The organism is Helicobacter sp. 23-1044, from assembly GCF_053654695.1.
This window is the reverse complement of record NZ_JBSIUQ010000007.1, coordinates 1-55,721: the sequence shown is the minus strand read 5'-3', so window position 1 is coordinate 55,721 and position 55,721 is coordinate 1. Positions and strand designations below refer to the sequence as shown.

Here is a 55,721-nt window from a genome sequence, read left to right as displayed (position 1 = left end):
CACCTAGCGAACAAAGCGCGTTATACATAATCCAAAAATATCACCAAGAAAGTTAAAATGGAGTAAGCTAAAAATGACGCTAAATTTGATTAGAAAATCTATTGGCGGGAGCAGATTTCAAAAGATTCTCTCCCTAGTTACGATTATCGCAAGCACCTTGCTAATAAGCTGTATGCTAAATATTACGCTAGGCATCGGCAATCAAATCGCCAAAGATTTGCGTAGCTATGGGAGCAATATCGTGGTTTTGCCAAAGGGGACAACTCTTAGCGTGGAAGTGGGCGATGAGATTTTTGCGCCTTTGCAAAGTGAGAGCTATTTGGAGGAATCGCGCCTACATTTGATAAAGGAAATTTTTTGGCGCAATAATATTACCGCATTTGCGCCATTTTTGGACACTAGGGTGGAGATAGGCAATTTGTCGATTGTTTTAAATGCAAACGATTCAAGCGAATCGTCATTGCGAGTGAGCGAAGCGAACGCGGCAATCCATAAAAACAAAATAGATTGCCACGATTCTGCTACGCAGAATCTCGCAATGACGGAGAGTAATAAAGATTCTGCGAATCAAACAAAAATCGCAGAATCTAATTTAAATTGTCATATTGAGCAAAGCGAAATATCTCAAAATAGAGATTCTTCGGTTGCTACACAACCTCAGAATGACAAAATAATCGCAGATTCTGCAAAAAACGATTCAACTGCAATATTTACAGGAACATATTTTGATAAGATTATCGGCGTCCAAGACGAGCCCGAATTTAGCACAGGCGTGAAAATGCTCTATCCCGCGTGGAGCGTGGAGGGCGAATGGGTGGCAGATGATTCGCTTAACTCTATCCTTGTGGGAAGCGAACTTGCAAAAAGAGAAAATATAAAAATCGGCGACACGCTAATTTTGCGCGAATCTACCGCTGATTCACGCGATTCAAATCAATATCACGCCAAAGTCAGCGGAATCTTATCAAATAGTGGCGTTTATGACAATCGCATAGTAGGCTCTTTGGCGTTAGCGCAAAAGCTAATGGGCAAGGACAATATTTTCGCCAAAGCCGAAGTCTCTGCATTCACAATCCCCGAAAACACGCTTAGCTACAAAGCACGGCGCAATTTGGATGGGCTAAACGATGTAGAATTTGACACTTGGTATTGTAGCGCGTTTGCAAGTTCGATTGCCTACCAAATCGAAGAAGACTTCAAAGGCGCGTCTGCCAAAGCGCAAATCAAAGTTAGCGATGCGGAAAGCTCTATTGTGCGAAAGATTCAAGGGCTTATGGGGGTTACTAGCATAATCTGTCTGCTTGTGGCAAGTGTGGGAATTGGCGCGTTGTTAAGCGCGGAATTTCAGCGCAGACGCAAGGAAATCGGGCTTATGAAAGTGCTTGGCGCAAGTCTTTGGCAAATCTATGCGATTTTTGCGGGCGAATCGTGTGTCATAGCCATTTTTGGCGCAATCATCGGCTTTTTTGGCGGTGTAGGCGTAGCAGAGCTAATATCGCTTAGCATTTTTGCCCACACACTGCCGATTTCGTGGATTGCATTGCCATTATCTATCGCATTTGCGCTGTTTATCTCGCTTTGTGGCTCACTAATGCTACTAAAAAATATCAACGCGCTTTTACCTGCAAATGTGCTGTATGGGCGATAGGGAGGCGAAAATGAACGCAAATAACGCATTTTTTTACAAAAGCATTTTAAATTCACTGCGTGTCTCTTTTGCGCGTGTGAGCGTGATTGCAATCTCACTTTTTATCGGCGCGTGTGTGAGTAGCGCGTTTTTAAATATTTTGCTAGACATTGAATACAAGTTATCAAATGAGCTAAAAGTCTATGGCGCAAATTTCATTATCTCCCCCACACACGGGCAAAATCACATAGATTCGCGCTTGTATGATGAGAAAATCGCCCAAATCCCAAAAGACAAGCTAAAAGCCGCCGCGCCCTTTCTTTATGGCTCATTTAGCTTGGGGAGCAACTCTGCGATTGTCGCAGGTGTGGATTTTGGCGCGTTAAAGAGCGTTTTCCCTTTTATCGAAGTGGTTGATGGGCATTTTGGCAATAGCGTTTTTAGCGAATCTAGCGCATTTGTGGGCGTTAGTTTGGCAAAAAGTGCGGAAATCAAAGCAGGTGATACTATCACGCTAACCAATCAAAAGACGCTAGAAAGCGCGGATTTGGAGGTTAAGGGGATAATTTCAAGCGGAGATGAGTTTGATGGGATTGTGTTTGCGCCGTTAAAAGTGGTGCAGAATTTGGCAAGCGAATCAGAAAATCCCCCCTCCCTTACGGAGGACGCTTCAAATTGTCATATTGAGCGAAGCGAAATATCTCAAAATAGAGATTCTTCGCTCAACTATCGTTTCGCTCAGAATGACAAAATAAACGCAGAATCTACCACAAATTCGCAGAATCTAATCGCAGAATCTCACACAGCGCACAATTCGCAATCAAACAATCGAAGTAATGGCGGTGTTGCTTTGCGTTGTTTTGATGTGGAACGAGCGAAAATAGGACATAAAAGTCCATTGAGCGAAGTTTCGTATCAAAACAACGCAAATGAATACCCCAGAACAAATTGCCCACAAGACAACGCGCCAAAGCCATTTATCCACTACGCCAAACTTGTTTTATACGGCAACTTCGCCGAAGTCAAACAAATAGGCGAATCGTTAAGCGATTCGCAAATAGTCGCAAAGCCCATAGCGCAGGTGTCAATCAGCGAAGGCATAGTCCTAAACAAAATCAAATCGCTTATCTTTCTAATCTGTGCTACAATCCTATTTATCGCAAGTTTGAGCGTAAATACAAGCCTTAGCGCGATAATCTTTGCGCGAAAAAAGGAAGTCGCCTTGCATTTGAGCTTGGGAGCGCAAAAAAGCCAAATCGCCAAACTCTTTGGCGCGGAGGTTTTGCTTTTGGCGTTGATTTCAAGCGTGGTGGGCGCGATTTGTGGCTATGCTTTGGCGAATCTGCTTGGGTGGATTATATTTAATTCAAGCATTTCTTTTAGATTTTTAAGCATAGTAGGCGCAGTGGGAATCACGCTATTTTTTGCCTTTGTGGCGAGTTTTTACCCTATCAAAAAGGCGTTAAATGTCAATATCATCACAAATCTCAAAGGGGAATAATATGGTTTTAGAATTGCAAAATATAAACAAATCGTTTGGCAATGTCGTTGCGCTAAAAGGTGTGAATCTATCCGTCCAAAAGGGCGATTGGGTTAGCATTATGGGACCTAGTGGCAGTGGAAAATCTACGCTTTTAAATATCATCGCATTACTTGATGAGCCTAGTGGAGGGGAATATCGCCTTATGGGAAAATCTATGAGAGATTTAAGCGAAGAGGAAAAGATTGTGATTCGCAGGGAGAAAATCGGGCTAATTTTTCAGCAATTTCATCTTATCCCATATCTCACCGCGCTTGAAAATGTCGAACTTGCGCAATTTTATCACTCCGCAGTTGATAGCGATGACGCCAAAGCCGCGCTTGAAAAAGTAGGGTTAGGGCATCGAATCTCACATTTGCCAAGCGAACTAAGCGGGGGCGAACAGCAAAGACTTTGCATTGCGCGCTCTTTCATAAACAACCCCGATATTTTACTAGCAGACGAGCCTACGGGCAATTTGGATGGCGAAAATGAAAAAATCGTGTTAGAAGCATTTTGCAAACTGCGCGATGAGGGCAAAACGATAATCTTAATCACGCACAACCCCGAGTTAGGCGAATATGGCAACAAAAAAGTGCTTTTAAAGCACGGAGAAATGTTATGAAACCGCGCTTGTTAGCGAATCTCTGCGCGTTTGTGCTTTGCGTGGCGATTTTTAGTGCGACTATTTTTAGTGCGATTTTTTTTAGCGCGTGTGATGGCGATAAATACGCTACATTAAACGAATCCGCCCCCGAAATCGTGGCTATGGATTTGGAGGGACAAAGCGTTAATTTGCGCGATTTTAGCGGACAAGCCGTTGCGATTGTGTTTTATAAAAATGGTTGCGAAGCCTGTGTGGGCGTAATTCCTGCGCTTGATAATTATGCCAAAAGCGCGAATCTTGCCTCCATTGCGATAAATATGGCAAATTCAAAAGAGGAAATAATGGAGTTTTTGGAGGAAACGCCACTGCCAAATACGCGCGTTTTGCGCGATTCGCTGGGGGCGAGTGCGAAGCGATTTATTATCAATATGACGCCTACAATCGTTCTGTTAGACAAAGAGCATACGATTCGCGCCAAAATCATCGGCGTAACGGACTTTGGCAAGGTTGAAGCACAAATCAAAGAGTGGCTATGAATCTTTTTAAATGCGCGTGTGTGGTATTTTACGCGATTTTGCTATGCGGGTGTTTGGAGAGCAAAGGCGAGTTTGAAGCGATAAATGCGGGAAAAATAAATGCGGTTTATGAAAATGGGGTGCTGAAAATCATAGAATCTAACACAGATTTTTCACAAAACTTCATTTTATTTTTCTTTACCACCACTTGTGGCGTTTGCAAAGCGCAAATCCCCATTTTGCAAGAAATCGCGCAAGAATTAGAAAATGAAAATATCAAAATCTATGGCATTTTAGGCGACGCACCAAACAAAGATTTAGCCCAAAAATACGCAAAAGAAAGCGCAATCTCACTGCCGATTTTCTACGAAAATAGTGCTAGGCGATTTTTTAGCCAAATCGTAGGTGGCGTGAAAGGCGTCCCTGTGATTGTGATTTTCAAAGATGGCAAAGTCAAAGAAAAATTCGTAGGTTTGATACCAAAGGGCAAGATTTTAAGCGCGCTATAAAGGGCAGATTCTGGGTTTTGTGTGGATTTTTGGCGTTTTAGATTCTGCGATTCGCAAGAAATTGCAGAATCTAAAAATGGATTGCCACGATTTGCATTCGCAAGTCTCGCAATGACGAAGTATTCGCAAAAATTCCCGTGCGAATCGCAGAATCTAAATTCGCAGAATCTGCATTATAGATTGCCACGAAAATTCTTGCGAATTTTCTCGCAATGACGAAATTTAACGCATTAGATTCTGCGAATCAAAACAAATTTCGCAGAATCTCGCTCCAAAATCACATAATCTCGCCACAAATTTCGCAGAATCCAAATAAGATTCTGCGTCAAAATCCATCCAAACTTTGCTATAATCGCAAAATATTTTTTCAGCAAGGATTGTGCGTGATGATTGAGAAGGCAAGGCGTTTTTATGAGTTTTTGGCGAGATATTTTGTGATTGATATTATTTTGATGATAGTTGCGATGGCGTGCGTGCTTCACTTGCGCCTTGCGTATGCGGATTCTATGCAGTTTATGCCACAATATTTTTTTAATGACGAGCGCATTTTAACCACAAATGACGGATACCACTACGCAAACGCCACGCGCGACCGCTTGGAGGGGAATAAGGGGGATTCTGCGTTTTTCCCATCTGCGGAGTTTGAGATGCCGGCACTTTTGAGTGTGACGCTTTATAAAATCCTGCCATTTTCGCTTGATGAACTCTTCTTTTATATGCCGATGGTGCTTTCAATTTTGCTTGTCATTCCTGTGTTTTTGATTACCAAAAATTTTTCAAATTCTTTGGTGGCGTTTTTTGCGGCACTTCTTGCGCCCATAACTCAGGCGTATTCCGTGCGCACGATGGGCGGATATTATGATACGGATATGCTAATTTTGACAATCCCGCTATTTGTGGCGTATTTTCTGCTGAAAATTTTAGATTCTGCGAAATTGCGCTATGCGATTTTGGGGGCGATTTTTGGCATTATGGCGATTGCGTGGCATACGACAAGTGCCGTTGCCTTGCTTGGGGCGGGAGTGTTTTTAGGCATTTGCTACGCGCTAATTTTTAAAAGGGATGATTTGAGGGTTTTGGAGCTGCTTGGCGTTTTGATAATCGCGCTTTGCAATATGAATATTTTCCTAAAACTCGCGCTTTTGGCGGTGTATTTGCATTTTGTGAGCGATAAAGTTTTCATCGCGCAGAATCTCACAAATCAAATCAAAGCAAAGTTAAAATACAAATCCGTCACGCTATTTTTAGTCGCACTCGCCATTGGACTGCTTTCAAATGTCGATAGATTTATTAGCAGTTTTGCGCTGTATGTGGTGGCGGGAGACACTTTGCAAAATGCAAATATCATCGTGCGTGGCGTCACGGATACGATTATGGAGCTAAAACCGCTTGATTTTTATGGTGCGGTGGTGCGGATAATTGGCGATTACACGGCATTTACCATTGGCGCACTTGGGATTTTGCTATTGTTTTATAAAAAACCGCAAACGCTAGTTTTGCTCCCGTTTGCCTTGCTTGGACTTTTGTCGATAAAACTTGGCATTCGCTTTTCTATGTTTGCCTCGCCTGTGTTTGCCATCGGCGTGTTTTACTTTGTGTATTTTGTATTGCAGGGGGCAAAGCAGATTTTTGATGATAAAATCGTAATTTATGGTGTGAAAATCATTTCGTATGCGGTGATTGCGGGAGTTTGCATAATACCGCATTTTTATTTTGGGAAAAATATCGGTTATGCACCCGCGCTTTACAGCGAAGAGATGGGCGCGCTAAATGAGATAAAGGCAGATTCTGCGAGTAGGGAAAATGTGACGATTAGCTGGTGGGATTATGGATTTTTGACTTCGTATTACACAAATACCCGCGCAATCATCTCTGGCATCGATATGGATGGCGTAATGCACTTTGTAGCGGCAAAAATCATCACCGAGACAAATCAGAGGGCGGCGTATAATTTGATGAATATCGCTACGAATTTGTATTTTGAAAAAGATGATAAAAAGATGAATTTGGTGGAGAAAATCATCGCAAAATACGGCACTAGCGATAATCCAAACGCCGTTTTTGAAAATATGGAGCATTTTAGCGGAGTTGAAAAACAGCGCGAGATTTATATTTTCATCCCGTATCAGCTTTTTGAGCTAACCGCGACAATCGAGCAGTTTAGCGATATTGATTTACGCAACGGAAAGGCGACACGGACGGATAAAAAACTCGTGCGGTATTACAGCGTGGGAGTTGATGGCGATGAATTTGTGCTAGATGAAAAGGTGCGATTTAATCCCAAAAATGGAGTGGTAACGGATATCGAAAGCGGGAAAACGCTCCAAGTAAAGGCATTTCACAAGGTTGAGCGAGTGCATAATACCTTGCAGACGGATAAAGTGAATTATGAAAATGAAAAAGGCGCGCTGATTGCGGTGTTTTCTGTGGAGATGGGACGATTTTTCTTAATCGATGAGCGGACGAATGACTCGCTATTGGTGCAGTTTTTCTTATATGAAAATTATGATAGAAAATTATTTCAAATGCTTTACAAATCCCCACATTCCAAAGCGTGGAAGGTTAGGTGAGGGGGTAGATTCTGCGAATCGCGTGTAAAACGCAGAATCTAGCGCGAAAAAATAATCAAAATTCGCAGAATCTTATTTGGATTCTCGCGCGAGAAGCGAGTGCAGAATCTCAAATAATCCGTCATTGCGAGACTTGCCTTGGCAAGTCGTGGCAATCCAAGATTCTGCGTTTTTCGTGCAAATCGCAGAATCTAATCAAACAATACAAAATTCGCAGAATCTGCATTGATTTTTGTCATATTGAGACTTTGAAAACGCCGAAATATCTCAAACTCTCCCCCTCCCTTGCGTGTGGTTTTGCATTCTCTCCCCCTCCATTGCGGAGGGGGTAGGGGGTAAAATAAAATAATCCGTCATTGCGAGACTTGCTTGCAAGTCGTGGCAATCTATGCGCTAGATTCTGCGTTTTCGTGCGAGATTCTTGCGATTTTTTGGATTTGATTTGCGAGATTCTACGATTTTGCACACTAGATTCTGTAAATTTTCGTTAAAATGCTAAAATTTTTTCTAAAAAAGGCGCGCTATGGACTTCATCGCACTTATCCCCTACGCACTCATCGGCATCGTGGCGGGGGCGACTTCGGGGCTTTTTGGCATCGGCGGGGGGATGATAATCGTCCCATTTTCCCTGCTACTAGGCATTTCATCGCATCACGCAGTCGCAATTAGCGTGGTGCAGATGATTTTCTCATCCATCTTTGGCTCATATCTCAACTACAAAAAGCGAAATCTAAATCTCAAAGACGGGCTTTTCGTGGGATTTGGCGGACTAATGGGTGCGAGTTTTAGCGGGATAATCGTGAATTTTTTCTCAGATATCACGCTTACAGCGATATTTTTGGGCGTTGGCGTGATATTTTTCATCAAATATTTTTTTCGCTCCAAAAAAAGCGTGGCAGTCGCAAAGTCCCGCACGGAGGCACAAAAACGAGTAATTTTAGTAGGCACAGGCGCGCTTGTGGGCGTCTTTGCCATATCGCTTGGCATCGGCGGGGGCGTGCAGCTCGCGGCGATTTTGGGATTTGCGCTAGGGTATGACAGCAAGCAAGTAGCGCGAATCTCGCTATTTTACATTCTTTTTGCAAGCTGTGCGGGGAGTCTTTCATTCGCGCGGGAGGGAGTTTTAAACGAAAGCGTGGTGACGATGGGCGTGGCAGTGGGCGTAGGCTCGCTGCTTGGCGTATTTATCGGCACAAAAATGATGGAGAAAATCAAGCTAAACTCCCACAAAACCGCTATGCTTTGCGTCTATGCCTTTTCGATACTCACCACCGCATTCACGCTTTTGCGCAAAATGGGGATTTTGGGGATTTAGAAATGTTAAAATTTTTTAAAAAGGATTCGCAATGCCATTTGTAAATATTCGCATCACAAAAGAAAATGGGACGCCCACAATCGCGCAAAAGCGGGAGTTAATCGCAGGTGTTACAAACTTACTCGCCGAAGTGCTAGGCAAAAATAAGTCTAGCACCGTTGTCATAATCGATGAAATCGACACGGACAACTACGGATTAGGCGGTGAGAGCATAACAGAGGTGCGAAAAAGTGGCGCGAAAAAGGGCGTGAAAAATGGCGAAAAAGGGCGTGAAAAATGGCAAAAAAAGGCGTGAAAAATGTGTAACAAATAAAAAAGATTCGCCAAAAAGCGCGAAAAAGGGCGAATCTAAAAAGTAAAAATCTTAAAGATTATGTGAAACTAGGGTGATTTTTTGTCATTACGAGATTTGCTTGCGAGTCGTGGCAATCCAAAGGATTTGCAAATGAAGCAGTCGCAGAATCCCATCGCAGAATCTTAAAAAATATTTTTGCGTGAAATCCGCAGAATCTAAAAAATCTTTTTGTGTCAAAAATCCGCAGAATCCCACAAAGTGTTACCAAAATGCAAGATTTTTGCGTAGATTCTGCGAAAATTTGCTATTTTTGATGATTGAAAATCAAAATTTAAATTTTTATGCTACCATTTTTTCGCACCCAAATAATAAAAATTATTATTTGGTAGCTAAATTTTAACTTAAAGGATGAAAAATGATAGAGATTTTGAGGCAAATTCAGAGCGATAGTATTGTGTTTTTTATGAAGCTGCATAACTTGCATTGGAATGTGAAGGGGACGCTTTTTAAGCCCATCCACGAGAGCACGGAGCGGATTTATGATGAGTTTGCGGAGATTTTTGATGCGGTGGCGGAGCGGATTTTGCAAATTGGCGGAAAACCGCTTGTGACGCTAGATTCTGCGCTGAAAACTGCGAAAATCAAAGAGGAAAGCAAAAGCGATTTTAGTGGCGAGGAAGTGCTAAAAATCATTTTGGCGGACTTTGAATACTTTTTGGAGGCGTTTAAAAACCTCGCAGAGGCGGGCGAAAAGGCGGGCGATACGCCAAGTGCGGATTACGCAAATGGCGTTGTTGCGAAGTTAGAAAAAGAGATTTGGATGCTAAAAGCGCAACTTGCGTAAATTTCACAAAAATCTTACGAAACGCAGAATCTAACGGAGATTTGGGGAGATTCTGCGAAATATCTCAAAAATCACAGAAACTAACGGAGATTTAGGGAAAAGATTCTGCGAAAGTTTGGGGCAAGATTCTGCGAAATCAAACAAAAAAAACGCAGAATCTGCGCTAGATTCGTCATTGCAAGAAGTCACGCTTTAAGAGCGACTTCGTGGCAATCTATTTTCGCATAATTTGGGGCATTTTTTGTCATATTGATACTTTGAAAACGCCAAAATATCTCTAAAATTTTAAAAAAAGAGATTCTTCGCTACGCGCGAGAATGACAAAGTTAAAACAGATTCTGCGATTTTACAAATTCTATGGATTGCCACGACTTGCATTCGCAAGTCTCGCAATGACAAATTTTTTTGTGTGAGATTCTGCGATTTTGATTTTTAGATTCTGCGATTCACGCGAATTTCGCAGAATCTAAAATTTTGCCCTAAAAACTATAATTATACCCTAGCAAAATTTGGTAAAGTTGCCTATACTTCGCATCTACGCTAATCACACCTTCATCAAAAGTCTTTTTTGCCGTATTTAGCGGGATTTTTGCGATGAGCTCCATCCCGTGATTTGCGACATTTACGCGCACTCCAAGCTTCAAATCGACATATAAATCCGTGATTGTGCGCGTCTCATCGGTGTAAAGGTAGAATGAGTCAAATGTAGTCTGCCCACCGATGCCAAGTCCTGCAAACGCGCCAAAATTGGCGTTTTCGGTGTTGTAGAAATTTAGCAGTGCATCGATATTTGCCACATAACTCCCATTGCCAAGCACGCCTGTGCGCCAACTTTTGCCACTTTTGATGTGATACAAACTTTGCGCGTAATCCAAACTCGCATACCCGCGAATGCCAATCCACTCGTTAAAAAAGTGCTTGTAACCGAGTTTTATCCCAAAAACCATTGCGGTGTTGCTGGTGGTGCTTGCGCTATTTGCGCCGTTTGCATTGCCTGTCACATTGCTTGTGGCATTTGTGGTGTTTGATAATGTTACCTGCTGCTCTGCAAATCCTACTTCAAACCCGCCAAATACGCCATTGCCTTCCCCAGCATTCGCCACTCCCAAAAACGCGCATAAAACGCAGATTTTATAAAGCCTTTTCATCACTCCGCCTTTTCTTTTTTGGGGCTGTCATTCACACCAAAAGACAGACTGTATCCATTCATTAGCACTGCGCTAACTACGCCTACCGCGATGATTTTAATGATTTTGCCTAACATTTTAAGCTCCTTTGTTTGAAAATTAGTCTAAAAAGACGGCAAAAGTATAACTGCCCCCCCCCTTAAAGTTTTCTTAAAAAAACCTTAAATTTTGCTTAAATGAAAAAAATGTAAGTTTTTGTCAGTCATTGCGCGTTAAGTGTGAATCAAATGCAAAAATCGCAGAATCCCCACCCCTACCGCACGAATCTTATGCCAACGCCGATTCTATGCGAAAAGTAATCGTATTCATACAGCACATCGCCATATCCCGCGAAATACTGCGCGTAAATGCCGTAGTAGTCGTTGATTTTGTAAGTATAACTTGCGCGAAAGTAGGGCGTAGGGCGCTTTTTGGCGACATTGTAGGGCGGGGCGAGCACGCCGAGCAATCCACCCACGCCAAAGTCCGCTAGATGGTCGCCGTAGCGCATATTTGCCTTTATCTCCAAAATCCCCAAATACTTGTAAATATCGCGGTTCTCCGCATAAAATCTAGTCGGCGCAAACGCCTCCACATCAAGCCCCCAATGCCTACTCGAAAACCGCGCCTTTATGATAAATCTATCGCTCCCCCTACTTCTATCCGCCGCCCCGCCTTGCGCGATATTTATCTCGCCATTGCTGATATGTCGCCACCCTAGCGTGATTTCAGTTAGCGCGAAGCCATCACTCACATCACTCGGGCGATAAGTCAGTAAAAACTCGGGCTGAAAGTCATTATCCCGCATCGGCGAGCTCGCCTTTTCATTAAAAAGCTGAAAATAAAAAGTATCCGTAAATGCCAAATAAAAAATCCACTCATCGCTAAAAGACACGATGGGTGCGCGAAAACTCACCTGCCCCTTTATCTCACCGCGAAAATACTGCGGATTTCGCATAGGCGTGAGATTATACACATACAAAAAATATGTATCGCGCCAATTTTCAAAAAATGCGCTTGAATCTTTTGGGCGAACAATCGCGCGTGGCGTGGCAGCAGAATCTAGCGCAGATTCTGCAATTTGTCCCCCCTCCCTTGCGGAGGGGGTTAGGGGGTGGGTGTTTTGCGATTTAGATTCTGCAAAATTTGCGGGAGAATCTAACCCACCCCCTTTGTCCCCCTCCGCAAGGGAGGGGGAATCAAAAGTAGAATCTGTATTTTCTAACTTATTTTGCCCCCCTATTTGCGGATTCTGCGTTTTGCGTCTGAATCGTAGAATCTTTTGCGTGAATCGCCGAATCTACCGCAAAATCAAAATTAGATTCTGCGCTAAAATCCCCCGCCCCAAGCGACATATTAAAACTCACAAGCACCACGCAACCCGCCAAAATTTTACCCAAAATCATCGCAATCTTTTATTTGAAATTATACCATTTTTGAGTTGCTTTGTCGCCCACGCATAGTGGCTAGAAGTGCTTGAAATCACAAACGAACCAAGCGCATTTGCCCCCGTGCAGGCAAAATGCCCCTTGCAAAATAGCTCATCATCGCTAAATTTTTGCACCAAATTTGCGATGGTGCTGTGGCTTGTTTGCAAGTCATCTAGCGCGACTTGCAAGGGCGTGCTTTGGTGCTTTTGCCAAATCTCAATATTTAGCTTTGGATAAGTGCGCCAATTATGCGGAGCGGGCAAAAATGGCGTAACTTGCGCCCTTTGCGTGAATCTTTTGCCATCGCACTCCAAATTATTTGCGATAAAATGCTCCAACATTTTGTGCCACTCATAAAGGTGGATAAGCACATCACGGGCATTTTTATCACGCGAATTATCGCGCAGTGGGTGGGTAAAATCGCCCTCCAAAATATCGCGTGGCACATTTTGGATAAATCTCAAAAGTTTGGCAAACTCATCATTTATCGCTTTTAGCAACTCATCTTTACTTCGTGGGCGTGGCATTTTCTCCCTTTTTTGCGTGTGAAATTTTTATGTGAATTTTGCACGAATTTTGTGCGAAATTTTAGCAAGATTCTGCGTTTTTCACGCTAGATTCTGCAAATCGCAGAATCTACTTCAAAATTATCGTATTTAGTCCCCTATTTTGTAGCACCAAAATTCGCTTCGTTTTGCCACTATATTTTTTCATCGCATTGTTAAAATCGCTCACGCTGTTAATCTTTATGTCCTCAATTTGCGTGATTATATCGCCACTCTCAAATCCCGCTTTTTGCGCCGTGCTATTCTCTGCCACTTCACTCACAATCACGCCGTTAAAATCGCTTGGGATTTGGTATCGTTGGCGCATTTGTCTATCAATGTTTTCTACGACAAGTCCGCTATTTTTGGCGTTTTTCGCGCCTTTATCGCCACTTTGAGCACTTGCTATTTCGCCATTTTGGGTGTATTTGTCTAATTTCACTTTTGCCTTGTATTCTTTTTTATCCCGTATGTAGCGCACTTCTACGACTTCATTTGGTGGATATGAGCCGATGGTATTTTTTAGCTCACTTGCGCTATTTATGGGTTTGCCATTTACCGCGATGATTAAATCCCACACTTTTAGCCCCGCTTTTGCCGCAGCTGAGCTTTTATCCACACTCACCAAAACCGCGCCACTTTTGCCATCGTAGAGATTCGACAAATTATCCGTAATGTCTTGAATCCCAACGCCCAAAAATCCGCGCTCAATGCTACCTTTTTCAATCAGCGTTTTTGTGATTTTTTTTACCATATCGCTAGGGATTGCGAATCCTATGCCGTGATTGCCCCCTGTGCGTGAGAGAATCGCCGTATTGATACCTATAAGCGCACCACGCGAATCAATAAGCGCACCGCCCGAATTGCCCGGATTTATGGATGCATCTGTTTGGATAAAGTTTTCATAATCATTTATCCCCATATTTGTTTTATCAAGCGCGGAGATTATGCCCTGCGTTACGGATTCGCCTACGCCAAAGGGATTGCCGATGGCAAAGACGACATCGCCTACCATTAGTTCATTACTATTGCCGATTTTTGCGTATGGCAAGTTGTTTTGGTTGATTTTGATTACCGCTAAATCACTTCTAGGGTCTTTGCCGATGATTTTTGCCTCATATTCTTTTTTTGGGCTATTTGGGAGGCTTACCAAAATCTTATCTGCGCCATCAATCACGTGATTGTTCGTAACGATATAGCCGTCCTTTGAGATAATCACGCCACTGCCTAAACTTCGCTCTACCCTATCCTTTGGCGCGTTGCGATAAATGTCGCCAAAAAACTGCTGAAAAAACGGGTCGCTAAACATAGGATGATTTAGGACATTGTTGCTGACTTTTTTTTGCGTGGAGATATTTACGACACTCTTTTTTACCTCGCTAATTGCGTCATTGTATGAGTGAATCACACCATTAGCACCACTTGGATTTTGCCGTTTTGTGGCACTTGGCATTTCGGCGAAGTCAAAAGCAAAGCTAATCGCGCATAACGCTAAAAATGCAGTTAAAATTCTCATCTTAAATCCTTTCAAATTGCTAAAAATAAGCGAAATTATATGTAAAAAATGCTAAAAAATGTCGCTAATTTATGCGGATTTCTTAACAAATTTGCGTAGATTCTGCGATTTTGGGCGAGATTCTGCGATTTTCGTGCGATTCGCAGAATCTGCGATATTTTCGCCGTTTTCAGCATTGAATTCGCTAGTTTTTTCTCGCAAAAAGGGCTGCACCCCCCTCCCCGCTCCCCCTACGCGCCAAAAAGCAGCCGCTTTTTCGCTTTTAGGGGGAGAGCCTCGCTTTTCCGCTTCTAGCAAAAAATCGGCGGTTGCACTGACTTGCACCTTGCTCCCGATTTTTTGCACCACGAAGCGGGCGAGATTTTGGTGCTTCGCACGATTGATTTTTATCATTTTTGCTATCGCAAAATTTTGGATTGCCACGCTCGCTTCGCTCACTCGCAATGACGGATTGTTTGCACTAGATTCTGCGTTTTTTATGCGAATCGCAGAATCTGCCTTTACAAACAATTCTAGTATTTGCGGTGGAAGTTTTGTATTTGTAAAAATTTTAGGGTGTGAGACTAGACTAGCGGTCTGCGAACGCCCTAAAATTTTTACAAGTGCGAAAAATGCACCCAAAGACGAATTGAATGCACCGCATTCGCAGAATCTAATACACCAATCCCTTCCCTTTCTTCCCCAAACACTTCCCGCACAGCACGAAAAGTCGCAGATTATCGCTGATTAGTTCGCATTTTAGCGTTTTGGCGATGATTGATTGCTTTTCGCGAATATCATCATCCACAAACTCCATAATATTCCCGCACCCAAGACAAATAATGTGGTAATGATGCTCTTTTGCGGCGATTTCATATCGCTTCCCGCTTTTTGTCTCCACAGAAGTCAAAAATCCATAAGTCTCCAAAAACTGCAAAATGCGATATACGCTTGAAAGCGATGAGTTTTTATCATCGCATTTTAGGGCATTTGTGATTTCCTCTGGACTTAAATGCGTTTTGCTGTTGTAAATTAACGCCAAAATATGCTCTCTTTGCTTGCTTGTTTTAAGCTGCTTTGCGGTTACTACCCTTTGCAAGCGCGTGATGACAGACTCCAAACTCTCTGTTCTTTTGATTTTATTCTCCGCCAATTTCGTCCTCCCAAATATTATAAAATGCAAATTATACTAGATTTTAAAATAATATTTGGTAAAATCCGCACATTTTTTATTTTAAGGAGACAAAATGTTTGGCGCAAAGCACACTTATAACAACGGACAATTAGAAGCATTGAAGCAAGAAATTGAGGCATTAAAAAAGGAAAATGAGCTATACAAGGCGATTGCATCGCACTCGCAAAATGAATTTGTAGTGGCACTTTTGGGCGATGAAGTGGTATTTAAAAACGATAAATGCACGGAGATTAGGGACTTTGATGGGATTAAGCAAAGTTTGAAAGAGGGCAAAAGCGAGATTGTAACCACGCAAAATAATATCAAAGTCAAATCAAAAAAAGTCGGCGATATCGCCATTTATTACCTAAATGAAGTCGATTCACGCTCCAAAGAATTGGGCGAGGACTTGCTAGGATTTTACAATAAATGTATGCACGGCGGGGCGGTTGCGTGTCAAAATGCCTTTATTGAGCTAGTAGGTGAGCTAAAAGAGATTTATGAAGTCGCGCACAAGACTGCGGAGGGGATGACAAAGGGCATTGAGATTTCGCAAAGTTCCTCACAGCAAATAAATCATTTGTATGAAAAAATGCAAAATGCGATAAATTTAGTCAGCTCACTCACGCAAAGAAGCAACGAAATCACAAATGTCATCTCGCTAATTGACGATATCGCCGAGCAAACAAATCTACTTGCGCTAAATGCGGCAATTGAGGCGGCACGGGCGGGCGAGCACGGGAGAGGATTTGCCGTTGTCGCAGATGAGGTTCGCAAACTCGCTGAAAAAACGCAAAAAGCGACAAAAGAAATCGCCATCGTGGTAAAATCAATGCAGCAAGAGGCAAGTGACATTCAAACAAGCACAGAGGAAATCAACGAAGTTACAAAAAGTGTCAAAGAGGATGTCGATGAGATAAATAATATCGTAAAAGTTTTCAAAGATAACTCCATTTTGGCGGAGCTGAAAATCGGCTGTTCAAATGACAAGGTATTCTGCGGACTTGCCAAAATCGACCATTTGCTTTACAAACAAGGACTTTATTCGCTGATTTTTGGTATGACAAATGAATTTAAACAAGTCGATGGCACAAGCTGCCGCTTTGGCAAGTGGTATTATGAGGGCGAGGGGAAAAAGAATTTCTCCGCGACAAATGCGTATAAAAAAGTCGAAGTCCCGCATTTAAGCATTCACACGGAGGCAAATGCGCTTGCTGCAAGTCTGCTTGACGCAAATAGGGCGACTCCAAAGAATTTCATCGATAGCAAAATGGTGGTAATTGAGGATATGGGAAATCAAATTTTTAGCGCGATTGATGAAATGCTAAGCGAGAAACTCGCCACCTCACAGGCGAAAATCGCAAAAATGAGTAAGGAAATGGAGGTTTTGGAAAAATAACGCGGTGGGATTGCGGTGAGATTCTGCGTAGATTCTGCGATTTTGCGTGATTTTGCGTGATAAATCGCAGAATCTGTGATATTTTCGCCGTCATTGCGAGATTCTGCGATAGCACAATCTTGGCAATCCAAACATATAACGCCGTCATTGCGAGAAGTCGGCACTTGTGGCGACTTCGTGGCAATCCATAGAATAAATATAGATTGCTTCGTTGTTTTCGCTTCGCTCAAACTGCCTCGCAATGACGAAACAAAGGCAAATCGCAGAATCTGCCCCACGCCGTCATTGCGAGCGAGCGAAGCGAGCGTGGCAATCTAGATTCTGTGAATTTGCGTGAAAAATCGCAGAATCTGTGTTAATTCGCAGAATCTGCGATATTTAAATTTTACATAAAAGGATTTTTTTGCAATTTCTTAAAAATTTTCTTAAAAAATTTACCAAAATAAACTCCAAACGGCGCATTGCCCTTGCGGTTGTGCTATTTTTGCTGATGATGTTTGCGCTATTTACGATTGTAGCGATTTATGATACGCAGAGCAAAGTCGCGCAGGTGGTGAATTACACGCCAAATAAAGCACTAAAAATTTTGGATAGAAAAGATAGATTAGTGGCGAATGCCTTTGAGGATGAATTCCGCCACTTTGTGCCTTATGATGAGATTCCCCCAAAGATTATTGAGACGCTTTTGGCGGTGGAAGACACGATGTTTTTTGAGCACAGCGGGATAAATTTGGACGCGATAATGCGTGCAATGCTTCGCAATCTCAAATCCGGCGGACTAAATGAAGGCGGCAGCACCATCTCACAGCAGCTCGTCAAAAATATCGCCCTTTCGATGGAGCGGACATTTGATAGGAAGTTCAAAGAGGCAATCATCACAATCCAAATTGAAAAGTTTTTAAGCAAAGAAGAGATTTTGGAGAAATACCTAAACTGCATATTTTTTGGCAATGGATTTTATGGCATAAAAACGGCGGCGGACGGGTATTTTAACAAGGATTTGCAAAATCTCACTTTAAAAGAAATCGCAATGCTTATGGCACTCCCAAAAGCACCATCCTTTTATAATCCCGTGACGAATTTAAAGGCGTCCTTAACCCGCGCAAATACGATTTTAGAGCGACTTTATAATATCGGGTGGATTACCAAAGATGAGTTTGAAAACGCGCTAAATGAAGTCCCAAAGGTTTATAACAAGACTTTAACGCAGAATCTCGCCCCCTATGTTGTCGATGAGGTTTTGCGACAACTCTCCCACATTAAAGATTTGAAAACGGGCGGATATGTGGTGAAAACGCACATTGATTTGGATTATCAAAAAGTCGCCCAAACCGCGCTAAAAAACGGATATGACAATATCATCTCCCGCACCAAAAAAGTAAAAAACGCAGAATCTAATGAAAACTCCGCAGATTCTGCGGAGGAAACGGATGACACTTTAAATGGCGCAATTGTCGTCACGCAAAGCAAAACGGGCAATATTTTGGCATTAGTGGGCGGGGTGGATTACTCAAAAAGTCCATTTAATCGCGCCACACAGGCAAAAAGGCAGTTTGGTAGCACCGTGAAACCCTTCATTTATCAAATCGCACTTGATATGGGATACTCGCAAGGGACGCAGATTTCGGATGTGGCGCGAAGTTTTGGACAAAATGAGGCGGATTTAAGCAATGCGGATTTAAAAACAGAAGAAACTATCGAAAATGACGCAGAGGCGGCGGATAACTCGTGGCGACCGAAAAATTATTCGCGCAGTTACAATGGTATCGTTACGCTAAAAGAGGCACTGCGCCGTTCGCTAAATTTGGCAACGATAAATTTGGTAGATATGATTGGATTTCGCGCGGTGTATGGGAAAATGGTGGATTATGGATTTGCAAATATTCCGCAGGATATGACTGTGGTGCTAGGGAGTTTCGCGCTATCTCCGCTTGATGTGGCGAAGCAATACTCGCTTTTTGCAAACTATGGGACGCCACTAAATCCAAAACTTATTAGAGAGATTATCAAACCTGATGGAAGCGAAATGCCCCTAGAAATCGCAGAATCTAGCGCGAAAATCGCAGAATCCACCAAAAAATTTGGCGAAAAATCCGCAGATTCTGCGCTAGATTCTGCGCCAAAAGAGTTACTTGCCAAAGAGCAGGCATATTTAAGCATTGATATTTTGAAAAGTGTCGTAACGCACGGCACGGGGTATCGCGCGCGCACTTCGGGCATCGAAATCGCAGGGAAAACGGGCACTTCAAACGACAGCGTGGATGCGTGGTTTAGCGGATTTTCGCCTACGCTTCAAGTTGTCGTGTGGTATGGGCGCGATGATAATAAATCAATCGGCAATAATCTCACAGGTGGCGTGATTAGCGCGCCGGTGGCAGGGGAGTTTTTCCGTAATATTTTGCGCGTGGAGCCGGGATTAAAAAGGGCGTTTGATGTGCCAAGCGGGATTTTTCGGCGAAATATCGATGGCGTGGAGTATCTTTATACGAAAACTTCCAAACTACCCGCAAAAAGCAATGTCGATGGAGAGATTTTGTTTTAGATGAGTGCATTTCGTCATTGCGAGACGCACGAAGCGAAGCGAGTGCAACGAAGCAATCTATTTTTAGATTCTGCGATTTTGTGCGTTTTTTCCGTCATTGCGAGATTTGCCAAAGGCAAATCGTGGCAATCCACAAAAATTGTCATTCCCACGCAAATGAAACAAACGCAGAATCTGCGAAATTTTAACTTTAATGGAGGAAATTATGATTGCAAAGATGATTTATAAAGCGTATTTGAGGACAAAATCAAAGTTTTTGGCAAAGATTTTATGGAAAATCCGCGCGATAATTTTAAGATTTTGCAATCCGCTAATCACGCTAAAATACAACGGATTTTGCCTAACTATGCCATTTTCGCACACGATTTTTGCCTACCAAAAGCAATATCCAAATTATGATATGGCACTAGGCAAAATCGCGCATTTTATAAAGGGAAAATGCGGGTTTTTGAATATGGTGGATGTCGGCGCAAATATCGGTGATACGGCGGTTTTCACTCAATGCAAAGGTGCAAATTTTTTGCTAATTGAGGGCAGTGAAAATTATGCAAATTTGATTGAGAAAAATTTAAGGGCAAATTATGGCAATATTCAAAACGGGGGGGGGCAGAACTAGCGATACGATAAATTATATCATCGAAACAACCCTAATCGGCGAGCAAACAAGCGCAAACTATCAAATGACGCTAAAAAACGGCAGTGGCGTTTTGAGTAAATCAACGGCGATTTTATCGCAGTTTGCGACTTTGGATGCGGTTTTGCAAAAGCATAAATTTGACGCGAACTTCATAAAAGTCGATACCGATGGATTTGATTTTAAGGTGCTTCGAAGCGGACTTGACTTTATCAAATCGCGCAAACCATCGCTGTATTTTGAGTGGGATAAGGCATTTTTGGAGGCGCAGGGCGAGGATTATTTGTCGATTTTTGATGCGCTAAAATCCTGCGGATACAAAAGGGTGATAATCTTTGATAATTTTGGGTCGCCAATGTGTGCTTTGGCACTTGATGATTCGCAGAATCTTACGCTACTAGCGCGATATGTGGCGCACTCAAACTGCAATATTTATTATTATGATGTGCTGATTTTGGGCGAAAATTTAGATGAAAATGAATTTTTGGAGCATTTTTACGCAGAATCTCGCAATTCCATTGCGTAGGGCAATTCCAAAATTTCCCCTCCCTTGCGGAGGGGGATTAAGTGGGTGGGTAGATTCTGCGAATGCAGAATCTAATGCAAAAAACGGCGAAAATCTCGCAGAATCTGCACCCTTTTTTCGTCATTGCGAGAAAATCCGTAGGATTTTCGTGGCAATCCAAGATTCTGCGAATTTGTGTGTTTTTCCGTCATTGCGAGATTTTGCGAAGCAAAATCGTGGCAATCCACAAATTTTTGCGATAGCAAAAATGATAAAAATCAATCGTGCGAAGCACCCTTAATCTCGCCCGCTTCGTGGTGCAAAAAATCGGAAGTAAGCGAGCAGTAGTGCGAGTGCCGTTTTTTGCTAGAAGCGAAAGCTGGGCACTCCCCTAAAAGCGAAAAAGTGGCTGCTTTTTGGGGACACAATTAAATGATTGGGGGGAGCGGGAGCGGGGTGCAGCCCTTTTTGCGAGAAAAAAACAAGCGATTCAAGTGATAACAATGGCGATTTTATCGCAGAATCGCAGAATCACAGAATCTAAAATGAAGAAGAGATACTTCGCTTCGCTCAGTATGACAATTTTTTTGGATTGCTTCGTCAGTGCTACGCACTTCCTCGCAATGACGAAAAAAGGGCGTAGATTCTGCAAATGAAACCAAAATCGTAAAATTTAAAAATGGATTGCCACGATTTGACTTCGTCAAATCTCGCAATGACGGCGTTGTTTTTTTTGGATTGCCACGAAAATTCGCTACGCTAATTTGCAGAGTTTGCAAGCAAATCTCGCAATGACAAAAAACACGCTAGATTCTGCGTTTTTTGATTTTTTTCATTAGATTCTGCGATTTGCAGAATCTTGCAACAAAATTCACCGCCATTTTGCTAAAATTCCCCTTTGATTTTCACAAAAAAGGGGCATTATGGAGCGATGGCAGAGCATTCGCGCGAGTGCGGGGAGCGGGAAAACTTTCGCTTTGACACTGCGCTATATTTCCTTGCTGTTTTTTGGCGCGAGGGCAAATGAGATTTTGTGTATCACTTTCACAAATAAGGCGCGGGATGAGATGCTTGCGCGCATTACAAACACGCTTTTTTTGCTCTGCCAAAATCCAAATGACGCCTATTCGCAGAATCTGCTTGATTTAGGTATCTCAAAAAGTGCGATTGAGACGCAGAGCGGGGCGATTTATCGGCATTTTGTGGAGAGCAAAAATCACATTATGACTTTTGATGCGTTTTTCAATGCGGTGGTGAAAAAGTTTAGTTTTTACGCGGGTGTGCGGAGCGATTATGAAGTGGGCGCGGACTTTAAGTTAGATGGTGAGATTTTCAAAAAGACGCTTGATTTGCTTGGAGGGGGCGAGTTTGACGCGCTGATAGAGTTTTGCGCGAAGTATCAACTAAACCAAAAAGATATTTTATCTATGATAAATTCGCTTAAAAATGGCGAGTTTTTGGGCGAAATCGCAGAATCTAGCGATTTGAAAGATGAGATTATAAATGCGTTTGATGAGTTGCGTGCATTTGCTATAAATGCGGTGGATGGGCAAAAAAACGCACATTTTATAAAAAGTCGCTTCAATAAAAATATTGACAAAAAAAATGTTAGTGCCATCGTGGAAAATATTTTTAAACTAACAGAAGGTATGCAAAAAACGCTAGATTCTGCGGTGGATTCTGCGATTATCGCGCGAAAAACGCAGAATCTAAAAGATTTATGCAAAAAATTTTTTGAAATGCAAGAAAGCGAGATTTTATGGAAAATTTCTAATATTTATGCGAAGTTTAAAAAGCAAAAATTGCAAGTGATTTCATCGCATAATAAACTCACATTTAGCGATATTAGCGAGATTTGCTATGATTTGCTTCACAATCATATTGATAAAAATTTCTTTTATTTTCGCCTTGATTCAAAAATCAATCACATTTTGGTAGATGAGTTCCAAGATACGAATTTAGAGCAGTATGAAAACCTAAAACCGCTCATCGATGAGATTAAAAGTGGCGATGGCGCGAGAGAAAACAAGACGCTGTTTTTTGTGGGTGACGAAAAACAGGCGATTTATGGATTTCGGGGAGGGGAAAGTCGCCTATTTCGCGCGATTAGCGATGAGTTGAATATGAGTGAAAAAACGCTAAAAGATAATTATCGCAGTGCAAAAAATATCGTGGAGTTCGTAAATAGCGCATTTCAAACGCGCTTTCCAAATTACGAAATGCAAAATCCAAAGAGTAAAAATGACGGATTTGTGGAGATTGTAAGCGAGAGTGAGGCAGATTCTGCGTTTGATTTGATAGAGCGCAGAATCCAAACTTTGCTAGCAAATCACAAAAAAAATATTGCGATTTTGACGCGCAATGTAAGTTCTGCGGAGGAAATTTATGGGTTTTTGCGCGCCCATTTTCCGCACACTAAAATCGCATTGGAGTCGGAGAAAAGCAACAATGTCGAACTTTTAATCATCCAAAATGCCCTGCGATTTTTGCAAACAAATAATATTTTTTATCTCAAAAATTGCGTGAAATTAAATGGCGGTGAGGTGGATTCTGCGCCGTCACTTGCGATAAAAAAGGACGCAGAGGTGCATAAAATCATCCACCGCATTATGCAGACATTTGCCCTTCGTGGCATTGTGGCGTTGCGGATTTTGGAGGAAAGTGCGAAGTTTGATGATTTGGAAAAATTCATCGCATATTTGGGCGGTGCGGAGATAAAAAATGCTGCTGATTTGGCGTGTGAAATACAGATTATGACAATTCATAAATCCAAAGGATTGGAGTTTGAAGATGTGATTATTTGCGATTTAAAAGGGCAGAATAATCGCGACACTGCGCAGTTTTACGCGCCATCTTTGCGCGGTGGGAAGGTGTATTTTTTAGGCGACAAAAAGGCGCGTGTGCTCGTGGATGATGAGTTTGCAAACATCGTAGCGCAGAAAAAATCAGTGGATGAAAATGACGCGCTAAATGTGCTGTATGTGGCATTTACCCGCGCAAAGGATAGTTTATTTATCATCAAATCTGCGAAAAAAAATGCCCTGCGATTGGAATTATTGGACTTAAAAGATGGGAAAATTGGAAGCGACATTATCGGCGAAAAATCGCCAAAATTCGCAGAATCTAGCGCGAAAATCCCCGCGCAATACGACTTTGGCAAACAAGGCGACTTTATAAAGCAGAGCGAAAAATCCTACACAAATCTCTCCAAAATGCGCGGAATCGCCCTGCACTTGGCGTTAGAAATGCGCCTTGCTTACGGGAATAGCGATGATGAGATTGAGACGATTTTGCAAAATCGCTTTGGGATGGTTTTGGGGGCGAATGAAAGGGCGCAGATACTGCGGAGCGTGGGGAAAATATTGGGAAATGCGGCGTTACGCGAAATTTTGGCGAACGCAGAATCTGTGCGCTGTGAGGTGGCGTATTTGGAAAATAATCGCCTAAATCGCATTGATTGCTTGATTGAAATGGGGGGCGATGCGGTGATTTTGGATTATAAAAGTAGCGATTTGGATTTGGAGGGCAAAAAGGCGCAGATTCTGCGGTATGCGGACTTTGCAAGGGCGCACTACAAAAATATCCGCGCGTATTTGTGCTTCGCAAATGGGGAGATTTTGGAGGTGTGAAAATGCGGAATTTGAAAATCCACCAAAATCGCAGAATCTGAAATTTTTTTTGGGAAACGCAGAATCTGCCCCCACTTTGTCATTGCGAGGCGAATCGCAAAATTCGCCGAAGCAATTTAAAAACAAACGCCGTCATTGCGAGATTCTGCAAATCGCACGAAAATCGCAGAATCTAGCGTGTTTTTTTCGTCATTGCGAGGCAGTTTGAGCGAAGCGAAGCGAGTGCAACGAAGCAATCCAAAAAAATAATCCGTGCGAAGCACCGAATCTCGCCCGCTTCGTGGTGCAAAAAATCGGATTCAAGGTTGCAGTAGTGCAACCGCCGATTTTTTGCTAGAAGCGGAGAATGCGAGGCACTCCCCCTAAAAGCGAAAAAGCGGCTGCTTTTTGGCGCGTAGGGGGAGCAGGGCGGGGGGGGGTGCAGCCCTTTTTGCGAGAAGATTTAAGTGAATCAAATGCTAAAAGTGGCGAATCTATCGCAGATTCTGCGAATCGCACGAAAATCGCAGAATCTAACAAGAGATTTTTCGCTCACTTTGTTCGCTCAGAATGACAAAACAATGGATTGCCACGATTTGACTTCGTCAAATCTCGCAATGACGGAAAATGACGCAGATTCTGTGAATCGCAGAATCTCGCACGAAATCGCAGAATCTAAATCGTAAAATACCCACCCCCTTAATCCCCCTCCGCAAGGGAGGGGGAAACGCAAGAGAATCCCCCGCGCGCATTTGTGAGGGGGAGAAATTTTTGAGATTCTTCGCTTCGCACTTCGTGTTCCGCTCAGAATGACAAAATGGATTGCCGCGTTCGCTACGCTCACTCGCAATGACGAGGAAATGGATTGCTTCGCCTTGCCTTTGGCAAATCTCGCAATGACATAAAACAGCGCAGATTCTGCGAATCCACAAAATCAAAAGACAGATTCTGCGTTTTTATAATTTTTCGTGCGAATCGCAGAATCTCAAACAAAATTCGCAGAATCTACCAAAATTTACCTCAAATAATGTGCTACAAATTTTGACATATTATCCATTATTTCCCCGCCTTTACGGATTCCAAGTCCGCAAGATTCGTAAGCAAAAAAGACATTTGGCTGATAAAATGCGCCACCTGCGCTATTTAGCTCATAAAATTCTTGATAAAGTGGCTTGTAATTGCCGTATTCGCCGCCTCTTTGCGCTAAAATCGCGCCATCTGAATCCAAAATATCCACATTTGCGCCCTCTCGCCCAAATGAGACTTTTTTGACTTGCTTTTTGCCACGAATCGGCTCAAAGGCAGATTCAAGCAATAGCGGGTGATTTGGAAACAAATCCCACAAAATTTTTAGCATTCGTTTGCTTTGAAAAAGTAGCGTGTATGCGGGATTTAGAAAAATCGTATTTTTGTTTGCAATCATTTTATTCACAAGCACGGCAAGTTCAGGCTCATCAATGCTAATAATCTCCCACGGGAGCAGTTTGAAAAGAAATTCATATTGCGAATCGCCCAAAAACGCGCCATTATTTTCATCAAAAATCACTTCATCAATGTATGCAAATTCTGTTTTTAGCCCCGCATTTTTGGCGCACTCTTGCAAAAATCGCGTGGTGCGCTCTTCTTCGGCGTTGCCTCTAATACTAGAAAATAACACGCCCCAGCCTTCATACATTTCATCAAATCGCTCCAAATCCGCGCCAAGCGTAATCATTCGCTTAAAATTATCGCTAATGGCATCAAAAATATCATTGAACTGCGAATCGGCGTCCATTTTGTTGAATTTTAGCAACGCCCACTGAATTAGCGCGGATTCATAAAGCAAAGTGGGCGTATCTGCGTTAAATTCAAGCAATTTTAAAGGCTTCCCATCAAATCCACCCGCAAAGTCAAACCGCCCATAAATATGCCAATGCACTTCATTTTCCCAGCTTTGTTTTATGCTATCAATTAGCATTGTAGGAATGTCTAGCTCAAAAAAGAGATTATTTTTGATGACATATTCCCCAGCTTCGACAAACATATCATAAAGTTCGTTCCCTGCGTTATAAAACGCCTCCGCTTCTGCCTTGCTAATCTCCACCGCTTCATTTGCGATATATGGCGTATTATCGGCGTCTGTGTGCCATTCTAACCCGATATTTTCTAGCGCGTCCTTATCCAAAGGCTTTAAATCAATGATTTTCATTTACAAATCTCCCATAATTTTTTGTGCGTTTTTGTAGTCCGCCTCCGTGTCAATGCCGATTGATTGCGTTTCAACCTTTGTCATAAAGATTTCTTTTCTATGCCAAAGGGCGCGGAGTTGCTCTAATTTTTCGATGGATTCAAGCGGGGATTTTGGCAGAGCGCAAAATTCCTCCAAACTCCACGCAAAAAAGCCATAGATTCCTATGTGTCCGTGATATTCTAACGATGAATCTGTGGTTTGATTCGTGGCGAGATTCGCCGAATCTTTTGCTGAATCCACTCTCTCAAAAGGTATCACACTTCGCGAAAAATAAAGCGCGAAATTATCATTGCTTACCACCACTTTGACTATGTTTGAATCAACCGCCTCCGCCTTGCTTATAGTCTTATAACAGCTTGCCATAAAATGCGTGTGGCGCATCGAATCTATGAGCGAATCAACCACACCTTCCTCCAAAAATGGCTCATCGCCTTGCAAATTTATCACAATCTCATTGCGGGGCAAATCAAGCTCCCGCGCCACTTCTGCGCATCTATCCGTGCCACTTGAATGTAAGCGCGAAGTCATCATCGCGTGAATCTTGTGCGATTCGCATACCTTTAAAATCGCCTCATCATCGCACGCCACGATTGTATCATCGATATTTTGTGCCTTTTTTGCGGTGTGAATGATTAGCGGGACGCCATTTAATGGTAGCAATAATTTATTTGGCAATCGCGTGGATTGCAGTCTTGCGGGGATTATTATCATAGTTTGCCTTTAAAATTTTTGCGTGGATTCTAGCGATTTTTACCCTAAAATTTCGCCTTTAAGGTTAGAATTTTTATTTTAAGCTATAATTTTCGCGCTTTTTTATGAAAATCACATAAAATCTACAAGCAAAAGGATTATTGTTGGATAGTTCGCCGAGTCAGTTGCTAATGATAATATTGGCATTGTTTTTTGTCGCGTTGAATGGGTTTTTTGTCCTCTCAGAGTTTGCGATTGTCAAAGTTAGACGCTCCAAACTTGAAGAGTTGGCAAAGAAAAATAAAGCAAATGCAAAGCTCTCTTTAAAAATCACAAAGTCGCTTGATACTTATTTGTCCGCCACACAGCTTGGAATCACGCTTTCATCTCTTGCGCTTGGGTGGCTTGGTGAGCCAGCTATCGCAAAGGTGCTATATAAGGCATTTAGCGGGTTTTTTGGCGAAAATACAATTTTGCTTCATTCGGTTAGCTTTGTCATTGCCTTTACTTTAATCACATTTTTGCATATCGTATTTGGGGAGCTTGTGCCAAAGTCTATCGCTATCGCAAAGGCGGAGCAATCCACGCTTTTTGTGGCGCGTCCGCTGTATTTGTTTCGCAATGTGTTTTTCCCTGTGATAAAGAGCTTTGAGATGATGAGCGGCTTTTTTCTCCGTAGAATCGGCATTGAGATAAGCGAAGAGGCTGAAAACGCCCACAGCGATGAAGAAATCAAAATCATCATTGGCGAGAGTTTGAAGGGCGGATATTTGGATTCAATCGAAAGCGAGATTTTAAAAAACGCCGTTGATTTTAGCGACACAACGGCAAAAGAGATTATGACGCCACGCAAGGACATTGTGTGCCTTTTTGATGATAATTCTTATGAGGAAAATATCCAAATTGTCCGCCAGACAAATCACACACGCTATCCTTACTGCAAAGAGGGCAAGGATAATGTGGTAGGAATGATTCATATCCGCGACTTGCTTCAAGCGACAATCGGGGCAGATTCTGCGCCTTGTGATTTATCAAAAATCGTGCGCGAGTTAATCATCGTCCCTGAATCAAGCTCTATTTCAAATGTGCTGATGAAAATGAATAAAAAGCAAATCCACACGGCATTAGTTGTCGATGAATACGGCGGGACAGCGGGATTGCTCACAATGGAGGACATTATCGAAGAGATTATGGGCGACATATCCGATGAGCACGACAAAAAAACGCAAGACATTAAAGAAATTGACGCGAATACTTATGAAGTCGATGGAATGTTGGATTTGGATACGATTGGGGAGCAGATTCACATAGCATTTAGCGATGAGGTAGAGCAAGTTACCATCGGCGGATATGTGTTTAATCTGCTTGGCAAAGAACCGCTTGTTGGGGACAGCGTAGTAGAGGGAGACTTTGCCTATGAAGTGCTAGAAATCGATGGAATGCGGATTAAGCGACTAAAAATCACGCGATTAAAAGATGAAAGCGAGGAAAGCGAAAATATCGAGTAAGGCGCAGAATCTAATGCGAAAATCGCAGAATCTGACACAAAAACTTCACAGAATCACACGCAAAAATCACAGAATCTGATGTATGGATTGCCACGATTCTGCTTCGCAGAATCTCGCAATGACGGGATTATTTTAGAGATTCTTCGCTTCGCTCAAAATGACAAAATAATTTGCGTTAGCAAATCACAATTCGTAGAATTTGCGAGCGAAGCGAAGCAACCATCGAAGTAATGGCGGTAGTGCTTTGGATTATTTTTGCGTGAAACAAGCGAGATAGAACTTGGGGGTTCATCGAGCGCAGTTTTATGCAAAAATAATCCAAATGATTACCCAAGAACAAATTGTATCCACGCAACAAGCGATAATCGCGCACCCTTAAAGCACCTTAAATTCATCGGGATTATCTAGCGCATATTTAAATTTCTCCATATCCACGCGCCTATCCCAAATGCTTACCATCACGCACGCCACGACATTTCCGCAGAGATTACCCACGCTTCGCATTTCGCTTAAAAATTTATCGATACCCAAAATCGCAGCCACCGTTACAGCGGGGATTAAATGCGAGCCATCGCCCATCGTTAGCGCAGAGAGTGTGCCTGCAAGGACGATAAATCCGCTTCCCGTCACGCCTACCGCGCCTTTTGAGCTTATCATCAAAATGATGATTAGCGTGATGGTTTGCTCGATGGTGATGGGTATGTCAAATGCTTGGGATAGAAAAATCACGGCGAGACTTAAATAGATATTTGTCGCATCCAAATTGAAACTATATCCCACAGGCACGACTAATCCCACGCTTGCCTTTTGAATCCCTGCCTTTTCTAGCTTTCGCATAAGCGGGGCGAGAGCGGTTTCACTCGAACTCGTAGCAAAAACCACTAGCACTTCGCGATACACAAAGCGCATAAGTTTGAAAATATTGATTTTACCAAGTAGGCAGATTGCCCCAAGCACGATGAATATAAACACAAGCACCGCAACCGCCATCGTAAGTAAAAGCTGCGCCATCCCGCCGATGGAGGCAAATCCAAACTTTGCGATTAAAAACGCCATCGCCCCAAATGTCGCTAGTGGCGAATACCAAATAAGAATCGTTAGCACTTTGAAAAATGTCTCTTGCATAGATTCAAGGTATTTTAATGCCTTATCCTTAAACGCCGGACTTGTGAAGCTTAGCACAATCGCAATGCAGAGTGCCATCACAAGCACTTGAAGGATTCGCCCCTCCACAAATGGCGTAATGGGGTCGTGCGGAATCGCGGACTTTAAAATATGCAAAATCTCGCCACTTGCCGTGTGTGGCATCGAATCGCCCTGCGCGATATATCCCGCCACATCACCTGAATCTAGCGACTCAACCTTTAAGTGCATCCCGTGACCGGGCTTTATTAGCTCGCCAAACACTACGCCGATAACTAGCGCAAGTGTGCTAACCACCTCAAAATAAATCAGCGTTTTTAACCCAAGCGAACCAAGCGTCTTTAAGTCCTCTAACCGCACGATACCCGTGATAATCGTTAAAAATATAATGGGTCCCATCAAAAGTTTTAGCCCTTTGATAAATGGGTCAATCGTGTATGCCTTGCTCTCCACGCTAAAATTATAAAAAAACGAGATTATCGCGCTGTTATCGGTAGATTCTGCGTTATAAAAACTCCCCACACTGCCAAATACCACACCCAAAAATAATCCCACAAATACCCAAAATACGAGTGATTTTGCGATGAGATTTTTATCGACTTGCTTTTGCTTGTAGGTTTCGTTATCCTTTGTTAGCATTTCGCTCCCTTGTTGTTTTTTGCCAAATTATAGCGAAAATGCAAATCTTTGTGCTAAAATGGCGGACTTATTTTGCATAAAGGTTACAGAATGTTTAAGAAATTAAAAAGAAAAATGATAAATCTTCTTAGCGAAACAGAAATTTCGCAGAATCTGCGAAATGTCCTTGCTTACAATGTTTTACGCGATTCGAATGTGGCACATAAAGATGAATTGCTGATGGCATTTTATCCTAAAAATGGCGGAAAAGTAGGCGTAACAAGCGATTTTACCACAATGCAACGCTACCTAAATGCCGTTCGTCCCGTGCGCTCAAATTTTATATCGCAGAATCTAGTGCGCGTGGGTGGGGCGAATGATGGCGGATACATTATGATAAATCCAAAAATTGACTTGTTTGAATCTATGCAAGATTCATCACATAATTCCCCCCCCCCTATTTGCTAGATAATCCACCACAAATAAATTTTTCACAAAATCCACCTTTTGCCCTCTCATTTGGCGTTTCGCCCTATTCGCCGTGGGATTTGGATATGGCAAATTTTGGCTATAAAGTGTTGCAATATGACGCAAGTATCAACAAAGCCCCGTATAATCACCCAAATATCACATTTTACAAAAAATTTGTGGGCGCAAGAGATGCCCGCGATACGATTAGCTTTGAAAATCTTTTGGCGCAACACGATTTTAACCCAAATGCGTGTAATATCCTACAATGCGACATTGAGGACTGCGAATGGGAGATTTTAGAAAATATCGATTTAGCAAAAATTGCGCAGTATTTTCCGCAGGTGCTTTTTGAATTTCATAAATGCTACTTGGATAACGCGCCTTTTGCGGAGCGAAGGTTAGCGGTTTTGGAGCGATTGAGGGCACATTATACGCCCATTCACACGCATTTTAATTGCTATGGTGCGGTGTATTATGTAAATGGATATTTTTGGGGCGCGGTGATTGAGGTGAGCTATTTGCGAAATGATTTGGTGGATAAAGGCGCAAAAAAGATTGCTGGTGTGGGAAATTTATATTTAGATTCGCCAAATGCAGTGGGTTACCCTGATATTCCTGTGATTTTTCCATAGATTCTGCCTAAAATCCTGCTAAAATTTCAGCAAAAATTTGGAGTAAAATATGGATTTTGTAGCGATTGCAAGGGAAGTTTTGGAAATTGAAAGCGAGGCGATTTTAAATGCGAAAAGTCGCCTAAACGCAGAATCTCTCTCAAAAATCATCGATTTTATCTATCACTCAAATCGCCTAATCGTGCTTGGCGTAGGCAAAAGCGGACTTATCGGCGCGAAAATCTCCGCCACGCTGTCAAGCACGGGGACGCCAAGCGTTTTCATCCACCCCACAGAGGCGATGCACGGGGATTTGGGCGGGATTTGCGAGAATGATGCGATTTTGGCGATTAGTTACAGCGGGGAGAGCGATGAGATAATCGCGCTAATGCCCCACCTGCGCCGACTTTCAAAGGGTATCATCACAATGACAAAGCACAAAAACACTTCTATTTCCGCGCAGGGCGACTTTTTCATCGATATTAGCGTGGAAAAAGAGGCGTGCCCGCTAAATATCGCCCCGACAGCTTCTACGACTTTGGCGTTGGCACTTGGCGATGTGCTCGCGGTATGCCTAATGAAAAGGCGAAATTTTAGCAAGGAAAACTTTGCAAACTTCCATCCCGGCGGGAGTTTGGGGCGGAGACTATTTGTCAAAATCGCTAGTTTAATGCAGCGCGAAAATCTCCCCACAATCACCGCACACACAACGCTAAAAGACGCAATCATCGCAATGACGCAGGGCAAACTCGGCAATGTGCTGATTTTGGATGATGGCAAACTCTGCGCGGTGCTTAGCGATGGGGACTTGCGAAGGGCGATGATGCGAGGCGATTTTAGCTTGGATGCGCTAGCGATAAATTTTGCAAATAAAAATCCAAAGGTGTGCGATGATGCGCAAATGCTCGCGTATGACGCTCTGCGCGTGATTGAGGGGGCGAAAATCCAAATGCTCGTGGTGGTGGATGGGGAAATGAGAGTGCAAGGCGTGGTGCATATTCACAAACTCATCGAGGCGGGGATAAATTAGAGTTTTGCGGGGGCAAAATCGTGGCAATCTATAATCAGATTCTGCGAATTTGGATTGCCACACCCGCTTCGCTCGTTCGCAATGACGAAGTGGGGGCAGATTCTGCGATTCGCAGAATCTAGCACGAAAATTTTATAAAATCGCAGAATCTACGAATTAAATTGCCACTTGCTTCGCAAATCCTACAATTATGAAATTAGCGCAGATTCTGCGTTAAAATTTTACATTTAAGTTATCATTAAATTTTTTTTTATAAAATACGCAATTTTTAAATTTTAGGGTCAAAATGTTAGATATTTATCAAAAAAAGCGCGTTTTTATCACAGGACACACGGGATTTAAAGGGTCGTGGTTAAGTTTGTGGATGGAGAGTTTGGGGGCGGAAGTGTGCGGATATGCGCTTCCACCGCAGACAAAACCAAATCACTTTGCCTTGCTTGGCGGGGAAAGTCGCTTCCGCACGATATTTGCAGATATTCGAAATAAAGAAACGCTCCAAAAATCGCTATTTGATTTTAGTCCGCACATTATTTTTCATCTCGCCGCTCAACCGCTCGTAAGAGAGAGTTATAAAAATCCCATCGATACTTTTAGCACAAATGCGCTAGGGACGCTAAATGTCCTTGAATGCGCTAGAAATCTCAAAGATTTATGCGCGATTGTAGTCATCACCACGGATAAAGTTTATGAAAATAAAGAGTGGATTTGGGGATATAGAGAGAATGATAGACTTGGCGGATATGATGTTTATAGCGCAAGTAAGGCGTGTGCGGAGATTATCACAAGTGCAATGCAAAAGAGTTTTTTTAATGTGGGCGATTTTGGAAAATCGCATAATTGTCTAATCGCCACTGCAAGGGCGGGAAATGTCATCGGCGGGGGCGATTTTAGCGTGGATAGAATTGTGCCAGATTTGATGCGTGGCGTAGAATCTAGCACTGCAACTATCATCCGCAATCCAAACGCCACTCGCCCTTGGCAGTTTGTGCTAGAACCACTTCGCGGATATTTAATGCTTGGGGAGACACTTTTGCAAGGCGATGTGAGTTTTGCTACGAGTTTCAACTTTGCCCCACATATCGAGGCAAATATTAGCGTAAAGGCGTTTTTACACAAAGCACAAAAGATTTGGGATAAAATCGCCTTTAAAATCACAGAAGATTCTGCGAATCCTCACGAGGCAAACTTGCTAATGCTAGATTCTGCAAAAGCATTTCAAATGTTAAATTTTTCGTCACTTTATGATATTGATTGCGCGATAAATCAAAGCATTTCGTGGTATAAATCACATTATGAAAATGGCAAAATTTTAAGCGAGGCGCAGTTAAAAGACTATCGCAACGCATTTAGTAAAATCGCAAATAGGGGGGGGGGCAGAACATAAATTAAACTCCCCAAAATCTACCCAAATCGCAGAATCTGCCTTATTTTTCGCAGAATCTAACCAAAACACAGACACTTTTCACACTTTTTCTTACAAATCTACTTCAACTTCACAAAAGGCAGCATAATGAAAATTTTACGAGCAAAGACAAAGGAACTATTCCACAGCACACTTACAAAAGAGCAACAAGCAAACTCCGCGCTAAATATCGCCGAGTTAGAATCTGGCGCATTGAAACTCAAAAGTTACCCACGCAGAATCGTTTTGGAGATGACAAGTGCGTGCAATATTAAGTGCATTTTTTGCGGGAGAGATGAAGCGGAATTCAACCAAACTTATTTAAAATTAGATGTGTTGGATAAGTTGCAAAAACCACTTGAAGTTTGCGAGGAAGTCACGCTATTTGGTTGGGGCGAACCCACGATAAATCCCAAATTTAGCGAGTTTTTACGGCGATTAAATGAGAGCAATGTGCGAAAATATTTCGTAACAAATGGAATGCGATTGGATAAATTTATCGATGATATTTTCACACATAAGGTTGATATTATCGCGGTGAGTTTGGATGGGGCAGATTCTGCGATAAATGACAAAATTCGCGTTGGGTCAAAGTTTAGCAAAATTACGCAAAATATCGCGCAAATCCAAGAGAAAAAGCGCGCTTTGGGCGTGGAATATCCGTATATGAATTTTGTCTTTGTTGCGATGGAGTCAAATATTAGAGAATTGCCAAAAATGGTGAAATTGGCAAAAAATCTAAATATGCAGGAAGTCAAGGTCGTATTTTTGAGTGCATTTAGCGCGGATATGCTAAGTGAAAGTCTTTATAATAAGCAAAATTTGGTGCGCGAAGCATTTAATGCTGCGATAGAAGTTGCCAAAAAATTAGATATAAAACTAAAACTGCCCTTTATTCAAGGCGAGGATATCGCGGGTGATAAGTATCATAAAGATTGTTTTGTGGGGTGGAGGGACTTTTTTATAGGAAGTGATGATAGCATTCGCCCTTGCCAAAGCACGAGTTTGAAACTAGGGAAATTTAGCGAATTTGCGGACTTTGAGAGTGCGTGGAATAGCGAGGCATTTCAAAATTTTAGGGCAAGAGTGAATGCAAATAATTGTGATTTAAGATTATTAAACACTTCTTTAAAATCCCCCCCCCCCCGTTTGCAAATGCGACAGATTCTACGCCAGATTCTGCGAAATCCGCAAGGTTGCAAAAATGCATCGTAGAAATGCCTTTGCAGTGCAAACTATGCTATCAAAGTTCACACGCAAATTGGAACAGGAAGCAGAGTTTTGTGCAAGTGGGGGAAGCGTTTGCCCCAGAGTGGGAGAAAAAACGCTAGACAATTCGCTCAATTCGTCTTCGGGTGCATCTTTCGCACTTGTAAAAATTTTAGGGTATTCGCAGACCGCTAGTCTAGTCTCACACCCTAAAATTTTTACAAATACAAAATCTCCACCGCAATTCGCAGAATTGAATAAAGAAACTTCGGCTTCGCCTTGTTTTGCGAGCGTAGCGAAGCAATCAATACTAGAATTGTTTTTAAATACAGATTCTGCGAATCGCACTTCAAATTGTCATTTTCGCACGAAAATAACAAAATATCCGCAGAATCTAGCAAAATTCGCAGAATCTACCACATTTTACACATTCAATCTCACACAAAAGGTCGCATAATGGAAAATCACATTGTAAATAATGATTTGGAATATATTTTTCAAAATATCGATGGCAAAAAGTTTGACAACGCAACGATTTTAATCACGGGTTGCGCGGGATTTTTGGGATTTTATTTTATGAAGTTTTTTGATAGGTTTGCAGGGGAGTTAAAAATCAAGCGCATTATTGGATTGGATAATTTTATGCTTCGGCGTCCTAAATGGATTGATGAGTTGAGCGATAAATGCGAGATTTTGCCATTTTGCATTATCAATGATGATATTAGCGATATTGTGTCTGCAAAAAATGCGGATTTTATAATCCACGCAGCAAGTATCGCTTCGCCACCATTTTATCGAAAATTCCCAGTTGAGACAATGGATGCGAATATTTGGGGATTGCGAAATTTGCTTGAATTTTACAAAGATAAAAACATTAAGGGATTTTTGTTTTTTTCGAGCAGTGAAATCTATGGCGATGCTTTGAGCGTCCCCACAGATGAGGAATATCGCGGAAATGTATCTTGCATTGGCGCGCGTGCGTGCTATGATGAGGCAAAGCGATTTGGCGAGACGATGTGCTATGTATTTGCCAAAAAATATAATTTGCCACTTACAATTGCGCGTCCATTTAATAATTATGGTCCGGGGATGAATGTGAATGATTTGCGTCTCCCGGCGGACTTTGCAAGGGCGATTTTGGAAAATAGGGATATTGAGATTTTGAGCGATGGGACGCCAAAGCGGACATTTTGCTATATTAGCGATGCGATTATTGGGTATTTAAAGGTGCTTTATTTTGGGGAGTTTGAGTATTTTAACATTGGCATTGATGCGCCAGAAATTAGCGTAGATGAACTAGCAAAGATTTATCAAAATATTGGCGCGGAAATGTTTAACTACAAAGGCAAAATTATTTTTGGCACTTCAAATGATAGCGAATACCTAGCGCATAATCCCACTCGCAGATGCCCAAATATCGCAAAAGCACGGGCATTGCTAAATTACAATCCGCAGATTTTGGTAAATGATGGCGTGCGTAGATTTCTATCGTTTTTAAAGGATTACAGATGAAAATTGTAGTGTTTGGAATGGGATTTGTGGGATTGACCACGGCGGTGGGATTTGCAATAAAGCATTTGGGGGATAAAAATTACAAAGTTTGCGGATATGAGATTGATAAAAATAAAGTTGAAATGCTAAATAAAGGGCAAATTCCATTTTTTGAGGAAGGTTTGGAATACGGACTAAATGCCACGCTATCGCAGAATCTGCAAATTACAAATGATATAGATTCTGCGGTGGATTCTGCGAATGTCGTCTTTTTTTGCATTGGGACGCCGATGGGGGAGGATGGCAGTGCGAATTTGGACTTTATAAAATCTGCGATTTGTGAATGTGTGAAACGCAAGTCAAAGTTAGCAAAATCTGCGATTTTTGTCATCAAATCCACCGTTCCGCCTTGTAGTGTTTGCGAAGTTTTTATGCAAATTAGCGGTGGCATTCCCATCGCGTCAAATCCCGAATTTTTGCGCGAGGGATTTGCATATAGCGATTTTTTAGAACCAGATAGAATTGTCATCGGGGCAGATTCTGCGAAAGATTCTGTAAAAGAAATATTAAGCGAAATTTATGCACCATTTAACGCACCGCTAATTTGGACAAACACAAACACCGCAGAATTTATCAAATATCTAAGCAACACCTGCCTTTCGACTTTGATTAGTTATAGCAATGAAATGAGCATCATCGCAGAATCTCTGGGCGATATCGACACAAAACTCGCATTTAGAACCTTGCATTTGGATAAGCGATTTTTTGGAAATCCTGCAAATATCACAAGTTATCTTTATCCCGGACTTGGATTTGGCGGATACTGCTTGCCAAAAGATACTTTGGCGTTAGCAAAAAAGGCAAATGACAAAGGGGCAAAGGCGGAGATTTTGGAAAAAGTGTTGCAAATCAATGGCGATATTGTGGATTTTTATGTGGAAAAAATTAGCAGTGAATGCGAAAAATGCGCTAAAATCGGCATTTTGGGATTGTCATTTAAACCAAATAGCGATGATTGCAGAGATAGTAAGTCGGCGATGTTGACGCAAAAACTGCTAAATTGCGGATTTAAAAATATCTATGCTTTTGACCCGATGGCAAATGAGATTTTTCAAAAAACTTATAATTTGCCACTTGTGTATTGCGATAGTTTGGAGGAAGTCGCTGAGATGTGCGATGTTTTGATAATCGCCACTGCGTGGAAGGATTTTTGCAATCTTAATGTGGATAAAAAAATCTATAATTTAAGATTTGTTTAGATTCGCAGAATCTAATGTAAAAAATCGCAGAATCTAATGTGTTTTGTCATTGCGAGACTTGCTTGCAAGTCGTGGCAATCCAAATCCGCAGAATCTCGCCAAAAAACCGCATTTTTTCGCCACCAAACGCAGAATCTGCCACATTTTTTCGCCCAAAAACCGCCCTTTTTTTCGCCACCAAACGCAGAATCTAAACCCCAAAATCCCCAAATTTCGCAGAATCTAAACTCCCCAACTCCCCAAAATCCGCACATTCTAAACGCCCTAAAATCCATATTCCGCCAAAATCGCCCTTGCGTGTTGCATTTCGCTTTCACTTGGCGTTTGCAAATTTTCTAATTTATATTCCAAATTCAACTCTTTGTATTTATACGCGCCTAATTGATGAAATGGGATTAAATCCACGCGCTCCACGCACGAGTATCGCTTCGCTAACGCGCCTAATTTATGCAGTTTCTCATCGCTCAAAGTCCATTTTGGCACACATACAAAGCGTATCCACACGCATTTGCCGATACTCTCGCAAAAATCAAGCGTTTTTAGCGTGTTTTCATTGCTGTATTCTGTGAGTTTTATGCAGTCATTTTCGCTTAATTCTTTAATATCCAAAAGTAGCATATTTGCCCGCTCAATGCACTTTTTGCTGAATTTCAAATCGATAAATCCATTCGTATCAATCGCGCTGTGAAGTCCTAGCGCATTTAGCGCACCTAGCAGTTCGTATAAAAACTCGTGCTGTAAGAGCGGTTCGCCCCCTGAAATCGTCACGCCACCTTTTTTGTAGAATTTTTTATAACTCAAAATATTTTTCAAAATATTTTTTAAACTCACTTCCATTCCGCCGTTTAAGTCCCACGAGTCGGGATTGTGGCAGTAGAGGCAGCGCAAATGACACCCTTGCAAAAATAGCACAAAGCGAATGCCCGGTCCATCCACCGCGCCAAATGTTTCGATTGAATGCACTTTTGCCTTGATTTTGGGGCAGTTTTTGATGATTTCTTTCATTATTATTTCCTAAAAATTGCTAGATTCTGCGAAATTATACAAAATTGCGGACTGATTTTTGCTAGAATTTTGATTTAAAAATATTTTTCAAAGGCAATATCTTGGGACAGATTATCACCATAACTTCGGGCAAAGGTGGCGTTGGCAAAAGCACGGCGGTGGGCAATATCGCCGTTGGACTCGCAAACAAAGGCAAAAAAGTCGTGGCAATCGATTTTGACATAGGACTTCGCAATTTGGATATGATTTTGGGACTTGAAAATCGCATAGTCTTTGATGTCATCGATGTGATGGAGGGCAAATGCAACCTAAATCAGGCACTTATAAATGACAAAAAAGCAAAAAATCTTTTCTTTCTCCCCGCTTCGCAAAGCAAGGACAAAACGATTTTGGATAAAAATAAAGTCAAAAATCTACTTGTGGATTTAAAGAGCAAGTTTGATTTTGTGCTAATTGACTCGCCTGCGGGGATTGAAGGCGGGTTTGAACACGCGATTTTCTGCGCGGATAGGGCGTTAATTGTCGTAAATCCCGAAGTTAGCTCGGTGCGGGACGCCGATAGGGTGATTGGCATAATTGACGCAAAGAGCGAGCTTGCAAAGGCGGGTAAAGAAGTGCAAAAGCACCTAATCATCAATCGAATCAAATATGATTTGGTGAAAAAAGGCGAAATGTTAGACAAAGATGATGTGCTAAATATCGTGGCAATCCCGCTGATTGGGCTGATTAGCGAAGATGAGAAGGTGGTAAGTGCCACAAACAAGGGCGAACCTGTGATTTACAATAAAAATTCAAAGTCTGCAAAGGCGTATAATAATATTTGCGAGCGCATTTTAGGCAATGAAGTGGCGTTTGAAGTTGAAAGCACGGGATTTTTATCAACGATAAAGGGGTTTTTTAAATGAGTTTTTTAGATAGAATTTTGGGGCGGGGCGATTCGGCAAAGATTGCTAAAAATCGCCTATCAATCGTCCTTGCCACCGAGCGCAGCACGAATCTGCCCTATATAAACGAAATGCGAAATGAAATCATCGAAGTCATCAAAAAATACACAGGCGCGGGCACGCAAAATATCCACTTTAAGACAGATTCAAATCAAAATATCAATATGTTAGAGATTGAAATCAAGCTAAATTAGGGCGTTTTGGTGCTTTTGCTTTTGTGGGGGATAATTTTTGCAAGTTTTTTAAGCGCGGATAATATCGTGCTTTTAAAAGTAGAGAGTGGTGAAACTTTACAGAATCTAAACGCAGAATCTACCACCACTTCGTCATTGCGAGGCAGTTTGAGCGAAGCGAAAACAACGAAGCAATTCGCAGAATTTGCGAGCGAAGCGAAGCAACCATCCAAAAAAAATAATCCGTGCGAAGCACCCAAAACTCGCCCGCTTCGTGGTGCAAAAAATCGGATTCAAGGTTGCAGTAGTGCAACCGCCGATTTTTTGCTAGAAGCGGATAAGCGAGGCTCTCCCCCTAAAAGCGAAAAGCGGCAGCTTTTGGCGAGTAGGGGGAGCGGGGCGGGGGGTGCAGCCCTTTTGCGAAAAAAAATTAGCGAAACAAATGATAAAAATGGCGAAACTATTGCAGATTCTGCGAATGAAACTAAAAACGCAGAATCTAATACAAAATCGCAGAATCTAAAAATAGATTCTTCGCTTCGCACTTCGTGCTCCGCTCAGAATGACAATTTTAATGTGGATTGCCACGATTTTGCTACGCAGAATCTCGCAATGACGGAGAGCAATATAGTTTCTACGATTCACACGCAAAACGCAGAATCTGCCCAAAAATCCGCCAAAAGCGCAGAATCCACCGAATCAAAAATCAATCTCTTAGAGCAAAATGCAAAAAATTTCGAATCCTACACCACAAAATATTTCAAAAAACGCAACTATGAACGCCCCTTTTCGTCCGAAGCGCAGGATTACAAAGATAGCATTTTGATTGAGCGAGATTTGGCGAAATCTACGGATTCGGCGAAAGATTCAGCACAAGATTCGGCGGATTTGACAAGCGATTCAACAAAAGATTCAGCACAAGATTCAGCGGATTTGACGAAGCGCAAAAAACCAAAGATTTATAAAAAGATTTTAGAGTCGCCCAAACCAAAGATTGTAATTATCATCGATGACATCGCAAACACAAAGCAATTAGACGCCCTTAAAAGCGTGGGATTGAAGCTCACGCCATCCATTTTCCCGCTTAAAGATTCAAATGCCAAAATGCGCGCGGCACTCCAAAATTTAGACTTTTTTATGGTGCATTTGCCCCTTGAAGCACTCGCCTACAAGGACGAGATGGATACAATCACGCTAAATGACAGCAAAGAAAAAATCCAAGCAACAATCGAGCAAATAAAGCGCACAATGCCAAATGCGAAGTATCTAAACAACCACACCGGCTCCAAATTCACCGCAAACAAGGACAAAATGACGCTTTTGCTTTCGTTGCTAGATTTGCATAATATCGCATTTGTCGATTCGCGCACCACGCCAAATACCGCGCTCCCCGCCATCGCGCAAGAGCAAAATCGCCTAATTTTGCAACGCGATATTTTTATCGATAATGCGCTAGATTCTGCGTCTTTGAGTGCGCAAATTAGCGAAGGGGTGAAAATCGCAAAGGCGCAAGGTTACGCGATTTTAATAGCCCATCCGCACAAAGAAACGCTAAATGCGCTAAAAGTCGCCAAAAACAGCATTTTAAAAGAAGTAGAAATCGTCTATTTAAACGAGCTAGATTCTGCGCTAAAACGCGCAAAAATCACAAAATACACAACTTCGCTTTTTAAATGAAAAATATCAAAATCTTAAATCGCTTTGATTTAGGCAGTGCGCCACAAAGCATTGGCAAAATCCAAAACGGCGTAAGTGTCGTAACGCAAGATGGTAGGGCGTCTTTGATTGAAAATGGCGCACTAAAAACGCAAATAACATTATCAGATTCAGCGTTGCATAAGTTTGCCAAAGGCAATAGCGCAAATGCAAATTTCATCTGTGCGTGTGCCGAAAATAGCGCAATCATCGCTAAAATCGCAGAATCTCGCATAAAAAAATACGCCAAAATCACTTCGCACACAAAGGCGATTAGCGCGTCAAGTTTTAGCGAAGATTCTGCGTTTTTTGCGAGTGGCGGGGAGGATGGGCGCATTTATATCTACACCACAAGCGATTTTAAAAAAATCCTATCCTTGCCCTACCGCCCAGACTACATTGCTTCGCTTAACTTTTCGCGCGATTCACGCTTTATTTTTGCTAGTTGCTTTGATAAAAGCAATGTGATTTTTGACTTAAAACGGGCAAAAATGGTTGCCATTTTTTACACAAATGAAGTCATCGAATGGGGCGAATTCTTCGAATCAAACACAAAAGTTATGCTAATCTCGCGGGATTTTAAATCCATCATTTATGATATTAGCGCAAGGGAAATCACTAGTAGCGCAAATATTTTTAGCGCGTGGGCGAATGTATTTTGCATAGATGAAGTGGCAAAAATCGCCATCGTTGGGGCAAGAGACGGCGGGATATATTTGGTAAATACCGCTGAAAATCGCGTCATTTTTTATTTGAGTGCTGAATCGCTTCTTGGCATTAGCGCGGTATGCTTGCATTTGGGGTGCATATTTTTAGGCGGGATAAATGGCGAAGTTGTCATCATTAGCTACAAAGATGATGGAGCGTTTGAAAATGCGTGCAGGGCGAAAGATTACGCCCTTGCAAGTGAAATGTTAGAGAAAAATATTTTTCTTTCGCTTTTGCCCTGTGCGAAGGTGTTTGATGATGATTGGGAGGGGATTTTAAAAAAAGCGATTTCGCTTTTGGGCGAAAATAAAATTGATTTAGCGATTGCGCTTACAAATCCCTTCACAGCGCAAGATTTGGCGAAAAAAAGTGCCTTTGCGGTGTATTTGGATAAAAAAGATTCGGTGAAAAAGTTTAAAGATTTGGTTGAGAAAAACGCCTTTGAAGAGGCGTATAATATGACTTTAAATGCGAAGTTTTTGCTGAAAACTTCATATTATGAGAGTTTGGAGGACGCGTGGCAGAGGGCATTTAACAGCGCGCGAAAAATTTTAGAGGATAGTCCAAATGACGCCATTTTGGCAAAGCGATATTTGGAGGCATTTTTGAAAACGCCCAAAAAAGACGCCGCAATGCAGCTTTTAAATAACTTGCATATTTTTGCCGAAGCGGATAGTTTTATCAAAGAGCAGGATTTTAAGGCGTATTTTGCGCTTGTGGGCAACTTTGCGTATTTGAAAGAGTGCGCGCTGTATAAAAAGGTGCTGGCACTTGGGGAGAACTTTTATGATAAACTTTTGGAGGCAAAAAAGGCGGATAATTATGCGGAGTTTGAGAGAATCTACGCCTTTTTGCTGAACTTTTCGGCGTATAAAGATACGATTATTTCGCTAAATATTGCGGTTGCAAAAAAGCGAGAATTTTTAGAGTTGATTGCCAAAAATAGGCGAGTTGAAGTCTATAAACTCGCAAATGAGTTTGAAGAGCTGCAAAATCTAGTGGAGTTTAAGGATTTTAGCGCGGACTTTGAGGCGGTGGCGAAAAATGCGCTAGATTCAGCGCACAAGGGCGAAGCGGAGAAGTTAGGCGCGATTTTTGGCGAGTATGTGAAAGTGCCATTTTGGGCGGAGCGGATTTGTGCGATTTATAAAATCGCGTATTTGGCGGAGTTTGATAAGCATTTAGGGACGCAAAGTGCGATAAATTGGGAGCAAAGCGTGAAAAACTACATAAAAATTTTTGGCGCAGATGATGAAATCGATGAGTTTTGCCAAAGGTGCGGAGTTAAGATTGATGGCGATTTGGTGCGAATGCCATTTGCCTTGCAAAAGTCGCTAATTTCACGGGTGGCGAGTAAATGAGCGAAGTGAAAAGATTGGATTTATTGCTGAATCGTTGCGATTCAGCGAATCTGTCCCAAGATTGTCATTCTGAGCTAGTGAAACGAGCGAAGAATCTAAATTTTGATTCACAAAACGCCGAAAATCCGCCGAATCTAAAATGCGATTCACAAAATCTCACGCAAGAAATTTCACAAAATCTCTCACAAAAATTCGCAAATCTCAAAAACCCGCCAAAATCACTTTTTTACAAAGGCGATTTATCGCTTTTAGATTCGCTCAAAGTCGCCATTGTAGGCACTCGCACGCCAAATCCCTACACAAAATCACTCACCGCAAAACTCGCCCACGCCATCGCAAAACACGCTGTGGTGGTAAGTGGCGGTGCTTTGGGTGTCGATATTATCGCACACACGGGCGCAATGCCACGCACGATTATGATTTCGCCAAGTTCGCTTGATATCATCTATCCGCGCGAAAATGCCAAAATCATCGCCCAAATCGCAGAATCCGCGCTCATTTTAAGCGAATATGAGAAGGATTATGTGCCACATCGTTTTAGTTTTTTGGAGCGAAATCGCCTTGTGGTGGCACTTAGCGACATTGTGATTTTGCCACAGGGCGATTTGAAAAGCGGGACGCATTCTAGCGCAAACTACGCCCTGCGCTTAAATAAACCCATTTTTACAATCCCGCATCGCTACGATGAAAGCACGCTCACAAATGCGCTTTTGGCGCAGGGCAAGGCGAGAGCGATTTATAATATCGATGATTTTATAAAAGAGATTTTTGGCGTAGAATCTAGCGCGGATTTTGCCAATAGCGCAGAATCTAGCGATGAAATTTTGGCATTTTGCGCGAAAAATCCCGCTTTTGAGGATGCGCTTGCAAAGTTTGGAAATAAGATTTTGGAGTATGAGTTCGATGGAAAGCTCGTGCGGGAGGGCAATAATATTGGAGTTGCGCGGTGATTGCGATTGACTTTGGATTGAAGCGCATTGGCGTGGCGTGGAAATGTGGCGAGTTGATTTTGCCACTTGGTGCGATAAAATTTCAAAGCGATTCGCAGGTGGCGGGGGATTTAAGCGCGATTTTATGCGAAAAAAAGGCAAAGATTTTGGTGATTGGAGAAGTCAAAGAAGAGTTAAGCGGTGCGCTAGAAGCGATTTTGGCGTTAGTGGCGTTTGAAGGGGATATAAAATTTGTCGATGAAAATTTGAGTTCGGCGGAAGCACAAACGCACATAAACGGACGAAAGAAAAGCAAAAAACTCCGCAAAGATGGAACGCTAGATAGTTTATCAGCGATGATAATTTTAGAGCGATATTTAGCAGAAAAATGCTAAAAACGCAGAATCTAAACGCAAAATTTAAAAATACCAAATAGATTGCCACGATTCGGCGTTGCCGAATCTCGCAATAACGAAAGAGATTCCCCCTCCCTTGCGGAGGGGGATTAAGGGGGTGGGTAAAATAATCAAAAAATAATAGCGCAAAAACTTCAAACGCAGAATCTGTCCCCACTTCGTCATTACGAGTCCTTGCCAAAGTCAAAGGCGAAGCAATCCAAAAATCAAAAGAGAATCGCCACTTCGTCATTGCGAGAAAATCCGCAAGGATTTTCGTGGCAATCCAAAATTTTGCGATAGCAAAAATATAGCAGAATCGCAGAATCTAATCCAAATTTCGCAGAATCTAGCGTGAAGTATGGCACAAAATCTCACATAAACACAGAATCTGAAAATAGATTGCCACGATTTGCATTCGCAAATCTCGCAATGACAATAAGGGGAGAAGTTTGCAATTCATAAAATCTCGCAATGACGGCGTAATAATTTCACAGAATCTCGCAATGACAAAAATGGCGCACTAGATTCTGCAATATTTTAGGGTTTCAATTTCCCCCTCCCCTGCGGAGGGGGTTAGGGGGTGGGTAAAATAATCAAAAAAAATAATAGTGCAAAAACTTCAAACGCAGAATCTGCTTCACTTCGTCATTGCGAGGCGCGCGAAACAAAGCGAGTGCAACGAAGCAATTCGCAGAATTTGCGAGCGAAGCGAAGCAACCATCCAAAAACTTAACAAGCAGAGTGGGGATTCTGTGTTTTATATTTCATTCACAGAATCTGCCAAATTGTTGCTATTCTCGCACGAAGCGAAAAATCTCAAAAAATCGTAGAATCTAAATAGAGATTCTTCGCTCGTTTCACTTGCTCAGAATGACAAAATAATAGATTGCCACGATTCTACTAACGCAGAATCTCGCAATGACAATAAGGGGAGAAGTTTGCAATTCATAAAATCTCGCAATGACAAAAGAGATTCCCCCTCCCTTGCGGAGGGGGCTAGGGGGTGGGTAAAATTCAACCTTTCGTCATTGCGAGTCCTTGCCAAAGGCAAGGACGAAGCAATCCAAAAATTGAAAAAGCAAAGTGGGGATTCTGCGTTTTTATTTTATTCGCAGAATCTGCCAAATTGTTGCTATTCTCGCGCGAAGCGAAAAATCTCACAAAATCGCAGAATCGCAGAATCTAATAGATTGCTTCGGCACTTCATACCTTGCAATGACGAAGTAGTGGCAGAATCTGCGATTTGCACTTTAATTTGTCATTTTGAGCGAAGCGAAAAATCTCAAAATAAAAGAGATTCTTCACCTACGGCTCAGAATGACAAAATAATAGATTGCCACGATTTTGCTACGCAAAATCTCGCAATGACAATAAGGGGAGAAATTTGCAATTCATAAAATCTCGCAATGACGGAACGCAATGCAGATTCTGCAAATCAAGCGCAAATCGCAGAATCTAAATAGAGATTCTTCGCTCGTTTCACTTGCTCAGAATGACAAAAAAATGTGGATTGCCACGATTCGGCGTTGCCGAATCTCGCAATAACGGAACGCAATACAGATTCTGCGGATTTGGCGCATTAACGCCATTGCGCTATTTTATCATCTCAAAAAATTCGCTTTCATCGATACATTTTACGCCCAAAGTCCGCGCCTTTGTGAGTTTGCTACCTGCGTTTGCCCCGCAAAGCAAAAAATGCGTTTTGGATGAAATCGCCGAACTCACCCTCCCGCCCAAACGCTCAATAATCTCCACAAACTCATCTCGTGGGCGAGAAAGCGTGCCTGTTATCACAAAAATTTTCCCTGCAATCGCCGAAGTATTTTTTTGAGATTTTTCGCCAAAATGACAAAAATCAGCAGAATCTAAATTTGGTTTGCCTTCAAAATTCGCAGAATCTGCGGAGGATTTTGATACCCACCCCCTAACCCCCTTCGCAAGGGAGGGGGAATTTTTGTGTGAATCCTCCGCAATGGAGGGGAAAAAATTCGATTCAATCTCCGCAATGGAGGGGGAATTTTTGGAATTGCCCTCCGCAGTGGAAGTTTTCGCGTTAGATTCTGCAAATTCTACAATTTTCGCGTTAGATTCTGCGTTTGCGCTAGATTCTGCGGATTCTGCAAAACTCGCATTAGATTCTACGGATTTCGCATTAGATTCTGCGGATTCTGCGATTTTCACGCCAAATTCTACAAAATTCTCACCAAATTCTGCGAAGTCCAAAATCTCATAAAACTCCACCACGCGACTTTTATTCACACGCAAAAACTCCGCCACCGACTTTGCCATCTCCACGCCAAACCCATCGATTGCCAGAAAGTCCGCGAACTCCCTTTCCACCCACCGCGCTCCAAATTTTCGCGCGATTTTCTTTGCCGCCACTTCGCCGATATGCTCGATGCCAAGCGCGTTTATAAAGCGGTGCAGAGGCGTTTTCCTTGCGTTTTTAATCGCGCCTAAAAGATTGCTGATTTTCCTTTCCTTAAATCCCTCTAACCCCGCGAAATCCGCCTCACTCAAAAAGAAAATATCGCGTGGCGCGCGGATTTTCCCCGCGTCAAATAAAAACTGCACGATTTTCTCGCCAAAACCATCGATATTTAGGCACTTTTTGGAGACAAAATGCGTGATTTCGCCCACCACACGCGCGGGGCAGTTTAGATTTTGGCACTTGATAAATGTGCCTAAATCCGCCACTTCGCTTTGGCAAATCGGGCATTTCGTAGGGCGGGAAATCTCGCGCTCATCGCCGTTTCGCCGATTTGCATAAATTTTTGTGATTTTTGGGATGACATCGCCACTGCGGATAATGCTTACAAAATCCCCGATTTTCACGCCAAGACGGGCGATTTCATCAAAATTATGCAGCGTGGCAAAGCGCACCTTCGCCCCCTCAATCTCAACGCTCTCAACCTCCGCCACAGGCGTGATTACGCCACTTCGCCCCACTTGCAGATTTACGCTAATTAGGCGCGTGGTTTTTTCAAGCGCGGGGAATTTAAATGCCGCCATAAACTTTGGAAACTTAATCGTATGCCCCAATTCAGCGCACTTTTTTAGGTCATTCACACGCACAACCATCCCATCCATCATCATTTTCTTGCTCTCTCTTTGCGATAAAAGCGCGCTATACGCATTTAAAACGCCCTCCAAATTCTCACACACGCCCACAAAATCATCCTTTAAAAATCCCAAACTCCGCACAAACTCCATCACCTCGCTATGTTTGGCAAAGTGCAAGTCATTTTCGCCCACGCCCCACGGGTAAAACATAAGGTTTCGCTCTTTTGTGATTTTGGTATCAAGCACTCGCAAACTGCCACTTGCAGCATTGCGCGGATTTGCAAAAGTGCTCTGCCCTGCGCGTTTTCGTGCTTCATTTAGCGAGTCAAAATCCGCTTTTAAAATCACCACCTCGCCACGAATCTCAATGCGCTTTGCGTAATTTATGCGTTTTGGAATGCTTGAAATGGTGCGCACATTTAGCGTCACATCCTCGCCAATCTCGCCATCTCCGCGCGTTGCGCCACTTATCAACTCTCCATTTTCATAAGTGAGATTTAAACTTGCCCCATCGAATTTTGGTTCGACAAAAAAGTCATTTTCGCACTTCGCACGCACCGCCCACGCGCGGAGTTCCGCTTCATCAAAGACATCCTCCATACTCCACATTTTCGCGCGGTGGGCGAGTTTGTAAAACTCGCTTTGGACTTTTGGGGCGATATTTTGCGTGGGAGATTCTGCGATAATCAAATGCGGGTTTGCGCCCTCAAATGCGCGGATTTCACGGATTAGTGCGTCATATTCCTCATCGCTTGCCAAAGGTTCATCCGCCTCGTAATACGCGCTCATCCACGCATTTGCGGTGGCGACTTTTGCTAAATATTCGTTTTTATCCATCATTTTGCCTTAAAAATTTGTGAAATTATAGCGTTTTGCGGAATATTTTTTGCTTTAAATTGCGTGGAAAATTATAAAAAAAAGGGTGATTTTGGTTGAAACGATAAGCAAAGAGACGCAAAATTCCATCGCCACAAAACGAGCGAAAAGTCCGCAAGGTAGGGCGTTTGCCGACTTTATAAAAGATTTAGGTAAAACTACTGCGCCCACAAAAGCGGACTTTAAAAATGCAAATTTGAGCGATGCAAAAAAGGCAGATTCTGCGCCAAAAATCACGCAAAATTTGGCAGATTCTGCGGTGGATTTGAAGGCAGATTCTGCGAAAAATGTGGCGCAAAATGCAAAAGATTCTGCGAAAAAAAGCGAGATTTTAAGCGATATTTTGAAAAGTAAAAACGAGGAAAAACCGCAATCCACGCCAAAATCCCCGCTTGATGAAATCCTCTCTCGCCCAAAAGCAATAAATGCAAAACTAAATCAAACGCCGCAGATTAAAGATTCCACAAAAGATTTTTCGCCAAAAATGTCGCCAAATGTGGGAAACAATGTGGGGAAAAATGTGGAGAAAAATGTGGAAAAAAATGTGGCAGATTCTGCGAAAAATGTGGCGCAAAATGCAAAAGATTCTGCAAAAATCGCAGAATCTAGCGCGAAAATCGCAGAATCTAATGTGAAAATTACCCACCCCCTTGCCCCCTCCGCACGGGAGGGGGAACAAATAGGAAAATCCTCCATAAAAAACGGGGAAAATTTGAGTGAATCCTCCGCAAAAAATGGGGAAAATTTAAGTGAATTCTCCGCACAAAAAAAATCTAATTTATTAAGCGATTTGCCAAAAAATGGCGCATTAGATTCTGCGAAAAATAAAATCGAAACTACGCAAGATTCTGCGAAAAACGCAGAATCTAAAAATTCTACCCACCCCCTAACCCCCTCCGCAAGGGAGGGGGGATTTTTAAATGAATTCTCCGCAAAAAATGGCGCATTAGATTCTGCGAAAAATGAAATGCAAAATGTTGAAAAAAATCTTATGCAAAATGCAGAAAATTTAGCGCATTTAAACGATGATTTTACAAAAGATTCTGCGCTAATAAATCCAAAAATTGAGGCACAAAATAATGGCAATTTAGGCATTAAAAATACGCTAAAATACGGCGCGTTTAAGGCGTTTGACGCACTCTCACTTCTCACACCAAGCGATGGCAAAAAACTAAGCGATTTAATCAAAAAAGCAGATGAATTATCGCTAAATTTACAAAGCATAAAATACACAAAAATGGGCGAAAAAAATAGCATTTTTGAAAACATAAAAGCACCAAAAATTGATGAAAAAATCAACGCAGATTCTGCGAAAAGTGCAGAATCTAATGCGAAAATTACAGAATCTAAAAATTCTACCCACCCCCTTGCCCCCTCCGCAAGGGAGGGGGAAAAATTCGATTCAACCTCCGCAAGGGAGGGGGAAAAATTCGATTCAACCTCCGCAAAAAACGGGGGAAGTTTGAGTGAATCCTCCGCAAAGAATGGAGAAAATTTAGAAAAATCCTCCACGCCAAATAAAATCGCAGAATCTTCGCAAAAAAATATCGCAGAATCTTCGCAAAACAAAATCGCAGAATCTGCCTCAAAAAATCTCGCAGAATCTTCGCAAAATAAACTCGCAGAATCTCCCCTAAAAAATGCCCTAGATTCTGCGGAAAACAAAGAAAATGACATAAAGCAAATCGCTCTAAAAAATGAAAAATTCGCAGAATCCAAAAAAGAAACCGCATTAGATTCTGCGAAAGATTCTGCAAAAGATTCGCCAAAAGATTCTGCGAAAAATACGCAAGAAATAAGCATCATTTCAAACGCAGAATCCACCTCAAAAATCGAGCATAAAATCTTTGACGCAAAAGAAGTTATGAAAAATTTTGCAAATAATTTAAAGCAGGAAATCCAAAATTATAAACCCCCCATTTCAAAAATCACAATCGAGTTGCAACCCGCAAACTTGGGAAGCGTGGAGGTTAGCATAATTTCGCAGGGCAAAAATATTCAAATTCAACTCCACTCAAATCAGCAAACACTAAATTTATTCATCCAAAATCAAAGCGACTTACGCTCGGCACTCGCGCAGATTGGGTATGAAAATGTGGCGATGAGTTTTAGCAATGGCGCGCAGATGGGATTTAGCGACAATAGCGGAAAGTGGCGTTATGAGCAAAAATATAGGAATGATTTTCGCTTAAAACAGAGTGACGAAAATGATGAAAAGTTTGAAATTATGATAATAAATAACTACGCATAGGGGCAAAAATGGAAGCAAGCGAAGTAAAATCACCCATAAATCTAAACGAAGTAAGCGGTTACAATGCCGCGCAAAAAAACAAACCAAAGGCAGAACCAAATAAATTAGACAACACAGCATTTATGCGATTATTTTTAGAGCAACTCAAAAATCAAGACCCTACTTCGCCGATGGAGACGGACAAAATCATAACCCAAACCGCGCAATTAACGCAAGTCGAAATGCAAGAGCAAACAAAGCAAACGATGATAGAAGTCGCAAACGCGATGAAATCCACGCAAGAGACGAACAAAGAGTTAAAAGACTTGCAAAGCGATATGAAAATCGCACTAGAAAATCTAATCGCCGTTTTAGCAAACAAAGATTCTGCGAATTTAGCGCAAAGTGCGGGTGCGCCGAGTGGATTAGAGATGATTGGCAAAATCGCAGAGACAAAGATAAATGGACTAAATCTCGTTGAAAATCAAAAAATGGACTTTGAATTATATTTCGATGAAGCGATAAATGCGAGTTTGGGGACGCCAAAGATTTTGGTGCAAAATGAGAGTGGCGAAACAATCCGCGAGATTGACATTAGCGATAAAAATGGGATGAGCGGATACTTGCATTTTAGCATTGAAGGCAAGGATGATAAGGGGCAAAATCTCCCAAGTGGCGCGTATAATATCATCGCGCAGTATAATTTTAAAGGCGATGGCACTTACAATCTCGCGCGTGTGGGGCGTGGCGAAGTGCAAAGCGTGATTTTAAATGATGGAAAGGTGCATTTGCGGATGGGCGAACTTATCGTGCCACTTGAAGATGCGCTAGAATTTTACCTAAAACAAGGGGCATAAGATGAATTCGACACTTTATAACGGCGTGAGCGGGATTCGCACGCATCAATTTGGATTAGACTCGACTTCAAATAATATCGCAAATATCAACACCACAGGTTATCGCGCGAATATGCCTGCGTTTAAAAGTCTCTTTTCCACCGCATTAAGCACGGCAAATCCTGCTTCGCCTGTAAAAAGCGATATGAATTATGGCGCGACTTCCGCAGCAAACGCAATCTCAAATAATGATGGTTCTTACAAAGAAAGTGATGGCGAGTTTAGCGTGGCATACGCGGGAAAAGGGTGGTTTGTCGTAGGGGATAATGAAGGCATTTCATTTGATGGCGACAATAAAAAAGGCGTGTATTTTACGAGAGATGGTTCATTTTCACGCGATGCGGAGGGATTTGTGGTAAATAGCGCGGGATATTATATGCTTGGCGTGGATTTGGGAAAAATAAAGGACGGCGTTTTTATTAGCAATCCGCAAAATGATGAGGAAAATTTAGCAACAAGCGAGGTAAAACCGCTTCAAATCCCGCAGAATCTGCACTTTGGACCTACGGAGAGCACCTATGCAAATATCGCGCTAAACTTAAATGCAAACAAAAGCGAGTTAAATTCCTATCCGTTTTTCTTAAACGAAAATGGCGAAGTTGATGAAGAAAAGTTGATGAATATGGACATAAATGCGCTTGTGGTGGGGGGCGAAAACTTCAACGCCACAGCGTATAATAGCGGGATTATCAGCGTGGAAAAAGATGGCGAGATAATCGACTATGAATTTCATTATGAGGATTTTCGCACATTTAAGGATTTGAAAGAGGCACTTGAAAAAGAGACGGGATTAACGCTTGATTTTGCGCGAAATGCGGAGGGGAAAATCGATAAAAAGTTGGTTTTGGAGATAAAAAAATCTGCCACAGATTCTACGCTAGATTCTGCGAAAATCAGCGTAGGTGGGAAACTCTTTGAGCGACTTGGGATGAGCGGGGGCGCGGATTTGACAAACTTTGGATTTCAAAGCGACAAATTAGCGTTTGCAAACTACAAAACCACCACCGAAATTTTCAACGACAACGGCGATAAAATGCTAATAATTTCGCGCTACATTTTAAGCGAAAATGGCGAAAATGAGCAGGTTTGGAGTGTGGAGAGCGGGATTTACACAAAAGATGGCGAAACTTTGATAGGGGAGAAAGTCGCCCACAGCATTGCGTTTGACAAAGATGGCAACGCAGAATCTGCCCCCATAACGCTAACTTATGGCGACAAAAGCGTGGAATACAGCATTTTAGGGAGCGAAAAGCGCAAAAGTAGCAATGTGGCGTATATGGATTCTGCGGTGCTAGATACTGCGAAGGACGGCACACAAAAGGGCGAACTCGCGCACATCGGCATCGATAATGATGGCATTATAAGTTTGTCTTTTACAAATGGTGTGACTGAAAAAATGGGGCGCGTGGGCGTGGTGGCGTTTGTCAATGACCAAGGTTTGCAAAAAGTGGGGGGCAATCTCTTTGAGATGGCGCAGTATTTAGGGCAAAATTCGCTTCCGGCAAGTGGCGCACCGCTTATTGGGTGGGATGAAAAGGGCGCACTTCGCTTCGGGCAGATTTTGCATAAATATTTGGAGAGTAGCAATGTCAATCCTGCGGACGCGATGACGGACTTAATCGTCTATCAGCGCGGATATTCGATGAATGCAAAGGCATTCACCACAGGCGATGATTTAATAAAAGAGGCGATAAATTTGAAAAGGTAGATTTGCGGATTTTGCGAGAAAATCGTGTGAGATTTTGGTGAGAAATTTGCGCGATTAGATTCTGCGCCAAATTTCACGCTAGATTCTGCGCCAAATTTCACGCTAGATTCTGCGAAAATGTGCTAAAATCGCAGAATCTATCGAAATGGAGTAAAAAATGAAATGTATTTTATGTGAATCGCAAAATTTGAGTTTGTTAGAGCGAATAAAGGCGAGTGATTTAATCGCACTTTACGCAAAAATGGGCGTTTCCGTGCGACATATTTTGACGCAGGATGTGGAATATGTGCATTGCAAAAATTGCGATTTGCGATTTTTTAGACTGCAAAATGGCGAAATTCCCACAGGCGACGATGATTTCTACACGGAGTTAATCAAAAATAGTTGGTATTATTTGGCGGAGAAAAATGAATATGACTTTGCTAGAAAGTTTATCAAAAATGGCGCAAGAGTGCTTGAAGTGGGATGTGGCGCGGGTGTGTTTGGTAAAAGTTTGCAAGGGGTGGCGGATTATGTAGGATTAGAATTTAGCACCAAAGCAAAGGAACTAGCATCGCAAAATGGCGTCAATATCCAAAATATTTTAGTGCAAGATTTTGCCAAGCAAAATGATAGCGAATTTAGCGTGGCGTGTAGTTTTCAGGTATTAGAGCACACGGCAAATCCACGAGAATTTTTAGAAGCGCAAATCTCTTGTTTGATGCCAAATAGGGGGGGGGGCAGAATAAGTTAAAAACCGCAGATTCTGCGAAATTGCTAATTATCGCCGTTCCTAGCGAAGACTCTTTCCTAAAATACGCCGTAAATGGCATTTTAAATATGCTTCCACATCACATCAGTCGTTACAGCGACAAAACGCTAGAATTTATCGCAAGGGAGTTTAATCTCACACTTTTGGAAATCTACCACGAACCCGTGCAAAGCGTCCATTTTGACTTTTATAAATCCACGATATGGGCGAAATATTTTCTCAAAACGCCACTTATTGATAGGGGCATTTTGCGGAAGGTCATAAATCGCTTTGGCATTTTTGGGAGGCGATTTATCAAAATCCCAAAAGATGCGTTTGGGCACACGGTGATTGCGGTTTATCAAATGTAGATTCTGCGAAATTTTTGAGATTCTTCGCTACGCGCTAACGCGCTTCGCTCAGAATGACAAAATGAAGCGTTTTTCGCAGAATCTACCGCAAATATTTATTGATAGCGATTTTGTTACCAAGTGTTGCGATTTTATTTTTGAGACGCAGGGCAAAAATTATGATTTTCTCAAACGCACTAAAATTAAGATTGACATTTTTATAAAGTGCGTTTGTAATGCTTGTATCCACGCTACGATTGCGCCAAAAATTATTTTCAAAGTCCCCTTTCAATCGCCCTAAATAAAATCGCCTCAAAAGCGCACTTGCAGGAATGCAATCTTTGTAAAAATAAAAAAGTTGATAGGCGTATTTATCCTCAATACCGCCTTTTAACCCCTCATTTATCTCTTGGCGCGATAAATGCAAGAATTTTTGATAGACCAAAACGGCGTATTTTTGGCACACACGGCGGATAAATAGCGTATCTCCTGCGGGATATTCATTTTCATTATATCCGCCAAGTGCAAGCATTATTTGCTTATTGTGACACAATCCGCCGGGATGAAAATATGGGAAAACGCAATTTTTTTCATTTGTGTAAAATCCCTTTGAAATATGGCAAAATCGCTGATATGGTGGCAAATAATATTTGTATTCATCGCCAGATTCTGCGCCAAAAAAGAGACTTTCCAC

68 protein-coding genes and 1 pseudogene (1 of these 69 running past the window's edge) are annotated in these 55,721 nt (G+C 42.1%); 49 read left to right on the top strand and 20 right to left on the bottom strand.

Annotated features, from left to right (window positions below; all coding sequences use genetic code 11):
• The 9 genes from ACWIUD_RS07270 to ACWIUD_RS07230 all read left to right on the top strand — a co-directional run.
• Positions 1-56, top strand: partial view of a Fe-S-containing protein gene (locus ACWIUD_RS07270; RefSeq protein ID WP_454148101.1) — the end only. Its footprint begins 1,420 nt before the window's first position; 56 of the gene's 1,476 nt are visible here — the last part of the coding sequence; its start codon lies beyond the left edge, outside the window; it ends in the stop codon at positions 54-56.
• 17 nt (positions 57-73) lie between these two features.
• Positions 74-1,648: an ABC transporter permease gene (locus ACWIUD_RS07265; RefSeq protein WP_454148099.1), complete on the top strand. Its 1,575-nt coding sequence runs from the start codon at positions 74-76 to the stop codon at positions 1,646-1,648.
• 10 nt (positions 1,649-1,658) lie between these two features.
• Positions 1,659-3,128 (top strand): ABC transporter permease, encoded by a 1,470-nt coding sequence (locus tag ACWIUD_RS07260; RefSeq protein WP_454148097.1) that lies wholly within the window; start codon positions 1,659-1,661, stop codon positions 3,126-3,128.
• Position 3,129: 1 nt separating this feature from the next.
• Entirely contained in the window at positions 3,130-3,771 is a 642-nt protein-coding gene (locus tag ACWIUD_RS07255; protein WP_454148178.1) for an ABC transporter ATP-binding protein, read from the top strand.
• Positions 3,768-4,289, top strand: coding sequence for a peroxiredoxin family protein (locus ACWIUD_RS07250; protein WP_454148095.1), 522 nt, complete (start codon positions 3,768-3,770; stop codon positions 4,287-4,289). Before ACWIUD_RS07255 ends, ACWIUD_RS07250 begins: the two co-directional genes overlap by 4 nt.
• Positions 4,286-4,777: a TlpA family protein disulfide reductase gene (locus tag ACWIUD_RS07245; RefSeq protein ID WP_454148093.1), complete on the top strand. Its 492-nt coding sequence runs from the start codon at positions 4,286-4,288 to the stop codon at positions 4,775-4,777. Before ACWIUD_RS07250 ends, ACWIUD_RS07245 begins: the two co-directional genes overlap by 4 nt.
• A 21-nt stretch (positions 4,778-4,798) precedes the next feature.
• Positions 4,799-4,993 carry a hypothetical protein gene (locus ACWIUD_RS07240; protein ID WP_454148091.1) on the top strand — a complete coding sequence of 65 codons (195 nt, stop codon included), beginning with the start codon at positions 4,799-4,801 and terminating at the stop codon, positions 4,991-4,993.
• A complete protein-coding gene (locus ACWIUD_RS07235) occupies positions 4,990-7,347 on the top strand; it encodes an STT3 domain-containing protein (RefSeq protein ID WP_454148089.1) in 2,358 nt (785 codons plus the stop codon). The genes ACWIUD_RS07240 and ACWIUD_RS07235 overlap by 4 nt, the downstream gene beginning before the upstream one ends.
• Before the next feature lie 76 nt (positions 7,348-7,423).
• Positions 7,424-7,576, top strand: a complete 153-nt coding sequence (locus ACWIUD_RS07230) for a hypothetical protein (RefSeq protein WP_454148087.1) — start codon at positions 7,424-7,426, stop codon at positions 7,574-7,576.
• Between the two features lie 6 nt (positions 7,577-7,582).
• Here the strand turns inward: ACWIUD_RS07230 and ACWIUD_RS07225 are convergent, their stop codons facing one another.
• Entirely contained in the window at positions 7,583-7,813 is a 231-nt protein-coding gene (locus ACWIUD_RS07225) for a hypothetical protein (RefSeq protein WP_454148085.1), read from the bottom strand.
• A 57-nt stretch (positions 7,814-7,870) separates the two neighbouring features.
• Here ACWIUD_RS07225 and ACWIUD_RS07220 point away from each other — a divergent pair, with 57 nt between their 5' ends.
• The gene (locus ACWIUD_RS07220) at positions 7,871-8,662 is read left to right on the top strand and encodes a sulfite exporter TauE/SafE family protein (RefSeq protein ID WP_454148083.1); all 792 of its coding nucleotides are present in this window, start codon (positions 7,871-7,873) and stop codon (positions 8,660-8,662) included.
• A gap of 31 nt (positions 8,663-8,693) precedes the next feature.
• Positions 8,694-8,957, top strand: a complete 264-nt coding sequence (locus ACWIUD_RS07215; RefSeq protein ID WP_454148081.1) for a 2-hydroxymuconate tautomerase family protein — start codon at positions 8,694-8,696, stop codon at positions 8,955-8,957.
• 105 nt (positions 8,958-9,062) lie between these two features.
• On the opposite strand, the gene ACWIUD_RS07210 is transcribed toward ACWIUD_RS07215, so the two are convergent.
• Positions 9,063-9,194 (bottom strand): hypothetical protein, encoded by a 132-nt coding sequence (locus ACWIUD_RS07210; protein ID WP_454148079.1) that lies wholly within the window; start codon positions 9,192-9,194, stop codon positions 9,063-9,065.
• A gap of 178 nt (positions 9,195-9,372) precedes the next feature.
• Here ACWIUD_RS07210 and ACWIUD_RS07205 point away from each other — a divergent pair, with 178 nt between their 5' ends.
• Complete coding sequence (locus ACWIUD_RS07205; RefSeq protein ID WP_454148077.1) at positions 9,373-9,801, top strand: Dps family protein; 429 nt, start codon at positions 9,373-9,375, stop codon at positions 9,799-9,801.
• 30 nt (positions 9,802-9,831) lie between these two features.
• Here ACWIUD_RS07205 and ACWIUD_RS07200 read toward each other — a convergent pair whose 3' ends face one another.
• From ACWIUD_RS07200 to ACWIUD_RS07190, 3 genes are all read right to left on the bottom strand, one after another.
• Entirely contained in the window at positions 9,832-9,990 is a 159-nt protein-coding gene (locus tag ACWIUD_RS07200) for a hypothetical protein (protein ID WP_454148075.1), read from the bottom strand.
• A 290-nt stretch (positions 9,991-10,280) separates the two neighbouring features.
• Positions 10,281-10,949, bottom strand: a complete 669-nt coding sequence (locus ACWIUD_RS07195) for an outer membrane beta-barrel protein (protein WP_454148073.1) — start codon at positions 10,947-10,949, stop codon at positions 10,281-10,283.
• 292 nt (positions 10,950-11,241) lie between these two features.
• Positions 11,242-11,925 carry a phospholipase A gene (locus ACWIUD_RS07190; protein WP_454148176.1) on the bottom strand — a complete coding sequence of 228 codons (684 nt, stop codon included), beginning with the start codon at positions 11,923-11,925 and terminating at the stop codon, positions 11,242-11,244.
• 4 nt (positions 11,926-11,929) lie between these two features.
• Here ACWIUD_RS07190 and ACWIUD_RS07185 point away from each other — a divergent pair, with 4 nt between their 5' ends.
• Positions 11,930-12,430 (top strand): hypothetical protein, encoded by a 501-nt coding sequence (locus ACWIUD_RS07185; RefSeq protein WP_454148071.1) that lies wholly within the window; start codon positions 11,930-11,932, stop codon positions 12,428-12,430.
• On the opposite strand, the gene ACWIUD_RS07180 is transcribed toward ACWIUD_RS07185, so the two are convergent.
• The 4 genes from ACWIUD_RS07180 to ACWIUD_RS07165 form a co-directional block, all read right to left on the bottom strand.
• The gene (locus ACWIUD_RS07180; protein WP_454148069.1) at positions 12,370-12,924 is read right to left on the bottom strand and encodes a ClbS/DfsB family four-helix bundle protein; all 555 of its coding nucleotides are present in this window, start codon (positions 12,922-12,924) and stop codon (positions 12,370-12,372) included. The two genes, ACWIUD_RS07185 and ACWIUD_RS07180, sit on opposite strands and share 61 nt — an antisense overlap.
• Before the next feature lie 109 nt (positions 12,925-13,033).
• Positions 13,034-14,458, bottom strand: a complete 1,425-nt coding sequence (locus ACWIUD_RS07175; RefSeq protein WP_454148067.1) for a Do family serine endopeptidase — start codon at positions 14,456-14,458, stop codon at positions 13,034-13,036.
• Positions 14,459-14,527: 69 nt separating this feature from the next.
• Positions 14,528-15,079 (bottom strand): hypothetical protein, encoded by a 552-nt coding sequence (locus ACWIUD_RS07170; protein ID WP_454148065.1) that lies wholly within the window; start codon positions 15,077-15,079, stop codon positions 14,528-14,530.
• A 31-nt stretch (positions 15,080-15,110) separates the two neighbouring features.
• Complete coding sequence (locus ACWIUD_RS07165; RefSeq protein WP_454148063.1) at positions 15,111-15,590, bottom strand: transcriptional repressor; 480 nt, start codon at positions 15,588-15,590, stop codon at positions 15,111-15,113.
• A gap of 94 nt (positions 15,591-15,684) precedes the next feature.
• Between ACWIUD_RS07165 and ACWIUD_RS07160 the strand changes: the two are divergent.
• Positions 15,685-16,491: pseudogene (locus tag ACWIUD_RS07160) on the top strand (methyl-accepting chemotaxis protein); the annotation flags it as partial.
• 75 nt (positions 16,492-16,566) lie between these two features.
• A complete protein-coding gene (locus tag ACWIUD_RS07155; protein WP_454148174.1) occupies positions 16,567-17,010 on the top strand; it encodes a CZB domain-containing protein in 444 nt (147 codons plus the stop codon).
• Here ACWIUD_RS07155 and ACWIUD_RS07150 read toward each other — a convergent pair.
• Positions 16,908-17,141, bottom strand: a complete 234-nt coding sequence (locus tag ACWIUD_RS07150) for a hypothetical protein (RefSeq protein ID WP_454148061.1) — start codon at positions 17,139-17,141, stop codon at positions 16,908-16,910. The two genes, ACWIUD_RS07155 and ACWIUD_RS07150, sit on opposite strands and share 103 nt — an antisense overlap.
• A gap of 16 nt (positions 17,142-17,157) precedes the next feature.
• Here ACWIUD_RS07150 and ACWIUD_RS07145 point away from each other — a divergent pair, with 16 nt between their 5' ends.
• The 6 genes from ACWIUD_RS07145 (at position 17,158) to ACWIUD_RS07120 (ending at position 20,992) form a co-directional block, all read left to right on the top strand.
• The gene (locus tag ACWIUD_RS07145) at positions 17,158-17,328 is read left to right on the top strand and encodes a hypothetical protein (RefSeq protein ID WP_454148059.1); all 171 of its coding nucleotides are present in this window, start codon (positions 17,158-17,160) and stop codon (positions 17,326-17,328) included.
• Positions 17,329-17,500: 172 nt separating this feature from the next.
• On the top strand, positions 17,501-19,552 hold the full coding sequence (locus ACWIUD_RS07140) for a transglycosylase domain-containing protein (protein ID WP_454148172.1): 2,052 nt from the start codon (positions 17,501-17,503) through the stop codon (positions 19,550-19,552).
• A complete protein-coding gene (locus ACWIUD_RS07135) occupies positions 19,553-19,780 on the top strand; it encodes a hypothetical protein (RefSeq protein WP_454148057.1) in 228 nt (75 codons plus the stop codon). It abuts the gene before it with no gap.
• Positions 19,758-20,168, top strand: a complete 411-nt coding sequence (locus ACWIUD_RS07130) for a hypothetical protein (protein WP_454148055.1) — start codon at positions 19,758-19,760, stop codon at positions 20,166-20,168. Before ACWIUD_RS07135 ends, ACWIUD_RS07130 begins: the two co-directional genes overlap by 23 nt.
• Positions 20,134-20,712, top strand: coding sequence for an FkbM family methyltransferase (locus tag ACWIUD_RS07125; protein ID WP_454148053.1), 579 nt, complete (start codon positions 20,134-20,136; stop codon positions 20,710-20,712). Before ACWIUD_RS07130 ends, ACWIUD_RS07125 begins: the two co-directional genes overlap by 35 nt.
• The gene (locus ACWIUD_RS07120; RefSeq protein WP_454148051.1) at positions 20,663-20,992 is read left to right on the top strand and encodes a hypothetical protein; all 330 of its coding nucleotides are present in this window, start codon (positions 20,663-20,665) and stop codon (positions 20,990-20,992) included. The genes ACWIUD_RS07125 and ACWIUD_RS07120 overlap by 50 nt, the downstream gene beginning before the upstream one ends.
• 211 nt (positions 20,993-21,203) lie before the next feature.
• Here the strand turns inward: ACWIUD_RS07120 and ACWIUD_RS07115 are convergent, their stop codons facing one another.
• On the bottom strand, positions 21,204-21,470 hold the full coding sequence (locus ACWIUD_RS07115; RefSeq protein ID WP_454148049.1) for a hypothetical protein: 267 nt from the start codon (positions 21,468-21,470) through the stop codon (positions 21,204-21,206).
• A gap of 144 nt (positions 21,471-21,614) precedes the next feature.
• Between ACWIUD_RS07115 and ACWIUD_RS07110 the strand changes: the two genes are divergently transcribed.
• From ACWIUD_RS07110 to ACWIUD_RS07095, 4 genes are all read left to right on the top strand, one after another.
• Positions 21,615-24,320: a RecB-like helicase gene (locus ACWIUD_RS07110; RefSeq protein WP_454148047.1), complete on the top strand. Its 2,706-nt coding sequence runs from the start codon at positions 21,615-21,617 to the stop codon at positions 24,318-24,320.
• A complete protein-coding gene (locus ACWIUD_RS07105; RefSeq protein WP_454148045.1) occupies positions 24,298-24,528 on the top strand; it encodes a hypothetical protein in 231 nt (76 codons plus the stop codon). The genes ACWIUD_RS07110 and ACWIUD_RS07105 overlap by 23 nt, the downstream gene beginning before the upstream one ends.
• A gap of 238 nt (positions 24,529-24,766) precedes the next feature.
• Positions 24,767-24,985 carry a hypothetical protein gene (locus ACWIUD_RS07100; protein ID WP_454148043.1) on the top strand — a complete coding sequence of 73 codons (219 nt, stop codon included), beginning with the start codon at positions 24,767-24,769 and terminating at the stop codon, positions 24,983-24,985.
• Between the two features lie 179 nt (positions 24,986-25,164).
• Positions 25,165-25,344 (top strand): hypothetical protein, encoded by a 180-nt coding sequence (locus ACWIUD_RS07095; RefSeq protein ID WP_454148041.1) that lies wholly within the window; start codon positions 25,165-25,167, stop codon positions 25,342-25,344.
• Here ACWIUD_RS07095 and ACWIUD_RS07090 read toward each other — a convergent pair.
• Positions 25,315-26,487, bottom strand: a complete 1,173-nt coding sequence (locus ACWIUD_RS07090; RefSeq protein ID WP_454148039.1) for a glutathionylspermidine synthase family protein — start codon at positions 26,485-26,487, stop codon at positions 25,315-25,317. The genes ACWIUD_RS07095 and ACWIUD_RS07090 overlap by 30 nt on opposite strands.
• Positions 26,488-27,240, bottom strand: a complete 753-nt coding sequence (gene kdsB / locus ACWIUD_RS07085; protein ID WP_454148037.1) for a 3-deoxy-manno-octulosonate cytidylyltransferase — start codon at positions 27,238-27,240, stop codon at positions 26,488-26,490.
• A gap of 170 nt (positions 27,241-27,410) precedes the next feature.
• Here kdsB and ACWIUD_RS07080 point away from each other — a divergent pair, with 170 nt between their 5' ends.
• Both ACWIUD_RS07080 and ACWIUD_RS07075 read left to right on the top strand, forming a co-directional pair.
• On the top strand, positions 27,411-28,727 hold the full coding sequence (locus tag ACWIUD_RS07080) for a hemolysin family protein (RefSeq protein WP_454148170.1): 1,317 nt from the start codon (positions 27,411-27,413) through the stop codon (positions 28,725-28,727).
• A gap of 78 nt (positions 28,728-28,805) precedes the next feature.
• The gene (locus tag ACWIUD_RS07075; RefSeq protein WP_454148035.1) at positions 28,806-28,958 is read left to right on the top strand and encodes a hypothetical protein; all 153 of its coding nucleotides are present in this window, start codon (positions 28,806-28,808) and stop codon (positions 28,956-28,958) included.
• A gap of 144 nt (positions 28,959-29,102) precedes the next feature.
• Here the strand turns inward: ACWIUD_RS07075 and ACWIUD_RS07070 are convergent, their stop codons facing one another.
• Entirely contained in the window at positions 29,103-30,509 is a 1,407-nt protein-coding gene (locus ACWIUD_RS07070) for a cation:dicarboxylate symporter family transporter (protein ID WP_454148033.1), read from the bottom strand.
• Between the two features lie 114 nt (positions 30,510-30,623).
• On the opposite strand from ACWIUD_RS07070, the gene ACWIUD_RS07065 reads away from it, so the two are divergent.
• From ACWIUD_RS07065 to ACWIUD_RS07030, 8 genes are all read left to right on the top strand, one after another.
• Positions 30,624-30,956, top strand: coding sequence for a hypothetical protein (locus ACWIUD_RS07065; RefSeq protein WP_454148031.1), 333 nt, complete (start codon positions 30,624-30,626; stop codon positions 30,954-30,956).
• 86 nt (positions 30,957-31,042) lie between these two features.
• A complete protein-coding gene (locus ACWIUD_RS07060) occupies positions 31,043-31,591 on the top strand; it encodes a hypothetical protein (protein WP_454148029.1) in 549 nt (182 codons plus the stop codon).
• A gap of 49 nt (positions 31,592-31,640) precedes the next feature.
• Positions 31,641-32,600 (top strand): KpsF/GutQ family sugar-phosphate isomerase, encoded by a 960-nt coding sequence (locus ACWIUD_RS07055; RefSeq protein ID WP_454148027.1) that lies wholly within the window; start codon positions 31,641-31,643, stop codon positions 32,598-32,600.
• Positions 32,601-32,886: 286 nt separating this feature from the next.
• Positions 32,887-33,984 carry a CDP-glucose 4,6-dehydratase gene (rfbG, locus tag ACWIUD_RS07050; RefSeq protein ID WP_454148025.1) on the top strand — a complete coding sequence of 366 codons (1,098 nt, stop codon included), beginning with the start codon at positions 32,887-32,889 and terminating at the stop codon, positions 33,982-33,984.
• A gap of 126 nt (positions 33,985-34,110) precedes the next feature.
• Complete coding sequence (locus ACWIUD_RS07045; protein WP_454148023.1) at positions 34,111-35,217, top strand: radical SAM protein; 1,107 nt, start codon at positions 34,111-34,113, stop codon at positions 35,215-35,217.
• A 97-nt stretch (positions 35,218-35,314) separates the two neighbouring features.
• Positions 35,315-35,668, top strand: coding sequence for a hypothetical protein (locus tag ACWIUD_RS07040; protein ID WP_454148021.1), 354 nt, complete (start codon positions 35,315-35,317; stop codon positions 35,666-35,668).
• Complete coding sequence (locus ACWIUD_RS07035) at positions 35,566-36,723, top strand: NAD-dependent epimerase/dehydratase family protein (RefSeq protein WP_454148020.1); 1,158 nt, start codon at positions 35,566-35,568, stop codon at positions 36,721-36,723. Before ACWIUD_RS07040 ends, ACWIUD_RS07035 begins: the two co-directional genes overlap by 103 nt.
• Positions 36,720-37,961, top strand: a complete 1,242-nt coding sequence (locus ACWIUD_RS07030) for a UDP-glucose dehydrogenase family protein (RefSeq protein ID WP_454148018.1) — start codon at positions 36,720-36,722, stop codon at positions 37,959-37,961. Before ACWIUD_RS07035 ends, ACWIUD_RS07030 begins: the two co-directional genes overlap by 4 nt.
• A gap of 11 nt (positions 37,962-37,972) precedes the next feature.
• On the opposite strand, the gene ACWIUD_RS07025 is transcribed toward ACWIUD_RS07030, so the two are convergent.
• On the bottom strand, positions 37,973-38,236 hold the full coding sequence (locus ACWIUD_RS07025; protein WP_454148016.1) for a hypothetical protein: 264 nt from the start codon (positions 38,234-38,236) through the stop codon (positions 37,973-37,975).
• Entirely contained in the window at positions 38,226-38,966 is a 741-nt protein-coding gene (pflA, locus tag ACWIUD_RS07020) for a pyruvate formate-lyase-activating protein (protein WP_454148014.1), read from the bottom strand. The genes ACWIUD_RS07025 and pflA overlap by 11 nt, the downstream gene beginning before the upstream one ends.
• A gap of 101 nt (positions 38,967-39,067) precedes the next feature.
• Here pflA and minD point away from each other — a divergent pair, with 101 nt between their 5' ends.
• From minD to ruvX, 6 genes are read left to right on the top strand one after another with little or no spacing between them, the layout of a single operon-like run.
• Positions 39,068-39,871: a septum site-determining protein MinD gene (gene minD, locus ACWIUD_RS07015; RefSeq protein WP_454148012.1), complete on the top strand. Its 804-nt coding sequence runs from the start codon at positions 39,068-39,070 to the stop codon at positions 39,869-39,871.
• Positions 39,868-40,104: a cell division topological specificity factor MinE gene (gene minE, locus ACWIUD_RS07010; RefSeq protein WP_454148010.1), complete on the top strand. Its 237-nt coding sequence runs from the start codon at positions 39,868-39,870 to the stop codon at positions 40,102-40,104. Before minD ends, minE begins: the two co-directional genes overlap by 4 nt.
• A gap of 9 nt (positions 40,105-40,113) precedes the next feature.
• Entirely contained in the window at positions 40,114-41,760 is a 1,647-nt protein-coding gene (locus ACWIUD_RS07005; RefSeq protein WP_454148008.1) for a divergent polysaccharide deacetylase family protein, read from the top strand.
• Positions 41,757-43,847, top strand: coding sequence for a hypothetical protein (locus ACWIUD_RS07000; RefSeq protein ID WP_454148006.1), 2,091 nt, complete (start codon positions 41,757-41,759; stop codon positions 43,845-43,847). The genes ACWIUD_RS07005 and ACWIUD_RS07000 overlap by 4 nt, the downstream gene beginning before the upstream one ends.
• On the top strand, positions 43,844-44,797 hold the full coding sequence (gene dprA / locus ACWIUD_RS06995) for a DNA-processing protein DprA (protein WP_454148004.1): 954 nt from the start codon (positions 43,844-43,846) through the stop codon (positions 44,795-44,797). The genes ACWIUD_RS07000 and dprA overlap by 4 nt, the downstream gene beginning before the upstream one ends.
• Complete coding sequence (ruvX, locus tag ACWIUD_RS06990) at positions 44,794-45,171, top strand: Holliday junction resolvase RuvX (RefSeq protein WP_454148002.1); 378 nt, start codon at positions 44,794-44,796, stop codon at positions 45,169-45,171. The genes dprA and ruvX overlap by 4 nt, the downstream gene beginning before the upstream one ends.
• A 24-nt stretch (positions 45,172-45,195) precedes the next feature.
• Here ruvX and ACWIUD_RS06985 read toward each other — a convergent pair whose 3' ends face one another.
• Entirely contained in the window at positions 45,196-45,357 is a 162-nt protein-coding gene (locus ACWIUD_RS06985; RefSeq protein WP_454148000.1) for a hypothetical protein, read from the bottom strand.
• 41 nt (positions 45,358-45,398) lie between these two features.
• Positions 45,399-45,539 (bottom strand): hypothetical protein, encoded by a 141-nt coding sequence (locus ACWIUD_RS06980; protein ID WP_454147998.1) that lies wholly within the window; start codon positions 45,537-45,539, stop codon positions 45,399-45,401.
• 215 nt (positions 45,540-45,754) lie between these two features.
• Here ACWIUD_RS06980 and ACWIUD_RS06975 point away from each other — a divergent pair, with 215 nt between their 5' ends.
• From ACWIUD_RS06975 to ACWIUD_RS06965, 3 genes are all read left to right on the top strand, one after another.
• Complete coding sequence (locus ACWIUD_RS06975) at positions 45,755-45,907, top strand: hypothetical protein (protein WP_454147996.1); 153 nt, start codon at positions 45,755-45,757, stop codon at positions 45,905-45,907.
• 205 nt (positions 45,908-46,112) lie between these two features.
• Entirely contained in the window at positions 46,113-46,571 is a 459-nt protein-coding gene (locus tag ACWIUD_RS06970) for a hypothetical protein (RefSeq protein ID WP_454147994.1), read from the top strand.
• Between the two features lie 22 nt (positions 46,572-46,593).
• Positions 46,594-46,719: a hypothetical protein gene (locus ACWIUD_RS06965; protein WP_454147992.1), complete on the top strand. Its 126-nt coding sequence runs from the start codon at positions 46,594-46,596 to the stop codon at positions 46,717-46,719.
• A gap of 48 nt (positions 46,720-46,767) precedes the next feature.
• On the opposite strand, the gene ligA is transcribed toward ACWIUD_RS06965, so the two are convergent.
• On the bottom strand, positions 46,768-49,074 hold the full coding sequence (gene ligA / locus ACWIUD_RS06960; protein ID WP_454147990.1) for an NAD-dependent DNA ligase LigA: 2,307 nt from the start codon (positions 49,072-49,074) through the stop codon (positions 46,768-46,770).
• 91 nt (positions 49,075-49,165) lie between these two features.
• Here ligA and ACWIUD_RS06955 point away from each other — a divergent pair, with 91 nt between their 5' ends.
• The 5 genes from ACWIUD_RS06955 to ACWIUD_RS06935 all read left to right on the top strand — a co-directional run bounded on the left by ACWIUD_RS06955 (position 49,166) and on the right by ACWIUD_RS06935 (position 55,048).
• A complete protein-coding gene (locus ACWIUD_RS06955; protein ID WP_454147989.1) occupies positions 49,166-51,364 on the top strand; it encodes a flagellar hook-length control protein FliK in 2,199 nt (732 codons plus the stop codon).
• Between the two features lie 8 nt (positions 51,365-51,372).
• Positions 51,373-52,200, top strand: a complete 828-nt coding sequence (gene flgD / locus ACWIUD_RS06950) for a flagellar hook assembly protein FlgD (protein ID WP_454147988.1) — start codon at positions 51,373-51,375, stop codon at positions 52,198-52,200.
• 1 nt (position 52,201) lies between these two features.
• The gene (locus ACWIUD_RS06945; protein ID WP_454147986.1) at positions 52,202-53,947 is read left to right on the top strand and encodes a flagellar hook-basal body complex protein; all 1,746 of its coding nucleotides are present in this window, start codon (positions 52,202-52,204) and stop codon (positions 53,945-53,947) included.
• 157 nt (positions 53,948-54,104) lie between these two features.
• Entirely contained in the window at positions 54,105-54,680 is a 576-nt protein-coding gene (locus ACWIUD_RS06940) for a class I SAM-dependent methyltransferase (protein WP_454147984.1), read from the top strand.
• Positions 54,681-54,700: 20 nt separating this feature from the next.
• Positions 54,701-55,048 carry a hypothetical protein gene (locus ACWIUD_RS06935; RefSeq protein WP_454147982.1) on the top strand — a complete coding sequence of 116 codons (348 nt, stop codon included), beginning with the start codon at positions 54,701-54,703 and terminating at the stop codon, positions 55,046-55,048.
• Positions 55,049-55,130: 82 nt separating this feature from the next.
• Here the strand turns inward: ACWIUD_RS06935 and ACWIUD_RS06930 are convergent.
• Positions 55,131-55,721: hypothetical protein (locus tag ACWIUD_RS06930; protein WP_454147980.1), on the bottom strand; the 591-nt coding region annotated here is incomplete at its 5' end.

Excerpts from the sequence above, each read along its gene's own strand:
- ACWIUD_RS07265 (WP_454148099.1), top strand. The coding sequence starts at position 74 with ATGACGCTAAATTTGATTAGAAAATCTATTGGCGGGAGCAGATTTCAA.
- ACWIUD_RS07260 (WP_454148097.1), top strand. The coding sequence starts at position 1,659 with ATGAACGCAAATAACGCATTTTTTTACAAAAGCATTTTAAATTCACTG.
- ACWIUD_RS07255 (WP_454148178.1), top strand. The coding sequence starts at position 3,130 with ATGGTTTTAGAATTGCAAAATATAAACAAATCGTTTGGCAATGTCGTT.
- ACWIUD_RS07250 (WP_454148095.1), top strand. The coding sequence starts at position 3,768 with ATGAAACCGCGCTTGTTAGCGAATCTCTGCGCGTTTGTGCTTTGCGTG.
- ACWIUD_RS07245 (WP_454148093.1), top strand. The coding sequence starts at position 4,286 with ATGAATCTTTTTAAATGCGCGTGTGTGGTATTTTACGCGATTTTGCTA.
- ACWIUD_RS07235 (WP_454148089.1), top strand. The coding sequence starts at position 4,990 with ATGACGAAATTTAACGCATTAGATTCTGCGAATCAAAACAAATTTCGC.
- ACWIUD_RS07220 (WP_454148083.1), top strand. The coding sequence starts at position 7,871 with ATGGACTTCATCGCACTTATCCCCTACGCACTCATCGGCATCGTGGCG.
- ACWIUD_RS07215 (WP_454148081.1), top strand. The coding sequence starts at position 8,694 with ATGCCATTTGTAAATATTCGCATCACAAAAGAAAATGGGACGCCCACA.
- ACWIUD_RS07205 (WP_454148077.1), top strand. The coding sequence starts at position 9,373 with ATGATAGAGATTTTGAGGCAAATTCAGAGCGATAGTATTGTGTTTTTT.
- ACWIUD_RS07195 (WP_454148073.1), bottom strand. The coding sequence starts at position 10,949 with ATGAAAAGGCTTTATAAAATCTGCGTTTTATGCGCGTTTTTGGGAGTG.
- ACWIUD_RS07190 (WP_454148176.1), bottom strand. The coding sequence starts at position 11,925 with ATGCGAAATCCGCAGTATTTTCGCGGTGAGATAAAGGGGCAGGTGAGT.
- ACWIUD_RS07180 (WP_454148069.1), bottom strand. The coding sequence starts at position 12,924 with ATGCCACGCCCACGAAGTAAAGATGAGTTGCTAAAAGCGATAAATGAT.
- ACWIUD_RS07175 (WP_454148067.1), bottom strand. The coding sequence starts at position 14,458 with ATGAGAATTTTAACTGCATTTTTAGCGTTATGCGCGATTAGCTTTGCT.
- ACWIUD_RS07140 (WP_454148172.1), top strand. The coding sequence starts at position 17,501 with ATGATGTTTGCGCTATTTACGATTGTAGCGATTTATGATACGCAGAGC.
- ACWIUD_RS07135 (WP_454148057.1), top strand. The coding sequence starts at position 19,553 with ATGAGTGCATTTCGTCATTGCGAGACGCACGAAGCGAAGCGAGTGCAA.
- ACWIUD_RS07130 (WP_454148055.1), top strand. The coding sequence starts at position 19,758 with ATGATTGCAAAGATGATTTATAAAGCGTATTTGAGGACAAAATCAAAG.
- ACWIUD_RS07125 (WP_454148053.1), top strand. The coding sequence starts at position 20,134 with ATGGCAATATTCAAAACGGGGGGGGGCAGAACTAGCGATACGATAAAT.
- ACWIUD_RS07120 (WP_454148051.1), top strand. The coding sequence starts at position 20,663 with ATGAATTTTTGGAGCATTTTTACGCAGAATCTCGCAATTCCATTGCGT.
- ACWIUD_RS07110 (WP_454148047.1), top strand. The coding sequence starts at position 21,615 with ATGGAGCGATGGCAGAGCATTCGCGCGAGTGCGGGGAGCGGGAAAACT.
- ACWIUD_RS07105 (WP_454148045.1), top strand. The coding sequence starts at position 24,298 with ATGGGGAGATTTTGGAGGTGTGAAAATGCGGAATTTGAAAATCCACCA.
- ACWIUD_RS07090 (WP_454148039.1), bottom strand. The coding sequence starts at position 26,487 with ATGAAAATCATTGATTTAAAGCCTTTGGATAAGGACGCGCTAGAAAAT.
- kdsB (WP_454148037.1), bottom strand. The coding sequence starts at position 27,240 with ATGATAATAATCCCCGCAAGACTGCAATCCACGCGATTGCCAAATAAA.
- ACWIUD_RS07080 (WP_454148170.1), top strand. The coding sequence starts at position 27,411 with ATGATAATATTGGCATTGTTTTTTGTCGCGTTGAATGGGTTTTTTGTC.
- ACWIUD_RS07075 (WP_454148035.1), top strand. The coding sequence starts at position 28,806 with ATGTATGGATTGCCACGATTCTGCTTCGCAGAATCTCGCAATGACGGG.
- ACWIUD_RS07070 (WP_454148033.1), bottom strand. The coding sequence starts at position 30,509 with ATGCTAACAAAGGATAACGAAACCTACAAGCAAAAGCAAGTCGATAAA.
- ACWIUD_RS07065 (WP_454148031.1), top strand. The coding sequence starts at position 30,624 with ATGATAAATCTTCTTAGCGAAACAGAAATTTCGCAGAATCTGCGAAAT.
- ACWIUD_RS07060 (WP_454148029.1), top strand. The coding sequence starts at position 31,043 with ATGGCAAATTTTGGCTATAAAGTGTTGCAATATGACGCAAGTATCAAC.
- ACWIUD_RS07055 (WP_454148027.1), top strand. The coding sequence starts at position 31,641 with ATGGATTTTGTAGCGATTGCAAGGGAAGTTTTGGAAATTGAAAGCGAG.
- rfbG (WP_454148025.1), top strand. The coding sequence starts at position 32,887 with ATGTTAGATATTTATCAAAAAAAGCGCGTTTTTATCACAGGACACACG.
- ACWIUD_RS07045 (WP_454148023.1), top strand. The coding sequence starts at position 34,111 with ATGAAAATTTTACGAGCAAAGACAAAGGAACTATTCCACAGCACACTT.
- ACWIUD_RS07030 (WP_454148018.1), top strand. The coding sequence starts at position 36,720 with ATGAAAATTGTAGTGTTTGGAATGGGATTTGTGGGATTGACCACGGCG.
- ACWIUD_RS07025 (WP_454148016.1), bottom strand. The coding sequence starts at position 38,236 with ATGGATTTTAGGGCGTTTAGAATGTGCGGATTTTGGGGAGTTGGGGAG.
- pflA (WP_454148014.1), bottom strand. The coding sequence starts at position 38,966 with ATGAAAGAAATCATCAAAAACTGCCCCAAAATCAAGGCAAAAGTGCAT.
- minE (WP_454148010.1), top strand. The coding sequence starts at position 39,868 with ATGAGTTTTTTAGATAGAATTTTGGGGCGGGGCGATTCGGCAAAGATT.
- ACWIUD_RS07000 (WP_454148006.1), top strand. The coding sequence starts at position 41,757 with ATGAAAAATATCAAAATCTTAAATCGCTTTGATTTAGGCAGTGCGCCA.
- dprA (WP_454148004.1), top strand. The coding sequence starts at position 43,844 with ATGAGCGAAGTGAAAAGATTGGATTTATTGCTGAATCGTTGCGATTCA.
- ACWIUD_RS06985 (WP_454148000.1), bottom strand. The coding sequence starts at position 45,357 with ATGACGAAGTGGGGACAGATTCTGCGTTTGAAGTTTTTGCGCTATTAT.
- ACWIUD_RS06965 (WP_454147992.1), top strand. The coding sequence starts at position 46,594 with ATGCAGATTCTGCAAATCAAGCGCAAATCGCAGAATCTAAATAGAGAT.
- ligA (WP_454147990.1), bottom strand. The coding sequence starts at position 49,074 with ATGGATAAAAACGAATATTTAGCAAAAGTCGCCACCGCAAATGCGTGG.
- flgD (WP_454147988.1), top strand. The coding sequence starts at position 51,373 with ATGGAAGCAAGCGAAGTAAAATCACCCATAAATCTAAACGAAGTAAGC.
- ACWIUD_RS06945 (WP_454147986.1), top strand. The coding sequence starts at position 52,202 with ATGAATTCGACACTTTATAACGGCGTGAGCGGGATTCGCACGCATCAA.
- ACWIUD_RS06940 (WP_454147984.1), top strand. The coding sequence starts at position 54,105 with ATGAAATGTATTTTATGTGAATCGCAAAATTTGAGTTTGTTAGAGCGA.